This is a genomic window from Lysobacter antibioticus, from assembly GCF_000731095.1.
GTDB lineage: Bacteria > Pseudomonadota > Gammaproteobacteria > Xanthomonadales > Xanthomonadaceae > Lysobacter > Lysobacter antibioticus_B.
In genome coordinates, this window is record NZ_JMTZ01000044.1 from 1 (window position 1) to 57,012 (window position 57,012).

Consider the following 57,012-nt stretch of genomic DNA (forward strand, 5'->3'; position numbering starts at 1 on the left):
TCACCGAGTTCAGCGACGACCTGACCAACTTCGATTACGACCACAAGGGCTGGTTCTTGAATCTGGTCGGCACGTACTGATCGCGTTAGGCCGTAACGCAAATGCGTTGCGGCCATCGCCGCGACCGCCGAGAGGATGATCGCGCATGAGCGGCGGATGGTTCTGCGGCCGCTCGGCGCCTGCGTGGGGGGGCTTTTGAGCCATTCGCGCCGCCGCCGGTTTTTCGTTGTGGATGAACGATATTAGGTAGACATATTTGCGCTTTCGTTCTGGTCATAGGCGCGTCGGCGATCGGCATGAGCGAAACCGGCGCGCAGATCCGGATACAGATCCAGCAAGAAGACTCAGCTCGGCTCCGGCCGGAGTGACCACTAGCGGCAACGATCCAGCGTCGCAGTCCCATCGATCGAATTGCAGCCGCGGCCGAACCTTCGCAGGCGGTCCATGGAGAAGGAAATGAAATCCATCGTCGCCAAGCTCCTCGCGCTGATGACGGCCGTGCTGGGCATGTTGGCTGCCGGTCCGGCGGCGGCGCAGTACGCGACCGGCGGAAGTGGCCAGTATCGAAGCCAGATCCTGTGGTTCGACTGGGGCGTCAGCGGCACCGCCATTCCCCAGGTGGGCACTTCGGTCGTCAATACGATCACCATTTCCGGTACGCCGCTGGTGATTACCTGCACCTTGAGCGGCATCAACGGCAACGGAGCCGATCCCGACCTGCAGATCTATCGGCCTGGCGGCTATTTCGAAGACGGTCTGGACGATCTGTACAACGTCGGCGGCACCGGTGGCTCCAACACGATGGACATCGGTCTGATCAATCGTGTCGACGGCACCCTGACCACGTTCACCTACAGCTGCTCGGCTTTGCTGGGCGGCAGTCCCTATGTACTGGACGGCCTGGTGTTCGCCGATGCGGAGACCACCAGTGTCACCGAAGCGATACGTACGACGTTGCCTGCGGGCGCCACGATGCGCGTGATCGAGCGCAATCGCGCCGCGGGTTGCACGACCGGTTACAACGTCAACGTGACAGGCACGACCTATGCGTTTTCTTCGTTGCCGCCGAATAGTTGTTCGCCGGCCAACCCCGCCCCGATGGGGGTGTACTTCATCGACAACGCCACCACGGCGACCCTTACGCTGCAGGCCGGCGGCCTCCAGGCGGTGGCCTTGGGCGTGATGCTCAACGTGGCCGACTACGGCGATGCGCCGAGCAGTTACGGTACGGCAGGGCACTTGCCGCAATACAACTGGAGCGGCGGCACGCTTCCGGCCGGCAACACCGACATATTCTCCGCGGGCTTCTCGCTCGCAACCCTCGTGCAGCCGACGACTGCCTTGCTCGGAAGCCGCGTCGATGTCGAGAATCCGGCCTGGGCCGGGGCCGGGGCGTCGCTCGACGACAGCAACGGCGCCGCCAACGACGAGGATGGCGTCAACGTATCGGCATTGGCTCCGCTGTCGGTCAGCCTGCGGACGCTTTCGTATTCGGTGCCGGTGGCCTGCGTCGGCACGGGCTTCATCGCAGGGTGGATCGACTTCGACCGCAATGGCGTATTCGATGCCGACGAACGATCGGCGACGGTGAACTGCAGCGGCGGCAGTGCGACGCTGGCTTGGACGGTGAACCCGGATACCAGCGCCGGTCAGTCCTATCTGCGCGTGCGCACCGCGGCCAGTGCCGCGCTTATTGCCAGCGCCACCGGCATCGCCGGTTCGGGCGAAGCGGAGGACTACGCACTGACGATTCTCGATCAGACGAGCTTCGGCACCTGCGATGCGCGCATGTGGCTCGAACAGTCGCCGGGCGCGCCGACGCCGACCACGCTGTACCAGATCAATACCACCGTCAATCCGCTGGTGTTCAACGCCGTGGGAACCGCCACCTCGGTGTATAACGCGGTGGGCTACAACCCCAGCGACAACTATCAGTACGGTTTGATCACCAATCCTGCCGGCAATACCCTGGTGCGCGTTGGCGCCGACGGCAGCACGGCGATACTGGGAGCGGTGACCGGATTGCCTTCGGCGGTCTATATCAGCGGCGCCTTCGGCACCTCCGGAAACATCCTGTACGTTAAGAACAACGTCGCTGCCGGCACCGTGATGTACGCGGTCAACATCACGACCTTGGTCGCGACGCCGATCACCCTGAGTTCGGCGATCAATATCGCCGACTGGGCCTGGGTGGGCGGCCTGCTGTACAGCGTGACGAACAGCGGTCAGCTGGTGTCGGTCAATCCGACCACCGGTGCCGTCACCAATATCGGCGTGCCGAACGGTTTGCCGGCGGGCTTCTTCGGCGCGATCTATGGCGCGCCCAACGGCTTGTACGGTTCGGGCAATAACCCGCCCAGTGGTTTTTATCAGTTCGACTTGAATACCGGCGCGGCGACCCTGATCAGCGGCGCGCCGGGCTCGAGCTCCAACGACGGTTCCAACTGTCCGACTGCGAACATCACCTTCGGCGCCGACTTGGCGATTACCAAGACCAATACGCCTGGCGTCAACGGCGAGGTCGACCAGGCCAACGACACCTATGCGCCGGGCACGAACGTCGTCTACACGATCGTGGTCAGCAACAGTGGGCCCTTCGGCGCCCAGAATGCGACGGTCGCCGATCCGTTGCCGGCCGGCATCACCACTGCGAGTTGGACCTGCACGGGCACGGCCGGCGGCGTCTGCACGGCCAGTGGCAGCGGCGCGATCAACGACGCGACCGTCGATCTGCCGGTCGGCGGTTCGGTGACTTACCTGCTGACCCTGACGGTGCCGGCGAACTTCACCGGTGCGCTGACGAATACCGCCACGGTCACCGCCGGCGCCGGTACCAGCGAAGCCAACACCGCCAACAATCAGGCCACCGATTCGGACGTGTCGGTGGCGCGGTTGACGATCGCGAAGACCAGCCTTGGCGGGGTCGGCAGTTTCGGCTTCACCGGCAGCAATGGCGTAGTGCCGCAAACCTTGACCACGACTGTGGCCGGCACGCCGGTAAGCGGCGCGGTGCAGACGTTGACCGCGCTCGGAACCGTGACGACGGTGACCGAGGCGGCGGTCGCCGGCTTCACCCTGACCGACATCACCTGCACCGGGCTGGCCGCGGGAGGAAACGCGGCGCCGGACCTGGGCAATCGAACGGTGACGCTCGATGCCGCGGCCACCGCGGCCGGAGCGAACATCGTCTGCACCTTCACCAACAGCAGGCAGCCGGTGCTGCGACTGCAAAAAGCCTTGCCGCTCGGGCGCTTCGTCGGCAGCGACCAGTTCGCGTTGACGATCAGCGGTGCAGGCGGGCCGGTCAGCGTGACCACGACCGGCACGACCAATACGCCAGCCGAGATCGCGGTCCTGGACCCGGCCACGCTGGCGAGCGTCTACACCCTGTCCGAAGCGGGCGCAGCCGGCGCCAACCTGGCCAACTACGTCACGACCTATGCCTGCACCAATGCATCGGCCGGCGGACAAACCCCGAGCGGCAGCGGCAGCAGCTTCAGCGTGACGCCGGTGGCCGGCGACGACCTGACCTGCACGCTGAGCAACACGCGTAACCCGCTCGCCGACTTGATCATCACCAAGACCAATACCCCTGGCGTGGGTCCCAGCGACCAAGCCGGCGACACGGTGACGCGAGGCGCGACCACGATCTACACCATCGCGGTGACCAACAACGGGCCGGATACGGTTACGGGCGCCGTGCTGAGCGATCCCGCTGCAGGCCGCAACGGTCTGACCTGCACCGCGCCGCCGACCTGCAGTGGAGCAGCCTGCCCGGCGGGTCTGACCTTGGCTCAGCTGGAAAGCGGTGTCGCCTTGGGGGCACTCGCCAATGGAGCATCCGTGGTCGTGACGTTGACCTGCACGGTCAACTGAGTCGGCGACTTGCCCGCGCCGCCGGATCGCCGGCGGCGTATCGATAGCGAGCGAACGCATTTCCCTGACTCGCATGCCGGCTCTGCCCGGTTATGGCCGTCGGCGCGTATTGCCGCGCCGGTCGGTATCTGCCGATACGGGTTCGTTGATCCCGCTAATAATCCGCGGCAGCCGATATGGCACCGCCGGTAACACCCCTCTCATTCCCTGAGTGTCGCGGCCTCGGGAATGGGCTGCGGTGTGCATTAAATCCAGCGATCCTGCGAAGAAAACGGATCTGGATCAGGCTCGATTGGCCAGGCTCAAAAGGTAAGTTTTGTCAGAGGCTTCTTTCGAACCCCGGTTCAGTGTCACGCGGCTGACATTTACCGTCAATTACCGCCCCAAAGCGTGGGTCCAGGGGGGCGGGAAGGGGGGCGAGCTTGCACGTAGCTGGCACGAAGAGCGCTTTCTTGGGCGATGTAAACAGTTTCATCGCGAAATTGATGAAACTTTGCCAAATTCGGCCAAAAACGTGACGGTCGGCACAGAATTTGCATCGGTATGCCTAAGAGGCCATCGGCGCGACAGGACGTCCGGCGAGGGCGGACTCATACGGCGAGGCGAAAGTCGGGTGCGTAGTGGATTCCTCTCATGGAGATTCCGGCTCGGCGCTTTTATCTTGATGCGCCAGCGCGTGTCGTATGCGGAGCAGACGATCGAGATATTCGCGAGCGCTGGCTCTATTCGCCGTCCATGCCTTGGCTGGCCTGGTTCGAGATAAAAAGCGAAGTGGGGCGTGCGCGGTCTTATGTTTCAGGTGCAATTAATTTGTGCGGGTTATTGGCGGCGTGGCGGGGTCGAAATGCATGCAGACGATCGGCGCCGAAGATAATTGCGGGTAATAACGGCTAAGGAGTCGTTGCACATATCAAATTTTCATTTCGGTTCGGGTGATATTGAACGCACGCTTCGAGCGTTCGTGTCGTGCACATGGTGTGCACCGGACAGGATTTAGTTTGCGTCGCGATCCGGCGGCGCAATCCCAACAAAGAGGCCAAGGATGGCGATCATGGACGAAAACAAGCGTTGGGCCCGGAAGGATGAAAGTCCGGTTTCAGCAATCTGTCGTAGCCCGCGACAGGAATCGAAGCAGTCCGATTCCAAGGAGGTAATGCACTGCGTCCAGTCTTCCGATCCTGGTTTGTGTCGATGGAATCGCCCTTGTCGGCAATGACCCTTCGGAACCCCCCTAGACATACCCATAAGCAGATCACGCCGTGTGCAATATCCATCCGTTTAGCAACGAACAAATCGACGACCCCGTGGACGAGCTGGAAGCCGAATCCATGCCCCAGAACGACAGCGAGGAATTGAAATTCACCCGGCTCGATGAGAAGCAGTGGGCGGCCATCGAAGCCGTGTTGCCGCGGACGGTCTATACGCGCAACGCCAGCGCCGACGACGCACGACGATTCGTCGAGGCGGCGTTGTGGGTCATGGCGACCGGGCGTTTCTGGACCGAATTGCCCGAGGCGGTCTATGGGCCCTGGCGCAAGAATTACGTCCGCAGCAACCGCTGGATTTACCGCGGCATGTGGCTGACGGTCATCAACGCGCTCGGCCCGGACAGCGAACTGGCGGCGTTGATCTCCGGTTACATGAATTCGCAGCTCGAGCGCCACCGGAAATTCGGTCGTCGCAATAACTTCCTGGACGAGGGCGGCGAGCACGAAACCTGAGGCTTTGCGTTGGGGATGGTCATCGGTCCAGCCGAATCGCGGGCCCTGGCCATGGAAGAAGGCGCCGCTAGCCGCCGGGCTAGGGCTCGGGGCGGCGCCTTCTTCTACCTGCCGCGTGGTGCTCGTTCCTGCCGGAGCTCCCGTTCTCCTCCGGTCGACCCGGGCGCCGCCCGGGCGATAAACCGTTCGATGCCGGCGTTCCTTGCGGCCCGTACGGCACTTCTCTCCGTGCCGCCGGGCCGCCTCCTTGAGGTCTCTCATTAAGGCCGCCAGCCGAGGCCGCCAGCCATACCGGCCGTTGCCGCATAGGCGCTGCAATCGGGCTGCGGGATAATGCCCGTCGCCGCGGCGGTCCCTGCTGCGGATGCGCCGACCGAGGCCGCATCGGCCTCCGGTCCTTCCCCCGGCAAGCGCGGCGTGCATCGCCAGCGCCCGATCTTCAAGGCAGACCCATGCTGGAACTAGTAGGTTTCGACGGCGACGACACGCTTTGGCACAGCGAGGGCTACTACCAGGAGGCTGCGGTCGAATTCGACAGGATCCTCAGCGCCTGGGTCGACGTCGACAACGCCTCGGTACGCCAGCGCCTGCTGGCCGTCGAGCGCAGCAACCTCGCCCTGTTCGGCTACGGCGTCAAAGGCATGGTCCTGTCGATGATCGAGGCGGCGATCGACATCACCGAATCGCGCATCTCGGCCGCCGGCATCCACAAGATTGTCCTGCTCGCCAAGGCCATGCTCGACCACCCGGTGGAGCTGCTGCCCGGCATCCGCGAGGCCGTCGAAGCCGTCGCGGCCCGCCACCGCATCGTCCTGATCACCAAGGGCGACCTGTTCCACCAGGAAAAGAAGGTCGCCCGCAGCGGCCTGGCCGATCTGTTCCACAGGATCGAGATCGTCTCGGAGAAGGACGACGCCAGCTATTCGCGAGTGCTGGCGGAGTTCGGCATCGCGCCGAGCGCTTTCGCCATGGTCGGGAATTCGCTGAGGTCGGACATCGAGCCGGTGATCACCCTCGGCGGCTGGGGCATCCACATGCCCTACCACGTGACCTGGGCGCACGAGATGGAGCACGGCATGAGCGGCGAACATCCGCGCCTGCAGACGGTGAGCGGAGCCGGCGCGATCGCCGAAGCGATCGCACGCTTCGATCGTGGAGTCTGAGGTCGCGCAGGTGCCGGCAGAGGTCGCGACTGCGGCGGAGCGGCCGGCGGCGCAAGCCGTCTATGGCTCGTAACGCAAAGATCGTACCCGCCGCCTCGCGGCGGCGCCCTCCGGCAAGCCAACGACCTTTGGCCCCGGCCGCCAGCCCCGGTGTTTCGGGCGGCGAGGGTCGTAGGCGCGAAGCGGCCTGATCGGGCGGATTGGTCCGAGCGAGTGGAATCGATGGAATGCAGTTGCCGATTCGGCGTACGACGCCATCGTCCTGTATTCGCGTGTCGCCTACGGTTCCTGGCGGAAGCCTGCAACGTCTAGGCCTGTATTCTTCCGTCGCTGCATAAGCGGGCTTGGAACCGGCCAGCCGCACGCCCGATGCTCCGCGGCGAACTCTCGACGGCTGGGCGAAGTTCGCATGTCAGTCGAGTCGTGCCGGATCTGTTTGGACTCGAAGGGCGACACGCCGCGCATGCCCTCTGCGAGAGTCGCTGTGCATGCGGGGCGCGCAAGCACATGGATCGGCGATGCAGGGGGCGAGCGAGCTAAGAATTTTCCCTATGCCATATCCGATGGAACTGACCTCTAATGCATACGGGCGGAAAGACGCGGTGTTCCAGCTCTATCCAAGCAAGAGCGCAGCCGCTGCGCGATCGTGCGATGGAGGCCCGGTTGCATTGGCGGATGAGCAGTCGATCGCGTCTTTGAAGAGCATTCGCGCGATGGCATTGTGATCAACAGCATGTTGGCTGCGGCCGCGCCAGAGTCGCAGGACAGTGGCCTGCGGAAATATCGAATTTGAACAGGAGATCGTCGTGGGCAAGAATGCCGATGGAAAGAAATACGAGGATGTCATCAACCAGGTCGAAAGGGAGTTCTTGACGCCGCAACATCGGGTTGCGATCGAAGAGGCGTCGCGCAAAGGGAATTTTGCCGTCAGCTTCAGGGCGGCGGGCGCTGCCACGCTGGCCGCGCTCGAAGAGGGGGCCGCGGCCAAAGGGCACGATATTCTTGAGAAAACCATCAAGCAATCGTCGATAGCCAAGGCATATCCGGCGAACGCCGAGGGCATGTTGCAGAAGGTGCGCGACGCCGGTATCGAGGGCTATGTCGGCCATTGGGAAAAGGCCAGCGGAGAACTGACGGGCATCTATCTCAGCAGCGGTCACGGCCTGGGCGACCGGGTCAAGGGGAACATCTACCCCATCGAGATGAACCGGTTGGAGGAGTCGCTGGCCCCGCTCAAAGCAAAGGAAAGCTGGAGGGCGCTGCCGTTCACCGGCGACTACGACATGCACGACATGTTGACGTTTCGCGGAGCCGGCTTGCCGCATACGCCGCTGGTCGGCTCAAAGGAAGAACTGGCGATCAGGCACGCGATCAACAGCGCGGTGGCCGCGGTCGATGCGAATCGCCCGGTCGCCGACATCGAACACAATGTGATCCGCCACGGTCCGCAGGTCAGTTTCTCGAGCTACATGGTCAGCCATGAGGCCGGGGTGGTGAAAAAGGACGGAGGGTTTTTGGGGGCGGTCGCCAAGCCGGGCGAATTCCCGGTGGCGATCGTCGATCGCGGCAAATGGTCGATGATTCAAGATGCGAAGCAGCTTGCCGACTACTATCGAAGCGTCGGGGCGCACATAAAGGAAACCTGGAACCCCGATGGCGTCAGGACTTTCGCCGATTCGGAGAAGCCGGGCATGGTGAAGTACGGCTGGCGCGGCGATACGCCTGCGAAGCCGCCTGTTCCCACCGCATCGCAATCGGTCGATAGTCATCCTTCCGCCATCGTCGATCGCATGCTGGCGGCATCGCAAAGCGGCGATCGCGATGCGTTTCGGCAAATGACCCAGCAAGCCGCAGCGGCAGCGCCGGGACGCGAACTGCGCAGCGAGGCGGTGGTTACGGTCGACAGCCAACAGCAGGCCGTGGAACAGCCCCTGCCGGGCTCGAGCGGACTGCGCATGAAGTGATCGGTGATCCGCGATCCGGCGCCGAGGGGGCGTCGGGTCCGTGGCGGGCCCGAGTCCAAGTCCGAAGAAATGCAGGCGCAGCTCGAGAATGCGTCGGGAAAGCGCTTGAATGCAGTAAGACGAACTGACGGCGCTGATCGGCAGGACGGCGGTCTTGATGGAGCAATTCGAACGCCGTTGCGAGGAAGTCGGAGAAGATCAACGCGCGACCTGCCTGCAGTTGAAGGAGCTATCGCAGCAGGTAGTGGGGACGGTCTTCCAGTCGGCCGACGAGCGTCTGCGCGGCCTGTCCGGAGCGGTGATCGGCAAGCTAGAGGGCAGGCTATCGCAGCCGGTGGATACGCACGAGCATTGTCTGCAGCAGGCCGGCGCGCTGCTGCAGCAGGGTTCGCAGGGATTGGCGCGGCAGATTAAGCGTCTTGAGTGGCTGCATAGGCGACTGGTCTGCATCGGCATGGCCGGTCCGCGCCGGTCCGTGCGGCGCCTCGGGCCGGTCTGGCAACGAGGTCGGGTCATTCGCGAGAGCTGCGCTTGCGCGTTGTGCGGGTCCTCCAAACGCCGCTTTCCGCTCCCGCCAGACGGAGGCCGCTGCGAAGGCGCGGACTTGCCGCCGAGCGGTCCGATCGGGTTCGATTTGGCGCCTGAACGCCGGCTGCGCAGCGGACGACTCCGCGGCCTTTGCGGGCCGGCCGGGGAGGGCCGGGCGTCCCCCCCGTGGCTGCCGTTGCAACCGCGACTGAGCGGCTGGCGGCGACCTCGGAATCATTCCAAGCCGGTTCACGGTGGCGAAGGCACATTCGCATCGTGCCTGCCGAGGAGCAGGCTTTACAGGAGACCGACATGACCGCCTTGTCCCGCTGGCTTGCACCGATCGTCATCGCCGCCGGCATCGGCGCGGTCGCGATTCCTGCCCCGGCCCGAGCCGACGATCTGGCCCGTGTGATCGTCGACATCGCCGACGTGATCGTGCGCAACAACACCCCGTACTACCGCTACGGCAACTACGGTTACAACGACCGGCTGATCGTCGTGCACGACCGCTACGGCCGTCCGACCTACTACCGCAACGCGCCGCGTTACGTCGAGCACCGTTATCGCCCGGCGCCGCCGCGCTACAGCTACGGCCCCCGCTACTACGACCGCGACTGCAACCATCGCGGTAAGTGCAAGACCACGTACTACGATCCGCGTTACGACCATCGTTACGACAACCGCTACTACGACCGTCACGACCGCGGCCGCTACGGCCGCCACGACAACGGCCGCTGGCGCGACCGCTACGACGACTGACCCGGCGTCGGTTCGCAGCCACACGACGGCGCCTCGGGCGCCGTCGTCGTTTGACCGGCACGGCGGCAGGTCCGGGAGGGTCGCCGCCCGGCAGTGTTAGCCTCCCTCACCGGCACGACACGCCGTCGTCCATGACCCGGTTCCGCCATCGTCCGAGGCCCGCCCATGCGCACCGCTACTGAAAACACCGCGAAGACCCCCGTCGCCCCCGTCCACAGCCCGTCGTTCCGCCTGCGCCCGCGACGCCTCCTGCTTGGTGCGCTCCTGCTGGCGGCGATTGCCGTGCCGGGGGCGGCCTCCGCCCGCGGCTCGGTCGACTGCAAGCTCAAGTTCAACATGTCCGGCTGGTCGGTGTTCTACAAGACCTCCTCGGGCAACGGCACCATCAGCTGCAGCAACGGCCAGAGTATGTCGGTGCGGATCAGCGCCAAGGGCGGCGGCCTGAGCTTCGGCAAGTCGCGCATCGTCAACGGCACCGGCGAGTTCTCCGGCGTGCACAACATCGGCGAAACGCTCGGCAGCTACGCCACCGCCGAAGCCCATGCCGGCGCGGCGAAGTCGAGCAAGGCGCAGGTCATGACCAAGGGCGAGGTGTCGCTGGCCCTGGCCGGTACCGGCGAAGGCTGGGACATCGGCGTGGCCTTCGGCAAGTTCACCATTTCGCGCTGACCGCGCGGCGTTTCGCTGCACCGCTGGGCGATCGCCGCAATAGATTCCGGGCAAGCAGCCACCGCATCCGGCCGCCAGGAGGTTCCCCATGTCCAACAAGCTCAAGACCCATTTCTTCGCCCTGACCGCGTCCGTCGCGGCCTTGCTGGGCGCTGGAACGGTCCAGGCGCAGGATGTCGTGGCCGGCTGGAATCCACGCAGCGGCGACGTCTGGGTGGACACCTGGCTCGGCGACATCAACCGCTACGGCGCGCGTTACCGCGAGCCTTTCATCGATGAAATGGTCCGCTACTACGGCGCGCCGCGCGAACTGGTCGGCGATCTGTTGAACCAACGCGGCTGGACGCCGGGCGATGTTTATTACGCCTGCGCGATCGCGCAGGTGCTCGGCCGGCCGTGCCGCTATGTGGTCGACGAGTGGGATCGCGACCACGCCGACGGCTGGGGCGCGATCGCGCTGCGCCTGGGCATCAAGCCCGGGTCGGCCGAGTTCCACCGCCTCAAGCGCGGCTTCGTGCCGACCTACGACCGCTGGGGCCGGCCGATCACCATCGACACCGAGCTGCGTCGCGACTATCCGAACCGCCCTTATCGCGATTACGAGCGCGATCGCGGCGAAGCCAAGTCGGCCAAGGCCAAGCCCGGCAAGGACAAGAGCGGCAAAGACCACGCCGGCAAGAGCAAGAGCGCGGCGCAGGGGCGCGGGCCGGGCAAGGGCGACAAGGGCAACGGCAAGCCCTGAGCGCGGGCCGGTTGTTTCCATGACGGCGGCCGTGGCCGCCGTCGTCGTCTTCATGGCTGCGAACGCCGCGCCGGCCGGTCTATGATCGAGGCATGAGCGATGAGGCATCCAAGGATTCCGCAACGCCCCCCTTGCGGGTGATCGGCGCCGTTCGTGTGGTCGATTTCGAGCCGCGCTGGCGCGGCGAGTTCGCCCGCCTCAACATCGAGTGGCTGGAGCGCTGGTTCACGGTCGAACCGGTCGACCGCGAGGTACTCGGCGATCCGCAGACGCATCTGCTCGCCGGCGGCGGCCGGGTCCTGTTCGCGGTCGACGAGGCCGACCAGGTGCTCGGCACGGTCGCCCTGATGCGCCACGAAGACGGCCTGGTCGAACTGACCAAGATGGCGGTGGAGCCCTCGCTGCGCGGCGGCGGCATCGGCCGCAAGCTGATGGCCGGGGCGATCGAGGCATTTCAGCAGATGGGCGGCCGCGAGTTGTTCCTGGAATCCAGCACCCGCCTCGGGCCCGCGCTCAAACTCTACGAAAGCGTGGGCTTCCGCCATCATCCGGCGCCGCGGCCGGGCTCACACTATCAGCGCGCCGACGTCTACATGGTCTGGGAATCCGACGCTTCGGCCTGAGGCCTTCGCTTTCGCTTTCGCCTTCGCCATTGGCGAGGCGAGGCGCCGGGCGGCTCAGGCCAGCGCCGCGTCCTCCTGACGCTGCTGCAGCTCCCACATCTGCGCATACACGCCATCGAGCGCCCGCAGTTGCGAGTGCGTGCCGCGCTCGATGATGCGGCCGGCGTCCATCACCAGGATCTGGTCGGCGTCCATGACCGTCGACAGCCGATGCGCGATCACCAGGGTGGTGCGCCCGATCGCGAGCCGGTCGAGCTCGGCCTGGATCGCGCGTTCGGATTTCGAGTCGAGCGCCGAGGTGGCTTCGTCGAAGATCAGGATCGAAGGGTTCTTGAGCAGCGCGCGGGCGATCGCGACGCGCTGTTTTTCGCCGCCGGACAGTTTCAGGCCGCGCTCGCCGACCGGGGTGTCGTAGCCGTCGGGCAGGCCGACGATGAAGTCGTGGATATGCGCGGCGCGTGCGGCCGCCACGACTTCGTCCTCGCCGGCTTCGGGCCGGCCGTAGCGGATGTTGTAGCCGATGCTGTCGTTGAACAGCACCGTGTCCTGCGGGACGATCGCGATCGAGCCGCGCAGCGAGGCCTGGGTCAGGGCGCGCAGGTCGTGGCCGTCGATGGCGATGGAGCCGGCGTCGACGTCGTAGAAGCGATACAGCAATCGCGCCAGGGTCGATTTGCCCGAGCCGGAGTGGCCGACCACCGCCACGGTCGCGCCGGAGGCGATCTCGAAATCGATGCCCTGCAGGATCTCGCGGCGCGGGTCGTAGCCGAAGCGGACGTCGCGGAAGGCGACCGTCGGATGCGAGGACGCCAGTACCTCGGCGTCGGGCGAATCGCGCACGTCCTGGCGTTCGTCGAGCAAATCGAACAAGCGCTCCATGTTGGTCAGGGCCTGCTTCACCTCGCGGTACATCATGCCGAGCATGAACAGCGGTGCCGACAGCTGCAGCAGGTAGGCGTTCACCAGGACCAGGTCGCCCACCGTCATCTCGCCGGCGACCACGCCGCTGGCGGCCAGCCACATCATCGCGGTGACGCCGATCGCGACCACCAGGCTCTGGCCGAGGTTGAGCACTGCCAATGTCTTGATCGACATGACCTGGGCATTCTCCAGGTGGCGCAGGTTGTCGTCGTAACGGCGCGCCTCGTGTTCTTCGTTGTTGAAGTATTTGACGGTCTCGTAGTTCAGCAGCGAGTCCACCGCGCGTTCGTTGGCGCGCGTGTCGGCCTCGACCGAGGCGCGGTAGTAGCGCGTGCGCCACTCGGTGACCGAGAACGTCCACAGGCCGTAGGCGAACAAGGTGCCGAGGGTGATCGCGGCGTAACGCCAGTCGTAGATCCACACCAGCACGGTGGTGACCATCGCCACTTCGAGGATCACCGGGATGATGGTGTAGATAGTCCAGTCGAGCAGGTCGGCGATCGAGCTGCCGCCGCGTTCGACGTTGCGGGCGACGCCGCCGGTGCGGCGCGCGAGATGGAACTTCAGGCTCAGGCCGTGCAGGTGGCGGAACACCTGCAGCGTGACCTGGCGCGAGGTGCGCGCCATGACCCGGGCGAACACCACCTGGCGCAATTCGGTGAACAAGGTCACGCCGATCCGCGCCGCGCCGTAGGACAGCAACAAGGCGACCGGCAGCATCAGCGGGGTGACTTCGATGTTGAGCCGGTCGATGAGTTGCTTGAGCGCCAACGGCACGTACAGATTCAACAATTTGGCCGCGACCACCATCGCCAGCGCGATCGCGATCCGGCCCAGGTAGGGCCGCAGATACGGCAGCAGCGAGCCGATCACCGACCATTCGCCGCGGCGTCCGGCGGTGCGGGCGACCGGGGCGGCGCCGTCGGTGTCGGCGGCTGATTCGCTGGTGGGAGGAATGGCGGCCATGCCGTCCTGTGCCTGGGAGGGGGAAGCCGAGCATAGGACCTCGAGCGCGCTTCAGGTCAAGCGGTCGCCGATCCGTGCCGGCCGCCGCCGCGCGCCACGGTCGAAATACGCGTATAAGGCATGGCATCCTGGGGCGAGCAGGGTGGATGCGACGGCGAAACCCTCGGGGTTCGCGTCCCGGCCGGCCTGCCCCCGTCATTACGCCTTCGCAAGGAGCACTGCAGGCATGAAAGCTGTCCTCACCGCGGCATTGTTCGCCGTCTCGCTCTGCGGCCCGGCAACCCAGGCCTACGCCCAGTCGATGGGTCCCCCCGGCAGCGAGCCGAAGATCCAGTCCTGCTTCGTGCTGTACGACCTCAGCGGCGGCGAGATCAGCCGCACGCCCTCGGCTGCGTGCAGCCGCCGGGTCAGCCCGGGCGCGACCTTCGACATCCCGCATGCGCTCGCCGGGCTCGATGGCGGCATCGTCCAGGCGCAGGAGCGCATCGGCGCCGACAGCGGCGGCAACGCCGGCGGCAGCGACCAGACCCTGGATTCGGCGCTGCAATTCACCGCGCCCTGGTACTTCCAGCGCATCGCCCAGCGCCTCGGCGCCCAGCGCGAGCGCGAGTACATGGTCCGCTTCAATTACGGCAACGCCGACACCAGCAGCGGCGCCACCAATTTCTGGGATGGCGGTTCGCTGAAAGTGTCGCCGGACGAGCAACTGCTGTTCCTGCGTCGCTTCTTCCGCGACGAGTTGAGCGTCAACCGGCAGATGATCGCCGACGTGCGTTCGGGCCTGCGCCAGCCGCCGGGCGTGGTGGTCGGCAGCTTCGGGGTGGCGCCGTTCGGCGCTACGCCGCCGCGCGACGACACCTCGGTGGCGGCCAAGAGCGCCTCGACGGTGATGGACGGCCGGGAAGGCGTGCGCTGGCTGGTCGGCCAGGTCAGGCGCGGCACGCGCCAGTACGTGTTCGTCAGCTGTGTGACCGGCCCGAAGAGCCTGCCGCAGAACGCGGCGGTGTCCCTGGCCGAACGCGAGCTGCGTCGCGCCAACGTGTTCTGACTCGAACGCGAGGCGTCGGCCGATCTACCGGTTCGCCAAGATCGGCAAGCAAGATCGGTCCGCCAAGAATCCAATGCCCGACCTGTCGGAACCGACAGCCGCGGAAGCATTCGCAGAGTCGTCGGTCTCAGTTTGGATCCGACGGCCTCCGTTTCGGTGACGGGAGTCAAGGACTCGAAGCCGCCCCACCCGGTAACCCTCGCATGCGGTTTCGACCGTATCGCGGGGACGTAGCCGTGCCGGTCCGCCGGGCCGGAGGCGACGCTTCGCTTCGCAGTTTCCTTTCGACCAAACAGGAGGTTTCGTCATGGGTACCACGCGCATCGATTTCGATAAGACTTCGCTCATCAAGCCCAAGTACATTCCGGTCACCGAATCCATCCGCGCCAACGGCACGGCATCGGGCGAAGAGCTGAAAAGCGCGATGTCCGAGCTCAACTCGCCGACGGTGCAGGAACAGGCCTTCCTCGACGAGTTCGCCAAGTAAGCGTCTCGACGCAGCGATCCCGCATGGCGCGTCGCGAGCGGCGCGCCATGCGGTCTTTACGACGAGGCAAGGCAGGAGCAGGGAATGATTCCGTACGAACGAGAGCGCAGTCTGGACGACGCCGACCGCATCATCCGCGACTGCATCGCCCGGCGCGGCTGGACCGTGGAAACCGAGGATTTCGGCGGCCAGCTGATGACGGTCAAATGCAGCTTGCGCGACGCCGGCGGCGAGTTGATCAGCCGCGGCTTCGGCAAGGGCGATGCCGCGACTTCGATGGCCGGCGCCTTGCACGAGGCGGTCGAGCACTATTACTGCAAGGCGAGCCGGGTCTCGACGCCGGTCGAATACGTCGCGGCCGAGCATTTCATCGACGATCCGCGCTACGCCGCATTGCCGTTCCTGTCGGCGTTCGCCGACAACCGCGGCCGCTACCTGGCCTGTCGCCGTTACCGCTCCTTCTTTGCCGGCCGCCAGGACATCCAGGTGCCGTTGTTCCTGAGCTTTCCGGACTATCCGGTCGGCGCGCAACTGGACGCGCAGTCGGGCCGGCGCGACGACTTCGACTACCGCAGCGTGATCCGCTACAGCTCCAACAGCGGTACCGCGATCGGCGCCAGCCTCGAGGAAGCCGCCTTGCACGGCATCGGCGAGATCGTCGAGCGCGACGCCTGGTCGTTATTCCTCCTCGCGCATTACCTCGGCGGCCCGGGCCGCTACGGCGCGCTGATCGACCCTGCCTCCTTGCCCGATGAGGTCGAGAAAGTGCTGCGCCTCACCGAGCGCCGCATCGGCCGCGGCGTGTTGCTGATCGATGTGACCTCCGACCTCGGCTATCCGACCTTCATCGCCACCGTCGCCGAGCGCCGGCCCGACGAGATCGTCTACCCGCACGGCTGCGGCGCGTCCTCGTATGGGCAGTACGCGGCGATGCGCGCCTTGACCGAACTGGTGCAATGCGTGGACATCAAGCAGCGCTCCGACCATCTGGCCGAGCTGGACCGACTCGCGCTGGACATGCTTGCCGTTTATCCGCGGCTGCAGGCCTGCGCTTATTTCGAGGTCGATCGCGACCGGCTCGAGCGCGTCGACTGGCCGCATCCGGACCGGCCAAGGTTGGCGCCGGACCTGCTGTTGCCCGAGGTCGTGGCCGATCTGGAGGCGCGCGGCATCGAGCTGTACTACGCGGTCAATCACAGCGAAGGCGAGGACTTCTGCGTGGCCAGCTGTGTGTCGTTCGAACTGGAGCGCTTCTTCCTGGCGACCTCCGGCATCCTGATGGCGCCAGGCCGGCGCGGCCGCGAGTTTCTGTCCAGGCTCTCGCCCGCGAATGCGTCCAGGGCGGTCGAGGCGGAAGAGCAGGCGGGCTGAAGCGGGCCTGCCGGTGCGCTGGCGCTCGGCCTAGCCGCGTCCGCGCACCTGCTCCCAATCCAGTCCGAACCGGGCCAGGTATTTGCGCAGGCGATCGGCGTCGTTGGTGCTGGTGCGCGCCGCGCGCGAGACCGCGAACAGCTCGCGTCCGGCTTGCGACAGCGACTTCGCCTGACGGCAGGCGCGCAGCACGTCTTCCAGTTGCACGCGGTCGAAGCGGTCGAGTTCGGCCGCACGCTCGCCGAGGACTTCGTCGAGCAGGCTGGGGCGCAGGCCGGCGCCGTGCCATTGCCGGCGCAGGCGGCCGATTTCCTCTTCGACCAGATCGCTGCGGATGCGCCCGCCCTCGGCGAGGGTCGCCAGACGCATCACCGACGCGCCGAGGTCGCGGAAGTTGCCGCCCCAGGTGGCCTCGGCGCTGCGCGAGAAGGTCAGATAGCGTTCGCGCGCTTCGCGGTTGAAGGTCACCCGTTGCCGGTTCTCGCGGGAGTGGCGTTCGAGCTCGAAGTCCAGGTTCGGTTCGATGTCCTCGGCGCGCTCGGCCAGACCGGGCAAACGGTATGTCCACAGATTGAGCCGTGCCAGCAGGTCGTCGCGGAAGCGACCTTCGAGCACGGCCTGCTGCAGGTCGCGATTGGTACCGGCGATCAACTGGAAGTCGCTCTCGACTTCCTTGTCGCCGCCGACCGGCAGGAAACGCTTTTCTTCCAGCGCCCGCAGCAGCATCGCCTGTTCGTCGAGACCGAGCTCGCCGATTTCGTCGAGGAACAGCAGGCCTTGATGCGCCGAGCGCAACAGGCCGGCGCGATCGGTCGAGGCGCCGGTGTAGGCGCCCTTGATGTGGCCGAACAAGGTGCTCATGGCGCCGTCGCCGCGCAGGGTCGCGCAGTTGACCTCGACGAAACGGCCCGGCAATTGATGCTTCTGCTTCTTGAGTTCGAACACGCGGCGTGCAAGTTGGCTCTTGCCGGCGCCGGTCGGGCCCATCAGCAACATCGGCGATTTCGAACGAGTCGCCACCGTCTCGATCTGTTCGATCATGCGGTTGAAGGCCGGGTTGCGCGTGGCGATGCCGCTCTTGAGCAGGTCGCGGTCGTGCAGGCGCTCCGCGGCGAAGCGCTGCGCGATGCGGTCGTAGCGCGACAGGTCCAGGTCGATCACCGCATAGCTGCCGGGTGCCTCGCCGTTCTGTTTGCGCGGCGGCGCGGTTTGCAGCAGGCGCCCCGGAAACAACCGGCTTTCGGTCAGCAGGAACCAGCAGATCTGGCTGACGTGGGTGCCGGTGGTGATGTGGACGTAGTAGTCCTCTTCCTCGGGCTGGAAGTCGTAATTGCGCACGAAGTCGTGCAGCGCGCCGTACACGGCCTCGAAATCCCAGGGGTCGGCGAGGTAGGTGTCGTGGCAACGGACCTGGGTTTCGGGCGAGACCTGGCCGAGGTCCTGGGCGACGACGGCGGCGAGCTTGCCGTAACGGCGTTCGTCGACCAGCAGCTCGATGCGGTCGAGCAGCAAGTCCTCGTGCATGCCCAGCGAAACCGTCGGCCGCCATTTCTCCCAGCGGCCCGGGCCCAGGCCGGCGTCGAGTTGGGTGCCGAGCATGCCGACCACGACCTGGCGTTTCATGTTTATACATCCATATATAAAGCGATCAGAAAGTATAGATAACGAATGGCTGATCGGGCGAGCAAGACCGGTCACCCTGAAGTAAATGTCAATTTATTCAATTAGATAGGTCGGGCTCGGGGTGGTTGGCATGGGGCTTGCGCTACTACCTGCGAGTTCGAACCGCAATGTCCCGATGGCCAACCCCGATGTACGCCGCGACCGGTGGCTTGAACCGCGCCTTCCACGCGAGCGGCTAGGAGCAGTTGCAACACCTGCCGCAGCGCACCGCGGCCGCCAAACGATTGAGCTAGCGCATCGACGAATCCGGCATCGACTTGCCGATTGGGGATGCGCGATATGGGCGGAGATTAAAGAGAAGGAAGGAGCGGATCGCCGATCCGTTCCAAGGCGGGCCAGGGATCGGTACCGCCGCGGCGCAAGGATGCGCCGCAACGCGAACGCAAGGAGTGTGTTCGCGTGGACGGATTGGAAACCCGTCGACCGCACGCGCAAGGGAAGTGCGATGCGGTTACAGGATGGCCGGCGGACATTGGGGTCCGCCGGCCGATAGGCGATCAGGAGTCGGCTGCGTTTGCCTTCGTCGTCGTGCAGCCGCTTTTCCCTCGTGCCGCACCCGCGGCCGTCGTAGAGGCCCAGCGCAACCGCGCTCGCCCTTCGAGCTTTTCCCCTTCATTGTGTGCGCAACCAAGAGAGCAAGACCATGAACACCAGCCAGTACGATGTCATCAACGAGCCGGGCGCGGTGCCGATCAAGCACTGGACCCGTGGCGTTCCGCTCGAGGACGAGGCGCGCCGCCAGTTGCAGAACATCGCCAAGTTGCCCTTCATCCATCGTTGGATCGCGGTGATGCCCGACGTACACCTCGGCAAGGGCGCCACCGTGGGTTCGGTGGTGCCGACCGTCGGTGCGATCGTGCCGGCGGCGGTGGGCGTCGACATCGGCTGCGGCATGATCGCGGTGCGCACCAGCCTGACCGCGCAGGACTTGCCCGATCATCTGGGCGAGGTGCGTGCGGCCATCGAGAAGGCGGTGCCGCATGGCCGCACGGTCGGCCGCGGCCTGCGCGACAAGGGTGCATGGGCGAATCCGCCGGAAGCGTCCTTGCAGAGCTGGTCGAGCCTGCACGAGGGCTTCGAGCGCATCGTCGCCAAGCACCCGAAGCTCGAGCGCAGCAATCACCTCAGCCACCTCGGTACGCTCGGCACCGGCAACCACTTCGTCGAAGTCTGCCTCGACGAGGAGCAGCGCGTGTGGTTCATGCTGCACTCGGGTTCGCGCGGCGTGGGCAATGCGATCGGCAGCCATTTCATCGAGCTGGCGAAGCAGGACATGCGCCGTTGGATGATCAACCTGCCGGACCAGGACTTGGCCTACCTGCCGGAAGGCAGCGATCATTACGCCGACTATGTGTTCGCGGTCGACTGGGCGCAGCGTTTCGCGCGCAGCAACCGCGAGATCATGATGAAGCACGTGGTCGATTCGGTGCGCAAGGTCATCGCCAAGCCGTTCGAGGCGCAGGCCGAGGCGGTCAACTGCCATCACAACTACGTCAACCGCGAGCATCACTTCGGCAAGGACGTGTTGGTGACCCGCAAGGGCGCGGTGAGTGCGCGCAAGGGCGAGCTCGGCATCATTCCCGGCAGCATGGGCGCGAAGAGCTTCATCGTGCGCGGGCTGGGCAATGCCGACAGCTTCCATAGCTGCAGCCACGGCGCAGGCCGCGTGATGAGCCGCACCGAGGCGAAGAAGCGCATCAGCCTGGAAGAGCATGCACGGGCGACCGCGCACGTGGAATGCCGCAAGGACGCCGACGTGGTCGACGAGTCGCCGGCCGCGTACAAGTCGATCGATGCGGTCATGGCCGCGCAGAGCGACCTGGTCGAGATCGTGCATACGCTGCGCCAGGTGGTTTGCGTCAAGGGCTGAACGCCCGGGCCGCAATGCCGCGCGGTATCGCGCCAACAAGCTATAGCGGCGACCGGAAACGGCGCCGCGAAACGGAAAGGAGAGCGGGCGGCCGCAAGGCCGCCCCGATGGATGGATCGCAAGATGGAACTGATCGAAATCAGCGGGCAGGACGGCGGCGGACAGCTGCTGCGTACCGCATTGACCCTGAGCCTGTGCACCGGCACCGCGTTCGAGATGCAGCACATCCGTGCCAAGCGCTCGCGCCCGGGGCTGATGCGCCAACATTTGACCGCAGTCGGCGCCGCGGCGCAGATCGGCTGCGCCCACGTCCACGGCGCGCAGTTGGGTGCGACCACGCTGCGCTTCATGCCCGGCGCGATCAACGCCGGCCGCTATCGTTTCTCGATCGGCAGCGCCGGTTCGGCGACCCTGGTGTTGCAGACCGTGCTGCCGGCGTTGTGGCAGTGCGCCGAGCCGTCGGAGGTGTTCATCGAGGGCGGCACCCACAATCCGCTGGCGCCGTGTGCGGACTTCATCGCCGAGGCCTATCTGCCGGCTTTGCAGCGCATGGGCGTGGAGGCGAGCTTCGCCTTGCAGCGCCATGGGTTCTTCCCGGCCGGCGGCGGTGCGCTGCAGTTGCGCGTAGCGCCGTGCGCGCAACTGCGCCGCTGCGTATTCGACCAGCGCGATGCAGCCCCGCGCCTGGACACGACCGTGTTGCTGTCGGCCTTGCAGGATCAGATCGGCCACCGCGAACTGGCGGTCGTCGCCGAGCGTCTGGGCTTGGCCGAGGATCAGCAGCATCTGCGCCGCGTCGTCAACGCGCAAAGCCCAGCCAACGTGTTGCTGCTGCGCGTGCACGGCGAGCAGCACACCGAGCTGTTCAGTGCGCTCGGCGAGCGTGGGCTCAGCGCTGAGCAGGTCGCGATCGGCCTGGTCAAGCAGGCCTCGGCCTACCTGTCCTCGCCGGCGGCGGTCGGCGAGCACTTGTCGGATCAGCTGTTGTTGCCGATGGCCTTGGCCGGCGGCGGTGAGTTCACCACCGCCGCGCTCAGCGAGCACCTGCTCAGCAACGCGCGCTTGATCGAGAAGTTCCTGCCGGTCGAGATCGACTGGGTCCAGGAGGCCGAGAGGTGCTGGCGGGTGACGGTGCGTTCGTAAGGGTCGCGGCGGCGCTGGCCGTCGCGGCTTGCGCAATGCGAAGAGGTGGATGCGTTATGTCGCGCCGATCGTTTGCGCCCAGCGACGACCGCGCAACGGCCTGCTGCCTCGAAGGCGGGGCCGGCCCGGCGCTGCCGCCTTGCGCCGTGTCTACCGTGCCTGCTTGGGTTCGGGCGCCATGCCGCCGGCCGGCGCGGCCGGGTTGCTGACGCCGCTGCGCAACTGCAGCGTCACCGCGCGCCCCGCGACCGAGACTGCAGCCGAGGTTGGTTTCATCACCCGGCCCTGCAGGTAATCGGCGCGCACGTTGTTGGCGTCCTGCCAGTGCAGATCGACGCCGTAGGCCTGGGCGTTGCGGGTCGCGCCGTACAGCTCGGCGGCGGAGGGCGCCGAGCGCCAGTCGGCGCCGTGCGGCACGATCCGGATCCGATAGATGAAGGAAGCCGTGGCGCCGGGATTGGCTTCGGTCAGCACCGCGTCGGCCTGCAGGTCGGGCGAGGCGACCCGGGCGACTTCCACGTCGGGCATGATCGCATCGTGGCTGCAGCCGATGGCGAGCAGCGCCGTCAACACCATCGTCAGTACCGTAGCTATGCGGGCTTTCATCGTCGGCGATTCGTCTCGGTCGGGGTTCTGCTCGATCCTACGGGTGCGCGACACCGCGGAGTAGTGCACGCATGCCCAATACGACGAAGGCGCCGGCATGGCCGGCGCCTTCGCGATCGAATCCGGCCGAGCGGTCAATCCGCCCAGACCCGCCACATGCCGGAGTTGTAGTAGTCGTAACCGGCCTTGATCTGGGCCTGGTCGCGCGGGTCGTCGCCGTAGCTGCTGTCGCCCAGGTCGTAGGGCTTGCCCCAACCGTCCTGCGAGGTGTCGGACTGGATCTGTACGTAGCCGGCGCCGCGCAGGCCGATCTGCTCGGGGATGTCCATCGCCGCGGCGACCACGCCGAAATGGAAGTTGCCGTAGTTCTCGTACTGCGCGCCCTGGGTCTTGTAGTCCCACGGCCCACCGCCCTGGACTTGGTCCTTGAACCAGACCATGTCGCCCGGATTCGGGAACTCGTGCTTGTGGGTGTCGGCGATGTTGGCGTCCATCGACACGCCGGCCGGCGCTTCCGGAATCTTGAGCAGGCCGGCTTCCACGGCCTCGTCGCGGCTGAGCACCTTGCCCATGGCTTGGGCGACGCCGTCGACGTAGGGTTCGGCGCCGAGCAGGCCGACGTTGTCGCCCTGCATGGTCTGCAACTGCGGCATCGCCGCCTCGAACACCGCGGTGCGGGTCGGCAGGTCGGCGCCCTGGGCGGCGTTGAGGATGCCGGTCAGCACGCTCGGGTCGTACTGGGTGGTGCCGGCGGTGCGGCCGCTGAAGTCGACGATGTACTTGCGGCCCATGGCCACGTTCATCACGTCCTGCAACTGCTCCTTGCTGAGCGAGCCGACGGCTTGCTGGAACGCCTGCGGGTCGTTGGCGAGGCTGGCCAGGACCTTGCCGGCCGCTTCGGTTTCGCTGTTGCCCCAGGTGCCCTGGGTGGCCTTGTACTCGCCGTCGATGTCGCCTTTGACCGCGCCGATGAAGGCGGTCTTGGCGTCGCTGCTGCCGTGGCTGGCGATCGCGTCGGCGAAGGCTTCGAGCCCGCCCGAGCTGCCGTCGAAGGCTTCGACGAAGCGGGTGGTCTGCGGCCCGTCCAGACCCTCGGCCAAGCGGTTGAACAACTCACCGCGCTCGCCGGCGCTGAGCGAGCCCATCGCGCCGTCGATCTCCTGGGTCCAGTTCTTGATGTCGTCGTTGCTGAGCTTGCCGATGAACTCGTTGCGCTCGGCCGGAGTGAGGTTGGCGACCTCGCGGTTGATCGCATCCAGGTCGCCCTTGCTGACGTCCCAATCGAGCCAGCCCTGGCTGAGTTTGTCCTGGGTGACGGAAACGGCGGAATCGACGCTCATGGAACGGCTCCTTGCCCGGTCGGGGCAGATCGGCGGTCGCGCCGGTGCAAGCCGGAAGCCGGCCGCGGCGCAGGGGAGGACTGCAATGCCGAGCAGCCTAGACAGCCGCCGCACGCCGGTAAATCGGGGGAAACCCTAGTCAGCCTGGCCGAATGCACGATCCGCGCACATCCTCAGCGCCAGCGTTGGTCGTTGCCGGGTGGGTTGGTCGGTTTGGCCGTGATGCCCTTACAGGTCGCGGCGGCCCGGCCTCTCATCGCGAGGGGCCGAGGCGCCGGATGCGGCTACGGCTGGCCGCGGTTTCAGGCGACGGCCGCCGCTGCCGCCTGCTGGTCGCGCTTGCTCATCAGGAAGGCGTGCAGCATTTCCGTCGACAGGCCGTGCAGGGTCAGGCGGAAGCCGGCGCGCAAGGTCGACAACGGCACCAGAGGGTGGCGGTTGTTGAGCAGGACCAGGTGCGAGCGCGCATCGAGGATGGTCGCCACGTACAGGCCGATGGTCTCGTCGAGCTGCAGCGAGTTGGTCGCGCGCCAGAAGTCGCTGTCGGTGAGCAGCAGTTGGTAGATCGGCGTGAACAGTTCGATCGAACTCTGCAGGTCGAGGAAATTGCGCCAGCGCCGCGGCATGTCCTCGAGCCGCAGCTCGGGTTGCTTGACCATCGACAGGTCGGGGTCGGCGACGAACTGCAGTTCGCGCCCGGCCGCCTGCAGGTTCTGGTTGAGGCGGATGACGAAATTGAACAGGTTGAGGTCGTGCACCAGGAACATGTCCTCGCGCACGTCGGCCACCGCGGCCGGGCGCAGCGGGTTGCCCTGCACCTCGACCCCGGAGTTCTTGCCGATGAACTCCAGCACCTGCGAGCCGAGATGGAAGTGGCGCAGGATCAGCCAGTTCGCCTCCGGGCGCAGGAAGTTTTCCATGCCCCAGGCCAGCAGGCGGTGCAGGGTGCGCGAGAACGCGAGCCGGCGCGGGGCGAACACCTTGGCGACCTGGATCAGCACGATCAAGGTGCGCGCCAGCGGACGCATGAACGGCAGCACGAACTGGCGCGAGCGCGAGCTGGAATCGGCCAGCCAGGCGCGCTTGACCTCGTCGTCGAGCGGCGTGCTGCGATCCAGGTACAGGGCCAGCCACGGACTGGGGTCGCGCGGGTCGTAGGCCTGCTCGAGGAACTCGGGTTGGTACTTCATGCCGGCATCACGTGATCGAACTGCATGAGATAGAGCTCCGCGGTGCGTCGAGCCGTGGCGATGATGGCACGGGCGCCTTCGCCGTCGGCGTCGTGTTCGAGCACGATCTCGATCGCCCGCAGCCAGCGGGCCAGATGGTGCTCGTCGTTGCTGCCATGGTATTCGAGGAAACGGAAGGCGTCGGCCGGCAGGGACAGGCTGGCCTTCATCAGCGGCAACAGGGCCGGGATGATGCGCTGGCCGGTGCCTTCGATGATGTAGATCGCGCCGAGCAGGCCGAGCGGATTCGGCGTCGCCGCCAAGGCGTGCAGGTAGCTGTTGAGCGCTTCGCCGCCCGGGTTGCGGCGCAGGGCGTCGATGTCGGCGACGGCGCCGCCGGCCTTGCGGTAGTCCTCGTACAGGATCATGTAGTCGTCCTGTTCGTCGCCGGCATGGGTTTCGATCAGGGCGCTGAGCTCGGTGTACGGCGCCTGCACCGCGGCCGCGCCTTCGCGCATCCATTTGCTGCCTTCGCGGACCTGCGGGATCCAGTGCTGCATCCACTGCACGTAATCGGCGGTGGCGAAGCGGCGCTCGCGCAGCTTGCGGATCACCGGTGTGCGCCAGGCGCGCGATCGGTAGTCGTGCCAGATCGTCGCCAACTCGCCAAGCAGATGACGCAGGGCCGCGGGCGCGTCGGCCGGGTCGTGCGGCGGCGCGATCAGCTCGGGATCGTGCGCTGCGGCGACGGCCGGAGTCGTCGTGGGCACGGACGCGGAAGCGATCAGCGGCGCATCGGCGGCTTCGACTTCGATCAGCACGAAGGCGACGGTGAAGCGGCCGGACTCCGGAATGAAGCACAGGATGCGTTCGCCCGGCTGCAAGGTGCGGGTGCGCAGGAACTCGTCGAGCATGATGAAGATCGACGCCGCGCCGGTGTTGCCGCGCGAGGTCAGGTTGCTATACCAACGTTCGCGCGGAATCTCCAAGCCGGCCTTGCACATCAGCTCGTCGACCACCGGGGCGAAGCGCTCGGACGAGTAATGGCAGAGGAAGTGATCGATCTTGGCCGGGTCGAACCAACCGGCGTGGGCCAGCTTGGCGTACTCGTGCACGCCGACGTCGAACAGATGCGGCAGCAGGCGGATGTCCTGGCGCAAGAACAGCGCGCCGTCGGCTTCGGCGGCCTGCCAGGAGTCGTAATCGAGATGGCTGCGGGTGCGATCAGGCGTCAGGCCCAGTTGCATGCAGACCGGGTAATCGCCGGAGAACGAACGCTGATGGATGAAGCGCAACCGCAGGCGCAGGCCGTCGCGCGGCTTCGGTGCCGAACTCAGCTGCAGGGCGCCGGCGCCGTCGGACAGCATCCAGCGCAGGAAGTGCGCGTCGAAATCGGCGTTGTAGTCGCGCGCGGCATAGCGCGAACGCTTGAACAAGCGCGACGGCATTTCTGCCGCCGCGACCAGGGCGCGCTGGTGCGAACCCAGTTCGACCGCCGATGCCGCGCTTTCCCAGGCGCCGACGCCGGAGGCGCAGATGCCGTGCGCGGACAGGGTCTGCATCGGCGGCGCGGCCAGTTCGCCCTGCACCATGCAGGCGAAGCCCGGCATCAGCGCATCGCCGCCGGAGGTGCCGCAGGCGAGCAGGCCGATGCCGTCGAGCGGGGTGTCCGTGCTGGCCAGACACTGCCGGATCGCCGATGCGGCCATGTCGGCGCAGGAGTGCACGGTGCGGCCCTCGGCATCGACCGCGTAATGACGCGTCAGGATGCCGTTCTCGGCCAGGATCCGGCGTTTGATCCGGTCGGACAGCTTGCTCAGCGGCGCGATGTAGGCATCCATCGCTGCGTTGTCGACGGGCGCGCCGGGCAGGAAGCGGCCGCTGCCCTCGATGAAAGTGCGTTCGAAACGGGTGGGCATCAACAATCCTTGGCAGTGGTTACAGGCCCGTCGACGGCCGCGCAGGTATCGGCCGGGCGCAAGGAGCGCGAGCGATACTGCGGCAGGAACGGGCCCAGGACGAATACGCGCCAGGCGTAGCCGGCGAAGCTGGCTTCGAGCAGGCGTGGGTCGATCAAAGGGCGGTAACGGTGGTGCAGCCGCGGCAGTTCGGACCAGTGCGCGCGGCCGTGTTCGTGGTGGGCGGTGTGCAAGCCGATATTGAACAGCAGCGGGTTGAGCCAGCCCTCGAAATTGCGCGCGTAGCCGAACCGCGCCGCATCGTCGGCGTGGGCATGTTGCAGGTAGTTGGCCGAGAGCAGCCAGTGCAGGCCCAGCAATTGCGGCAGGATCACCAGCGCCAGCGCCTTGCCGGGGTCGATGGCCAACAGCGCGGCCCACGAACCCAGCCAGGCCGCGTACTGCAGCAGATACCAGCGATAGGCCCCGGGCGCGCGCCGGCGCACGCCGCGCAGCCAATCGAACAGGAAGGGATAGATCACCGCGATCGCCTGCAGCGGATGCAGCAGCCAGCCGAGCGCGTGATTGTGGTCGCCGAAGCGCCAGGTGCGGGCGACGTCGCCCGGGCCGTGGCGGTGGCGATGGTGGTTGCGGTTGTGCGCGGGATGGAAGACGAAGGTCGGGTGACCTTGCAGCACGGTGATCAGCAGATCGGTGCAGCGATTGCGCCAGCGCCCGCGCCACATCGGCAGGTGCGCATGGTTGTGGTGGATCACGCTGACCGCGATCGCCAGGTACAGCATCAGCGCATACAGGGGCAGGCTGAAACCGTGCCGCCACTGCCACAGCGCCAACAGCGGCTGCGCGATCAGATAGGCCAGGCTTTGCAGGTCGCGGCGATGGCGCAGTGCGCCGATGCCGGGACCTGTCGCGCTGGAGCGCGCCTCCTCAGGGCCGGCCTCGTCGGGACGGGCCTGGTGGAGGCCTGCTTCATCGCGGGCCGCGCCGTCGCTCATGCCGCGCCGTCCGTGCGGGTTCGCGCCGCAGGGCGGGCGTCTTCGGCGGCGGGGTCGATCACCGTGCCGGCCCAGCGGTCGAACACTTCCAGCAGGAAGCCGTAGTTGCCGTTGTAGCGCGCGTGGTGCAAATGATGGCGGCGGCTGGCGCCGCGCCATCCGCGCGCCGGCGCGGTGCGGCTGGCTTCGTAGTTGCTGTGGCCGAGGTTGTTGAGGGCGATGCTGAGCACCGGCAGGCTGGCCAGCGCGATGAAGCTGAAATCGTGCAGCAGCATCGGGATCAGCGGCACGCTGCCGAGCATCACCGCCTCGACCGGGTGGAAGGCGTAAGTCGAGAACGGCGTGGCGACGTGCGAGCGGTGGTGCATGCCGTGGAAACGGCGCAGCCAACTCGTGTGCAGGGCGCGGTGGTTGAGATAGAAGTGCAGCTCGTTCCACAGGAACAACACGGCGATTTCGAGCAGCACGCGCCAGGCCGGCGGGTCGACCGCGAACCGCGCCCAGCCCAGGCGCAGCATGCCCCAGGGCACGACCAGGCCGAGGCCGAAGATCAGGATCGAGACGGCCGAGGCGCCGAACTCGCGGCGCAACTGGCCGGGCGGCAACGGGCGGGTGTCCAGGCGGCGGCCGTAGCCGAGCGCCGGCAGCAGGGTGTGGGTCAGCCACCAGTTCAGGCCGCCGCTCAGCAGATACAGCGCGGCGAAATACAACACGCCCACGACCATCACTTCGATGGCGCTCAGCGAGACGAACCAATGACCCACGTGCGGCTCCTGCCGATTACTCCTGCCGATAGCTTGCACTATCCGGCGGCGCCAACCCAGTGCGAGGCGACTGGGCAGGCCGTGTTTGGATGACTCGATCGGGTGGCTCGCGAAGCGGGGCGAGGCTCCCGGCGCGACCGCCCGGGCATCGCCGGAACGCGCTATCGCGCCGCGACGGCCGCCGATCGCAGCCGCCGCCTGTCGCTGCGTGCCTCGTCACTGCATGCGCGCGGCCCGCCCGGGTTCGTCCTGGGCCTTCTGCGTCGACTCCTGCGCCAAGCGCTCGTCGCGCTGTTGGTTGAACGACTGCGTCTCGCGCAGGGTGTCCTGCATCGCCGGCGCCTGTTCGGCCACCGATACGCCGGCATGGAAACCGGGGATGGTGCCCGCGACCCACAGCTTGCCGTCGACCACGGCCGCCTTGTCGATGCGGTCCGCATCCGGAATGCCGTTGCGCTTGGCTTCCAGCATCGCCTTCGCCACGGTTTCGTCCGGCACGTCCGCCGGCACGCCGACGCGGATTTTGGCGAACATCGCCTGGTCGTTGGGCGTCAGCCGCGACAGGCTGAAGAGCGGCTCGGGCTGGGCCGTCATCGGCGCCGGCTCTCGTGCGGATTCTCGCAGGGGCTCTCGCGTAGGCGCGGTGGCTGCGGTTTCGGCGGTGCGTGGCGATGCGGTCCGCTCCGCAGCCGGGGCGAACGCATCGGCCTGCTGCGCAGGCTCGTGCGAACGAGCCGGTGCTTGCGCTTGCGGCTGTTCGTCGCGAGCGAGGTTGGCGGTCTCGCGCGCCGGAGGCTGTTGCGCTTCATCGGCCTGCGGCCGCGGCGCGGCCCGCTCGTCCTGTGCAATGAACTCGGTCGGCTGTGGGCGTTCGGCAGGCTGCGCGGTTCGAGCACCTTCTTCATTCGCCGGCGCACGAGAACCGAATTCGCGCGTTGCCTGCGAAGGCGCCTCGTCGTCCCGCCGGGCGACGGCGGTCGGGCGTTCCGGCGCGGCGTCCGATTCCGGCAGGGCCGGCGTGCGGGCCTGCGCCTGCGATGGGTTCTGCCCGGCGGTCTTGCTCGATTCGATCCGCGCATGTTGCGCCGCCGACATCGCCTGCTGCGTAGTCGGGTCGGCCATGCCGGTGTCGGCGAGGCCCTGGTCGCGCTGGAACTGACGCAGGGCCTGTTCGGTGGCCGCATCGTATTCGCCGTTCTGAGCCAGCGGCTCGCCATCGGCGCCGCGATAACCGACGCGATGCAGGCGGTATTGCAACAGCTCCACCTCTTGCCCGCGGTCGCCGGGGCGAAGCACGTCGTCCTGTTTGTTCGCTGCGGAGCTGGTTACCGCCGCAGGAGCGACGGTGGCCGGCTGCGCGGAATCGGGTTGGACGACCGCAGGTTGGATGGCGGCGGGCTGGTTGGCGGCGGGCTGGGCAGGAGCGGCTTCGGCAGGAGTGGCTTCGATCGAAGCGCCCGGCACGAAAGCGGTCGGCGCTGCCGCCGGCTCGGATGCGCGCAGCGGTACCTCGGCCTGGGGCGATTCGGGTTGGCGCGACTCGGCGGCAACCGTTTTGGCCTGGGCTGCGGCTTCCGCTTGGGGGCGCTCGGGTTCCGGGACGGCTTCGGCGATCGGTGCGGGCGCCGCGACCGTGGGCGCGGGTGATGGTGTGGGCGCCGCTGTGGGCTCGGCTTCTCGGCGCAAATCCGACGGCGGAGCCGGCGCGCCGGTCGTACGCACGGGTTGCGCATCATCGAGCGCCGGAACCGACGGCGCGAGTTCGGGCGAGGCAGTCGCCACCGCGGCCTGTTGCGCCGCCTGCTGCACCTCGTCGCGCGACAGCCCCTGCCGGTTGGCTTCGCGCTCGGCCTGTTGATGGGCCTCGCGTTGCTGCGGCGACAGCGCGGCGACGCGCAGTTCCGGGGTGTCGGGAATCGGGGCGGCGCGTTCGCGTCGTGCCGCCACTGCTTGTTGGATGTCCTCAGTGCTCGTGACCGCGACGATCTGGACCACGCCATTGTCGCGACGCAGATGGGCGAGCGGGCTGTCGATGTCGTAGCCGCCGTTCGGGCTGCGCTCCACGTGCAGGGAGCTGGCATGCGGGTCGATGCCGTGGGCCTCCCGTGTGCGCTGCAAGGCCTCCATCACCGCGTCCAAGCGCTCCGGATTCGGCTTGATGCCGAGCGCGGCATAGGTGGACATCACGTTGGCGCGATCCTTTTCGTCCAACGACGGCGCCTGCCACTGCGGAATCGTCAAAAGATGCCGATCGTGCTGCACGAGTTGCGTCTGCAATTCGGCGCGCGTGATGTCGAGTTCCCGTTGCAGATTACCCGAGGCCGGGCGGCCGGCGGTCAGGCCGTCTTGGCGCTGCCACTGGCCCTCGTTATCGCGGCGGTACTGGTGGCCATCCGAGGCCTGCAGGCTGTTCGGCTCGGCGAGCGCTGCCAGCACCGGCTCCGGCATCGGTCCGAACGCATCCCAACCGTTGCGGCGATAGGCCTGTTCGTATCGGGCGGCGATCGGTGCCGGGCCGCTGGCGATGTTTTCGCGGACCACTTGCTCCGACATGCGGTCCAGTTCCGCGGCGCGTTCGGGCGAGGCCTTTTCCGGGTTGACCAGCGGGTGGCCGCGGTCGGTGCGCGCGATCACCACCTGGCGGACCCAGTCGCCGGTCTCCGCATTACGCTGCCAGTCGGCCTGGGCGAAGCTGTGTTTGTCGGTCTCGTTGGCCGGCAGGACGTAAGGATTGCGCGGCGACTCCAGTTTGCCCATCGCCAAGGCGCTGGACGAATTGCTGGCCAGATAGGTGAGTTCCCGCGCCTTGTCCGGCAAGGCGGCGAACGACTGCTTCTCGGCAATGGTGACGCCGTCGTCGCGCAGGTCGCCGGGCTCCTGCCTCAGCCATTGCTTGCCGTTGTACTTCCAATCGACGCCGTCGCGGTCGGTCTGGTTGTAGACCTGACGCTCGTCCCACCACTGGGCGACCTTCTCGCCGACCTCGCTGCCGGCGATCGCGCCGACCGCCACGAACGCGATCGCGCCCGGCCCGGTTTCCCAGCCCACCGCGAGACCGGCCGCCGCGCCGCCGAGCCAACCGCCGGTGCCGCGCGCCGCGTAATGGGCGAACTGCGATTGCGCGGCGAGCGGATTGTCCTGCGCGAGCAAGGTGCCTATGCGGTCGCCGGTCTGCTTTGCGTCGTAAACGCTGGCGGCCACGCCGAGCGCGGAAGCGCCGGCGAGCACCGTCGCCTTGCGTATGCCGGGCCCCGATACGTCCGCGTTCGGCGCATGCGCCAGCGGTGCGCCGGGACGGACCAATTCGTCGATGGTGGCGGCGGCCTCGGCGCGTTGCGCACTGTGGGCCACCTTGCCGCGATCCGCCTGTTCGCGCAGCAGCGCTTCGGCGGTCGAGGCAGGAACCTTGTCGTTCTGGGCGATCGTGTTCGGCAGGTCGCGATGCCATTCGGCTTGCGCCTGCCAGGCGTTTCTCAAGCGTTCCGTCACCACAGGGTCTTGCAGGCGCGCATCGCGCGCTTCGCGCAATGCAACGCTGGGCGGTATCGCCGCAGTCCGGCTGTCGTAGAGTTCGGTACCGCTGCGGTCGAAAATGCGGACCGGGACATTCGTGGCGCCGCGCACTTTATCCAGATTGTCGGGCAGGTCCCGATACACGTCGTCGTGGAAAGCCAAAGGCACGTCACGGCCGACGCCTTCCGCATCAATCTTGTCTGTAAACCGCTGGTCGATACCCCATTCGCTTTCCAGTCGATGCGTCGCCATCGCGCGAACTTCGACTTCGTAGCCCGCGGCCTGCAACTCCTTAATCATCTCGGTCGCAGGCTTCGCATTTCCGAGTGTCGTATCAACGATGATGTTCTTGCGGCCCTCGATCGCTGCCTCGCGGAGTTCCCGTGCCCATTGGCCCGCGTCTGCATTGGTCTGCTGCGACCAGCCATAAGGGGAGGATTTCTGCCATTCCTCGGCCTTCAGATGATATTTGCGGAGTTCATCCGGATCAATTTGGACGACGTCGCCCTTGAACTCAAATGCTGCCGCTCGGCCCAATCCGCCTTTGCCAGCGCCCGGCTGCCCCGCCAAGACAATCGCCTTAGGTCTTTCTTGTGCAGTCGTTGAATTGAGGTTGCTTTCCGGGACGATTTTCTCGAGAAAGATGTGCTTGTGGATCTCTTTATCCAGCTTGTCTGGGTTGCCGCTCATCAGAATGCATCCTTAACTCTGCTGGAAATAGTTCCAAAGCGCTTCGTCGGTGAGCCAGACATGCTTCCAGCTTGCCTGTGACATCAGTCGTCTCTTCTGCTCGGCTCGGGCAATCGCCTCTGCGTCTCCGCTAGCTTGTAATGCTTCATACTCTGCGTTGGCTTCACGAATGAAGGTTTCCAAGCGGCCTTCGAGTGCCCAAATTGCCTGGTCGAACGGCATGAGAAGTACCCGGCCATCGTAAACGACGTTGTTCAGCACTTCCTGTAGCCGCTCGATATGCCCCGGATACTCGCTGAGCATTTCTCGTAATTTCTCGGGAACTGGTGGGGGTGAAATATTGGTCATGGCGGAACCCTTTCTAACGTTTAAACCAAGCTGGAATAGATTCGTGGGTTAAGTGCGGCACTGGTCGCGAAATGACAGGCTCTGAACTGGATGGGGTCTTCGGGGTGCTCTACGTCGGCTGAAAGTAGCTCCATAGCGCTTCGTCACCGATCCAGACGTGCTTCCAGCCCGCCTGCGACATCAATCGCTCCTTATCCTTAGCTCTGGCCACTGCACTCTCGTCCTTGCTTGCCTTTGCTGCTTCCCACTCGGCTCGAGCCTCCCGGAAAAACTCCTCTAGCTGGCCTTGTAGCATCCAAGTCACAATTTCGAACTTGGTGCTCACCGAAGGTGGTTCTTCCGCTACCTGATTAAGCGTCTTTTGCAGTCGCTCCAGGTGCTCTGGGTAGTCCTTGAGCATTTCCGTCAGCCGCTTGGGTATAGGCGGCAGAAGTGAGTTATGGCGAGGGGAGAGAGGAGCAACGTCGTTCGTCATGGCCATACTTTCCATTCTGCAGGGCATTGTATCCGGGGGCTGGCCACGTACTCGGGGATTCTTCGGTCGTGAGAACTGCGCTTTCGGTTCATTAGGAAGCGTCCTTGTTCTCTTCGAAGTAATCCCATAGATCATGCAGGCCCTTCATGCCTCCATTGCTCGATCTGGCCCTGAACATCAGGCTCTCCTGCTCCTTCGCCATGGCGATCATGCTGTCATTCTCGCCTTCGCGTGCGGCGCTAAGCTCGGCCTGTGCCTCGTGGATGAACTCTTCGAGTTGCCCTTCCAGCATCCAAATCGCAACTTCGAATTTCGGGCTGACCGATTTAGATTCTTCGGCTACTCGATTCAGTTGCTCCTGAAGTCGTTCGATATGCCCCGGGTAATCCTTGAGCATCTCGCGCAGCTTCTTAGGAACGGGCGGTGGCGAGAGTTCAGCCATGACAGCATGTCCACGATGCAATACCGCATGGAGTATCGCTCAGGACGTGCCGCGTTGACATCAGACTTTTCCTACACCGGCCTCGGGTAATTACCCGGCGTTTCGATATTCCTGTAGGGCGCACGGCGCGTCGGCTGTGGCCGGGTGCAAGTTAACGCAACCGTGAGTATCGCTTTCAGGTGCCCACGCCCCGCCATTGCTACACTTACGCCTTATCTCGGTCCGAGTTCGGCAGGTCCGGGTATTTATCAGGGCAAGGCGGGTTTCAGCAGTGATCGAAGCAACCGGGAAAATATTGGAATCTCAGGCCATCCGTCTGTCCGTCGCCCCAATGATGGACTGGACCGATTCGCATTGCCGGGTGTTTCACCGCACCCTGGCGCCGCATGCGCGGTTGTATACCGAGATGGTGCATGCGAATGCGGTCATCCACGGCGACCGCGCGCGGCTGCTGGCGATGGACCCGGTGGAGCATCCGGTGGCCTTGCAGCTCGGGGGCAGCGAGCCGGCCTTGTTGGCGCAGGCGGCGCGGATCGGCGCCGAGCGCGGGTTCGACGAGATCAATCTCAATTGCGGTTGCCCGTCGGACCGGGTGCAGGCCGGGCGTTTCGGCGCCTGCCTGATGCGCGAGCCGGCGCTGGTCGCCGAGTCGGTCGCGGCGATGATCGCAGCTTGCGATGTGCCGGTGACGGTGAAGTGCCGTCTCGGTGTCGACGACGATCATCGTTTCGAGGTGTTCCTGGCCTTCGTCGACGAGGTCGCGGCGGCCGGTTGCACGATGTTCGTGGTGCATGCGCGCAATGCCTGGCTCAAGGGGCTGTCGCCGAAAGAGAATCGCGAAGTGCCGCCGCTGCGTTACGACTGGGCGTATCAGCTCAAGCGCGAACGGCCGCAGCTCAAGATCCTAGTTAATGGCGGCATCGCCACGGCCGAAGAGGCGACCTCGCACCTGGAACACGCCGACGGCTCAATGCTCGGCCGCGCGGCCTATCACGAGCCTTACGTGCTGCATCGGATCGACACCGCCTGGTTCGGCGGCGAGTTGCGCAGCCGCGCCGAGCTGCTGCGTTCGTTGCGGCCCTATGTCGAGGCGGAGCTCGCGCGTGGGGTGTTCCTGAAGCACATCACCCGGCACATGCTCGGCCTGTTCCATGGCGAGCGCGGCGGTCGCGCCTTCCGCCAGGTGCTCAGCGAGGGCGCGCATAAGCCCGGCGCCGACTGGTCCCTGATCGAGCAAGCCCTGGCGGTGACCGAATCCTTCGCCGCGCGCGACGCCGCCTGAGGTCCTGGTACCAGCGTTTCCCGGTTCTGCCGCGTCCATAGCCCTCCGCCAACCCCACCGGCGCCTGCCTGCGAGTCCGCATGATCACCCGCGATCCCGATGCCTTCTTCGCCCAGGCCCGCACCCTCGCCGCCGATTTCGGCCCGGCCACGGCGCGCGCGGCGTTCCTGGTCGCGCCGGACGGGTTCGCCCGCGCCGAGCAGTCGGCCGGCGACAACCGCTACATGGCGCAGGCCGCCGATTTCGACCCCAGCCGCGCCAGCGCCCAGCATTGCGAGCTCCAGCGCAGTCTGTCGGCGGTACTGCCCACGATCTGCTTCGCCGGCGATCCGGACACCCCGGACGCCTTGTTCCCCAACAACGTGTTCGCGACCGGGCGACCCGACGCGGCGCGGGAGCCGGGCGGGGCGCCGCGCTACCTGGTGGGGCGGATGCGCCACCCGGTTCGCCAGCGCGAGGCCGGGCGCGCCGACATCCGCGCCTTCTTCGGCCAGGTGCTGGGTTATCGGGCGGTCGATCTGTCGCTGCAGGGCCACCCCTGCGAGCTGACCGGCGCCCTGGTGGTCGACCGTGCCCGCGGTCTGGGCTATGCCGGCCTGTCCGAGCGCTGCGACGAGGCCGGCGCACGGCTGATGCACGAGGCCCTGGGCCTGCGCGCGACCCTGCTGTTCGAGCTGGCGCCGGGCGAATACCACACCAATGTCGTGCTGACGGTCCTGGCCGGCCGCGCCGCGCTGGTCAGCCCGGCCGGTTTCGCCGAGCCGGCGCTGGCGTCGGCCATCGCCGGCTTCTATGCCCCGCACGGGATGATTCTGTCGGCGGCCGAGCACGCCGCCTTCGTGGCCAATTCGATCGCGCTGTCGGCCGACCGGGTCTGGATGAGCGCCGCCGCCGGGCGGGCGCTGGCCGGGCCCACCCGGGCCGGACTGGCCGCGGCCGGTTTCGCGCTGGAGACGGTCGAACTGGACGCGATCGAGGCCGGCGGCGGCTCACTGCGCTGCTGCGTCGGCGAGATTTATTAGGAATGACTCTCAGCTGCGCACGGACTTTGCTGGCGCTACGTGTGATGGCGGTCGAACCGGCCTGAATGGCAGCCGGATGCAAGCGAAAAGTTCAGATCGGATTCACTGCCCCGTTCCGAAAATGCCCCCACGTCGCAAGTTCGCACATTATTGTTCCGCTGGGGCATCCTAAGATCGTCATGAGCATCCGGTCCACCCGCGTCCTGTCGTTGCTGCTGCTCGTCGCCTCGGGCGCCGCGGCCGGCAATGCCTTGGCTCAGCACGACGACGGCCGTGGCGGCCGCGGGCACGACCGCCGCGACGACCATCGCTCCCTGTCCGACGCCATCCGTCGGGTCGAGCGGGAGAGCGGCGGCGGCCAGGTCCTGAGCGCCGAGCGCATTCCTTTCGACGGCCGTGACGTAAACCGGGTCAAGGTCGTCGATTCCAGCGGCCGGGTCCGGATATACATGGACGACCCGCAGCAGCGCGGGCGCCGCGACGACGACCGCCCTACACGCCGCGACGACAATAACAACGACTAACCTTCGCTTCGACGGCCCGGACGATCCTGTCGGGCCGATATTTATACAAGGGAGTGCCCATGCGAATTCTGCTGGTCGAAGACGAAGCGCCGCTGCGCGAGACCCTGGCCGCCCGCCTCAAGCGTGAGGGCTTCGCGGTCGATGCCGCGCAAGACGGCGAGGAAGGCCTGTACATGGGCCGCGAGGTGCCGTTCGACCTGGGCATCATCGACCTGGGCTTGCCGAAGATGTCGGGCATGGAGCTGATCAAGGCCCTGCGCGACGAAGGCAAGAAGTTCCCGGTGCTGATCCTGACCGCGCGGTCGAGCTGGCAGGACAAGGTCGAGGGCCTGAAACAGGGCGCCGACGACTACCTGGTCAAGCCCTTCCACGTCGAGGAGCTGCTGGCGCGTCTCAACGCGCTGGTGCGCCGCGCCGCGGGCTGGAGCAAGCCGACCCTGGAATGCGGCCCGGTCATGCTCGACCTGGCGGCGCAGACGGTCAGCGTCAACGGCGGCAACGTCGACCTGACGAGCTACGAGTACAAGGTCCTGGAATACCTGATGATGCACGCCGGCGAGTTGGTCTCGAAGGCCGACCTGACCGAGCACATCTACCAGCAGGATTTCGACCGCGACTCGAACGTGCTGGAGGTCTTCATCGGCCGCCTGCGCAAGAAGCTCGACCCGGACGGCGCCCTGAAGCCGATCGAGACCGTACGCGGTCGCGGCTACCGGTTCGCCATTCCGCGCAGCGGCGACTGATCCAGGAACCTTTCCGGACCCCTATGCGGCCCGCGTCTCCTCCTGATGCGGGCCGTCCGGCCCGTCCGACGCCATGAGCTGGGGTCAGCCCCGCTCGCTGCGTGCGCGCCAGTTGCTGGCCGCCAGCCTCGGCCTGCTCGCTTTCCTGGCCCTGGCCGGCTACGCGCTCGACCGCGCGTTCCTGGAAACGGCCGAGAGCAACATGCGCCAGCGCCTGACCAGTTATGCGCTGGCCTATGCCGCCGACACCGATTTCGGCCGCGGCGGCGAAATCATCCCGCCCTATGACCCGCCGGACCCGCGTTTCGACCGGCCCGGCAGTGGCCTGTACGCGGAAGTGATCCTGCCTAACGGGCACTGGGACTCGATGTCCGCGCAAGGGCCGGTGCTGCCCGACGGCGGCATGCTCAAGGCCGCCGAGGAGACCTTCGAAGGCCCGTTGCCGATCACCGAGATCAACGGCCATGCCGGCGAGGCCTATCGCTATGGGCGCGGCCTGATCTGGAGCGTCGACGGCGACTCCAAGTCCGAGTTCCAGTACACGATCTACATCCTCGAAGACACCAGCGCGTTGCGCCAGCAGGTCGCGGTGTTCCGCCTGTCGTTGTGGCGCAACCTCGGCGGCGCCGGCGTGATCCTGCTGCTGCTGCAGGCGCTGATCATGCAATGGAGCCTGCGCCCGCTGAAGCGCGTGATCGAGGAGCTCAAGCGCGTGCAGCGCGGCCTGGCCTCGCGCATGAGCGAGCGCCACCCGCGCGAGCTGGAACCGCTGACCGAAAGCATCAACGCCTTCATCGAGAGCGAGCGCGAAAACCTCGACCGCCAGCGCAACACCCTGGCCGACCTGGCGCACAGCTTGAAGACGCCGTTGGCGGTGCTGCGCGCGCGCCTGGACGACGACCAGAACGGTGGCGCGGCGATCGATGCCGGCCTCCGCGAAGACGTCGACGTGCAGTTGCGGCGCATGAACGACCTGGTTTCGTATCAGCTGTCGCGCGCTGCATCCGGCGGCCATGCGTTGTTCGCCGCGCCGATCGCGATCGAACCGCATGCCGAAGAGATCGTGCGCGGCCTGGAGAAGGTGTATTCGTCCAAGGGCATCCTGTGCGAGTTCGACGTCGCCGAGGGCGTGCAGTTCCACGGCGAGCCGGGCGACCTGCAGGAACTGCTCGGCAACCTGCTCGAGAACGCGTTCAAGTGGGCGAACTCGCGCGTGCTGCTGACGGTGCAGTCGGGCGAGACCGCGGCCAACCGCCGGCCGGGCTTGTTGCTTGCCGTCGACGACGACGGCCCCGGCATTCCGCCGGAAAAGATCGCCTCCGTCCTGCAGCGCGGTGTGCGCGGCGACGAGCGCGTGCATGGCCATGGTATCGGCCTGGCGATCGTGCAGGACCTGGTGCGCGGGTATCGCGGCACGCTCGACGTGATTCCGTCGGAGGAACTGGGCGGGGCGCGGTTTGAGGTTAAGTTGCCGCCGGGATTGTGAGGCGCTGGGCGCGCCGCGATTGCGCCTGCGCTGGTTGTGCTTCGATCTCCGTGTCGTTTCGGATGGCCCCTGTAGGAGCGGCGTAAGCCGCGACCGCGGGACGTGCCGAGGCAACGAAGGCCATAGTTATTCGTCGAAGCGGCGTGCGCTTGCCAGGGTAGGAGCGGCGTCCTACTGGATTTCCTTCGGTCACAAGCCGCGACCGCGGGACGTGCCGAGTCCGCAACGCCTTCGTCATTGATCGAAGATGTGATTCGTCGCAGGGGTAGGAGCGGCGCGAGCCGCGACCGCGATGCCTCGACCTCGCGTCGTCTCGAGGAGGCCTTTGTAGGAGCGGCGTCCTACAGGGCTTTCCTCTGGTCATAAGCCGCGACCGCGCTGTAATGGTCTCGCGGCGTATCGCTCCCGCAAGATCAAGATCAAGATCAAACGCTAAAAGCTTCCGCCACTAAAGCGGCGGGTTACTTTCTTTTGTCTAAAGCAACAAAAGAAAGGATACGGGACATCCCTGTCCCGATGAAAAACGGCGCGCATCCCTGCGCGCCGCCCTCTGGGTCTTCAATTGCATCGTGTGCGCGGTGCGGCGCACAGCAAGAGCAACAGCAAGAGCAACAGCAAGAGCAACGATAGCGGTAATCGTGTGGCTGCGATGGCTTAGGGTAGGAGCGGCGTAAGCCGCGACCAACCAACGCGACGTACGCAAGCGTCATCCCCGAAGCCCGGACAATCGGCGTGGTTACCCCCGCATACGGGCTCACCTGGCCTCGGCTGGGTGACCTGGTACTTCCCCGCTTCGGTCAGTCGCGGCTTACGCCGCTCCTACAGGGGCCCGCCGCCCCGCTCAAGCGAACGGCGAAACCCCATAGAACCGCTCCAAATGCGCGGCCACCGCGGGCATCTGCTCGCGCAGCAGGGCGGGGTCGCTGAAGTGGTATTCGGTGGCGACGGCGAAGAATTCTTCGGGCGCTTCGGCGGCGTAAGGGTCGATGGCGGTGTCGCGGCCAGCGTCGACGTCGGCGACGAAGGCGTCGTAGGCTTGTTGGAAATCGCGCGCCCATTCGCGTTGCCACGGGCGCGGCAAGGGCGGGGTGCCGTCGAGCAGGTCGTCGAGCAGATCGAGCTTGTGCGCCATCTCGTGCGCGGCCACGCAGAAGCCGGCGCGCGGTTCCTCGCAGTCGGCCAGCACGTCGGCCCAGGACAGGATCAAGGGGCCGGCCTCCCAGGACTCGCCGATCAATTCGTCCTGCCATTCGTGCAGCACGCCGGCCGCATCGGTGTGGCTGCGGTTCACCCGGAACGCATCGGGGTAGACGATCAACTGCGACCAGCCGCGCAGGCCCTCTCGGCCGAACTCGAGCAAGGGCAGGCAGCACAAGGCGGCGAGCAGGCAACGCTGGTGCGCGTCGAGTTCGAGCTCGCCGATCGGGCTGATGGTTTTTTCGTGCAGGAAACGCGCCGCCAGCTCGCGCAGGCGTTGCTGGCGCTGCGGGTCGAGCGCGCGCGCCCACGGCAAGGCGACGACGGCGTCGCGCCACAAGGCGTCATCGATCAGGGGCGGGCGCCGCAGACGGCGCAACAGGTCGAACAAAGGCGGTGCCGTCAGCGGATCAGCGGAACATGCCCGGCAGGAAGTTGTGCCAACGCGGCGACTGCAGGCGGTTGTTGCCTTCGGCGTCGCTGTGCACGCTCGGCTTGGCCTTGGTGTCGCGCGCGGTCGGCGGCGCGGCGCTGCGGCTGCTCGGTCGGGCCGCCGTGTCCTTGCGCGATGCGCTGCTTTCGGGGCAGGCATCGTTCGGGCTGAGCTTGTTGACTTCGCGTGCACCGACGTCCGCGACGGCCAAGGTCGCACTGGCGAGGGCGAACAGCAGGCACAGACAGATCCGTAACATGGCGGAATCCTTGATCGGCCCGGCCGGAATCCGGCGTCGAGCGATTTCCCGACTATAGCGCGAAACTGCGACCTGGGGCCGCCTCCGGTCGCGCAAGATCGATGCTGCGCCGCAACAGGCGCCCGCGCCGGTTTGCCGCAGACTGCCGCCATGGCGATCGCCCATCCTCCGCTGACCGCGCCGGCCCTGCGCCGGGCCTTGATCGCGGGGGCGCGCCGGGTCATCGCCGGGCGCGACTTGCTCAACCGGATCAACGTGTTCCCGGTCGCCGACGGCGACACCGGCAACAACCTCGCGCATACCCTGGGCAGTCTGCTGAATGGGGCGCTGAGCCGGCGCAGCCGCCATATCGGCGAGCTGCTGTTGCGGATCGGCGACGACGCCATCGACGGCGCGCGCGGCAACTCCGGGGCGATCCTGGCCCAGTTCCTGCACGGGGTGGCGGAGTACGCCCGCAGCCGGCCCGAGCTCGACGCCGCGACCCTCGCCGCCGCGGTGCGCCACGGCGCGGTCAATGCCCGGGCCGCACTGGCGCATCCGGTCGAGGGCACCATTCTCAGCGTCATCAATGCCTTCGCCGACGCCCTCGACGAAGCCGCCCTGGCCAGTCGCGACGGCGACCCGCGCCCGGGTTTCGCCGCCGCGCTGATCCAAGCCCGCAACGCGCTGGCGCGCACGCCGCAGCAGATGGCGCTGCTGCAGAAGGCTGGCGTGGTCGATGCGGGCGCCAAGGGTTTCGTCGATCTGCTCGAAGGCATCGCCGAATTCGTCGACGGCGGCCCGCGCGCGCTGCGCGTGCATGCCGGCGTCAGCGCGGCCAACGAAGCCTGCGCCGGACACGGGGAAGCGCTGGCACCGGTGCACGATGCGGTCGACCCACAGCGGCGCTGGTGCAGCGAATGCCTGGTGATCGGCAGCGGCATCGAACGCGGCCGGCTGCTGGCCGCGCTCGAAGCGGTCGGCGCCGATTCGCTGGTCCTGGCCGGCGGCGAGGCGCGCATGCGCGTGCATGCCCACGTCGGCGCGCCGCAGCGTTTGTTCGATGCCTGCGCGGCGTTCGGCGCGGTCGAGGCCATGAAGGCCGACGACATGCTGCAACAGCAACGCAGCGTCGAACGGGTGCAGCGGGTGGCGGTGGTGACCGACAGCGCCGCCGATCTGCCCGAGGCCCTGGCCGAACGCTACGGCCTGCACGTGGTGCCGGTGCGGGTGTCGATCGACGGCCGCGACTATCTCGACAAGATCGGCCTGGCCACCGCCGAGTTCTACCGGCGCATGGCCGGCAGCGCCGACTTGCCGCGCACCAGCCAGCCGCCGCCGGGCGATTTCCGCCGCGCCTTCGAGTTCCTGCTGGGGCACCGCGCCGAGGTTCTGTACGTCGGCCTGTCGCGCGCGGTCTCCGGCACCCTGCAGTCGGGCGAACAGGCCGCGGCGCGTGCCGATGCGCGCCGGGTGCAGGTGTTCGACAGTTTCAATGCCGCCGGCGGCCAGGCCTTGCTGGCCTGGCGTGCGGCCGAGTTGGCCGCCGACGGCGCCGAGCTGGCGGTGATCGTGGCCGAACTCGAACGCCTGCGTCCGCTGACTCGGACCTGGGCGATGGCGCGGGATATCTCGCACGCGGTGCGCGGCGGGCGGATTCCGCCCTGGGCCGGGCCGCTGGTGCGTTACACCGGCCTAACCCCAGTCGCGAAGATGAAGCCGGAGGGGCGGCTGAGCGTCAGCGGCGGCTTGTTCGCCAGGAAGGACGCGCCCGAGGCCTTTGCCTGCCATCTGACGCGGCGCCTGCCGGACGGGCAGCGCTGGCGCGCGATCGTCGGCCATTGCGATGCCCTGGGCGACGGCGAGCGTCTGCTCGAAGCCCTGCGCCGCCGCCTCGACCTGGAACAGGCCTGGTTGGTCGAGACCGGGCCGGCGTTGGGCGCCCATGCCGGGCGCGGGGCGTTGCTGGTGTCGGTGCAGCCGGCGCCGGGCTGAGGCCGCGGCCCAACGGTTACGCGGCAAGCGCGAAAGGGCGCGGTCGCGGCTCGCGCCGCTCCTACCCCTAGCCGACGCCGTTCAGAGGCAGGAACGGCGCAAGCAGCAGCTCGATCCCAAAGGGCGCGGTCGCTGCTCGCGCCGCTCCTACCCCTAGCCGACGCCGTTCAGAGGCAGGAACGGCGCAAGCCGCAGCTCGATCCCCGGCAGCCCCGCGAAGGCTCATGTCCGCGACCGTCGCCGCGCAACGGTGTATCCGCCGGCACGGCGCTCGAATCCGTATCGGCTCTCGTAGCGGCTCGCGCATAATTCGCCCATGTCGCTCGCCGCCCTCCCGCCGCCCCTGTCCGCCGCCATCGCGGTGGCGCCGTTGTCGGTGGTGTTGTTGCTGGCGGCGTACGCGATCGGTTCCCTGTCGGGCAGCCTGCTGCTGGGCCGCTTGCGCGGCGTCGATATCCGCCAGCAGGGCAGCGGCAACGCCGGCGGCACCAATGCCTTCCGTACCCAGGGCCTGCGCTTCGCCGCGGTCGTGGTCTTCATCGATATCGGCAAGGGCGCGCTGGCGACCTGGCTGGCGCTGCGCTTCGCGCCGGTCGGCGACGACTTGTCGGTGACCGCGCACGGTTACCTCGCCGCGTTCGCCGCCGTGCTGGGCCATGTCTGGCCGATCTGGCACGGCTTCCGCGGCGGCAAGGGCGCGGCCACCCTGGTCGGCGCGCTGATGGTGCTGTGGCCGTTCGCGGTGCCGCTGCTGTTGCTGGTCTGGGCGGTGGTGCTGATCGCCAGCGGTTATGTCGGCCTGGCCACGGTGATCGCGGCGCTGTGCCTGCCGCTGCTCGCCTGGTTCGGCGATGCCGGCCTGCCGCGGCAATGCTTCGCGATCGCCGCCGCACTGTTGGTCGTGTTCACCCACCGCGGCAATCTGGCGCGTCTGCGCGCCGGTACCGAATCGCGCTTCGCCGGCGCGCGTCTGCTGCACCGTTGGCGCCGGAGCTGATGGACGACCGCGCGCTGTTGCAGCACTTGATCGCAGGCCCCGCCACCGGCGACGCGCTCGCCAGCGCCGCCGGGCAGACCCGCGCGGCGGTGTGGAAGCGCATCGAAGCCTTGCGCGAAGCGGGGGTAGCGATCGAAGCCAAGCCCGGGCGCGGTTATGCGTTGTCGCAGCCGCTGGATCTGCTCGATGCCGAGGCGATAGTCGCGGCCCTGTCGGCGCCGACGCGGCTGCGGCTGGCCGCGCTCGAAGTGGCCTGGAGCATCGATTCGACCAACAGCGAACTGTTGCGCCGGCCGACCCCGGCGCAAGGCGTCGCGGTGTTGCTGGCCGAACGCCAGACCGGCGGCCGCGGGCGCCGCGGCCGGGTCTGGGCCTCGCCATTGGCCGCGCATCTGTATCTCTCGTTGTCGCGCTCGTTCGGAGGGGGCCTGGCGCGCCTCGGCGGGCTGAGCCTGGTCGCCGGCATCGCCGCGGTCGAGGCCCTGCAAGGCCTCGGCTATGCCGCGGTGCGGCTGAAATGGCCGAACGACCTGGTCGTGCTCGACGGCTATGGCCTGCGCAAGCTCGGCGGCCTGCTGATCGAAGGCGGCGGCGAATACGCCGGTCCGGCGCGCGCGGTGATCGGGCTCGGGCTCAACGTGCGCATGCCGGCCGCGGCTGCGGCCTCGATCGACCAGCCCTGGAGCGACCTGTCCGGCCTTGCCGGCGGGCATGCAGTAGCGCGCGACACGGTCGCTGCGGCCCTGCTGGAGCGCTTGCTGCCGGCGCTGGACGAATTCGACGCCGCCGGGTTGGCGCCGTTCCTCGACCGTTACGCCGCGTTCGATGCATTGGCCGGGCAGGCGATCAGCGTGCACGGTGCCGACGCGACGCATCAGGGTATCGCCCTCGGCCTGGCCGACGACGGCGCCCTGCGCGTGCGCCTGGACGATGGCGAGGAACGTCGTTTCCATGCCGGCGAAGTCAGCGTGCGGCGCGCGCAAGGAGCATCGCGTTGAGCGCCTGGTTATTCGATCTCGGCAACACCCGGCTCAAGTGCGCGCCGCTCGGCGCCGACGGCCGCCCCGGCGACGCCGTGGCGCTGCCGCATCGCGAGGAAGACGTCGCCGCCGCACTCGCCGAGGCCTTGCCGGCGGAGCGGATCGAGGTCGCCTATCTGGCCAGCGTGGCGCATCCGGCCTTGCGCCTGGCGGTGCTCGAAGCACTGACCGTGCATTGCCGGCGGATCTCGATCGCGCGCACCCAAGCGAGTTTCCGCTCGCCGCAGGGTTTCGCCGCGGCGCGCTCCGATACGGTGCGTATCGCCTATGCCGAACCGCGCAAGCTCGGCGCCGACCGTTTCCTGGCCTTGCTCGGCGCGCACGCGCAAGGCGAGGGCGCGGCCTTGATCTGCGGCGTCGGCACTGCGCTCACCATCGATCTGCTCGACGCCGACGGCCTGCACCACGGCGGCCTGATCGCGCCGTCGCCGACCCTGATGCGCGAGGCCTTGCATGCGCGCGCGCCGCAATTGCCCGAACACGGCGGCGAGACGCTCGATTTCGCCGCCGACACCGAAGATGCCCTGGCCTCGGGTTGCGACGGCGCGGCATTGGCCCTGATCGAACGCAGCCTGGCCTCGGCGACCGCGAAACTCGGCCAGCGGCCGCGTCTGCTGTTGCACGGCGGCGGCGCCGATGCGCTGGCCGCCGCTCTGCCGTCGCCGACCCTGGCCCCGACGCTGGTCCTGCAAGGACTCGCGATCTGGGCCGGCATCGAAACTTCCCCCTGACCCCAGGCGATAGAATCCGCGCATGCTCGTCCGTGCCCTCATCGTTCTGCTGATCGCGCTCAACATCGGCGTTGCCGCCTGGTGGGTCGCGCGTCCCGTCCCGGCCGCCGCGGCCGAGGAGACACTGCCGCTCGGCGTGGCCCGCCTGCAACTGGCCGGCGAATCCAAGCTGGCCGAGTCCAAGGCCGTAGCGCAAGCCGGGGCGACTGCGCCGTCGGCGCCGGCCGCCGCCTTGGTGGACAGCGCCGGCAAGCTGCCGGCGACGAGCGCGCGCCAGCCCGATGCCGATCAGACCGAAGCGGCCAAGGCGGAGGCAGCGGCGGCGAAGCTCGATGCTGCGAGCGGCGCGCCGCCGGCCGCACTGCCGCCGCCTACCGCCGCCGCGACGCCAGTGCCGCCGCCGGCCGAAGTGGCGAAAGCGCAGTGCTTCAGCATCGGCCCCTTCGCCGATGCCGCGGCCGCCGACGCGGCACGGGCGAAGTTGCAACCGCTCGCGCAGAAGCTGGCGACGCGCGCTCAGGCCGGCACCTCGAATCCTTCGCGCGGTTGGCGGGTATATCTGCCGCCGGCCGCGAGCGCGGAGGCCGCGCAAGCGACCGCGCAGCGCATTCGCGCCGCCGGTTTCAGCGATCTGTTCGTGATGGGCGGCGGTGGCGCCGACGCCAACGGCATCGCCCTCGGCCGCTTCCGCAGTGAGGAGTCGGCGCGCAAGCGTGCCTCTTCGCTCAGCGAAGCCGGTTTCCCGGCGCGGGTCGAAGCGCTCGGCGAGACCGCCTCGGCGACCTGGATCGATGCCGCCACCACCACCTCGAACGGCGATGCCTTGCGCCGCGCCGCCGGTGCGCAGCGTTGGCGCACTGTGTCCTGCGGCACCCTCGGCTGAGCGCGCTGTCCGTGGGAGGCGGGGGCGCGTAGAATGCGCCTGCCGTCGCCGTATCGAACCCTGGGTCCCGATCCGCACGACGCGCCGTCACGTACCTTGCCGCTTTAGCTCAGTTGGTAGAGCACTCGCCTTGTAAGCGAGCGGTCGTCCGTTCGATTCGGACAAGCGGCACCACGTAAATCCGAATAAAGACAACCGCCCGGCCAAGTGAGCTCAAGAAAAGATAGCCGCCCGGCCAATCCATCCAACGGCGCGAATCGTTCCGGCTTCCGTCAGAACACTGCCCTGGCTGTCCTGTCTCCGCCACAGCGCAGGCGAGCAGACGCCAACGCACTGCGTCCCACGGCTACCTTCCGAACGGCGTGATTGCGGTGTCGGCCCCAGAGCATCGTGAACTGCGGCAGGGGCCGAGCGCGCTCGCCCCAACCCGCACCACCCGTGCTGCAGCGCAACGCCCTAGCGCCGCTCAACAGCCCGCCCCCAGCCCCGCATCCGCCCTGCGCTAGAATGCCGGCATCGTCGGCGGCCGCAGCGCAACGCGCGGCCCTGTTGCGGCGATCGCGCGATGCCGCGGGCATCGTCTGCGTTCACTATCGATATCCCTCGTGCGTCGCAACGCCGGCGCAGGGAAGAGGAATTCACATGAGTCGTACTTATCCTCCGGTGTCCTTGCTCGGTGCGCCGACCGACGTCGGTGCAGGCCATCGCGGCGCGCGCCTGGGGCCGGAAGCGCTGCGCATCGCCGGTCTCGGCGAAGCTCTCGCCGCGCGCGGCGTCGACGTGGTCGATCGCGGCAACCTCGACGGCCCGCGCAATCCCTGGCAAAAGCCGGTCGAAGGCTATCGCCATCTGCCCGAGGTGGTGGCCTGGAATCGTCTGGTGATGGATGCGGTCGGCGCGGAACTGCGCGAGGGGCGCATGCCGATCCTGCTCGGCGGCGATCACTGCCTCGGCCTGGGTTCGATCACCGCGGTCGCGCAGCACTGCCGCGAGACCGGCAAGCAATTGCGCGTGCTCTGGCTCGATGCGCACGCCGACTTCAATACCAGCCAGGTCACGCCGTCGGGCAACATCCACGGCATGCCGGTGTCGTGCCTGTGCGGTCTCGGCCCGGAAGCCCTGACCCATCTCGGCGGTTCGGCGCCGGCGATGCGCCCCGACGAGATCCGCCAGATCGGCATCCGCTCGGTCGATCGCGGCGAGAAGCAGTTGATCCAGCAGCACGGGCTCGATGTCTACGACATGCGCTACATCGACGAGATCGGCATGAAGCGGGTGATGGAGGAGGCGCTCGAAGGCGTCGACGAAAACACCCATCTGCACGTCAGCTTCGACGTCGACTTCCTCGATCCGAGCATCGCCCCGGGCGTCGGCACCACGGTGCCGGGCGGTCCGAACTATCGTGAGGCGCAGTTGGTGATGGAGATGATCGCCGACAGCGGCCGCCTGGCTTCGCTGGACATCGTCGAACTCAATCCGATCCTCGACAAGCGCAACCGCACCGCCAAGCTCGCGGTCGACCTGGTCGAGAGCCTGTTCGGCAAATCGACCTTGATGCGCGAATGACGCGACCGTCGCCGCGGCGATGAATCGCGGCTGACGGTTTCACCGCGGGACAGGCGCAGGACGCCTTGTTTCATGGAATTCCGGGCCGGCGCTGCACGCCGGCTTCACATTCGCTCGCGTCTCATGCCAATCAGGACGCGACTGCGTGCGCGGCCCGATCTGGTATCCGTAACCGACCAAGGAGTTCTTATGAAGCGTTTGACTGCCCTGTTGCTGCTGGCCCTGTTCTCGATGGGCACCCTGACTGCTTGCAACACCGTGGCCGGTGCCGGCAAGGACGTGAAGAAGGCCGGTGAGAAGGTCGAGCAGAAGGCCGAAGAGGTCCGCGACGGCAAATAAGCCGTAGGGCCCGACGAGATGCAAAGAAAAGGCCGGAGCGATCCGGCCTTTTCTGCGTCTGGGGTTTGGCATCCGCTGCGGCGCCGACGCATTCATCGTTGCCACGTCTTCTCGATGTCGGCAAAAGCGTGCAGCGCAACCGTGCAAGCGCAACCGCGCGCACAGAAATGGAATGAAGGGTTCATGCCGTTCACCGACATCAAGCCTCGGCTAACGCAATCGTGACCTCATCGGAACGTCTGCGCTGCGAATCTGTTTCGGCGATATCGGCAAGCTAACGACGTGTTGCGAAGTGCGTGCGTCGTGCCGAATCCGAATCCCCCAACGAAGGAGTGTTATCGATGAACAAAGACATCATTGCCGGCAAGTGGACCCAGATCAAAGGCAAGGCCCAGGCCAAGTGGGGCGATCTGACCGACGACGTGTTCGATATCGCCGAAGGCAACTCCGAATACCTCGCAGGCAAGTTGCAGGAACGCTACGGTTGGGAACGCGACCGCGCCGAAAAGGAAGTGAAGGAATTCGGCAAGACGCTGAACTGAGCGATGCGCCACGGCGTCTGATCATCGGCGCGCATCGATAGCGCAGCGCAGCGTCATCGACGAGGAACAACGGGCCGGAGCTTTCCGGCCCGTTTTTTTGTGCGCGCTACGGTGACGGGCCGGTTGCCGCGATCACCAGCCGCGCGGCGGCGGATCGGCGACGAAACCGTTAGGGAAAGCGCGCGGTTCGTTATCGCGATACGGCGCGCGATAACGCGGGACGATGCCGCGCGCGACCAGATTGCGGTAATCGTCGTAGCGGAACTGGATGACCTGGGCCGGCGAACGCGACGCGCGCACGAAGTCGGTCTGCGAGACCGGCGACCATTCGCGCGCGCCGTGGCCGGTGCCGATGGACTGCGCGGCGGCGCTGTCGGCGGCGGCTTCGCGCGCCTTGCCCGCTGCCGAGGCGGTGGCGGCCGGCGCGGCGGCGCCGTTGGAGGCGCGGCGTTCGGCCTCGGCCATGCCCTGGTCGCGGCCGTAGGGCGGCTGCGGGTAGGGATAAGGATAAGGATACGGACGCGGCGGTTCGCGATAGATCTGACGTTCCTCGAACACCGCCACGCCGATCACGCCGACGTTGTCGGGGCGTCCGGTGCGCGCGGCGTAACTGTCGGGCAGGTCGGTGAAGACGAACTGGGCGACATCGTCGAGCGATTTGCGCCAGCCGTTGATCTCGGTCGATTGCCAGGCATCGAGCACGTAGCCGGCCTGCGAGGGGTTGGCGGTCTGGCCGCTGACCGCATTGACGCCGTCGACCGAGAGTACGACCAGCACGCGTTGGCCGCTGGTGTTGGTCAGGCGCACCGAGTAGCGGTGGCCGGGCGTGCCGGCGATCCACTGCTGGCCGCGGTGCGGATAGGCCGGCAGCCAGTCGCCGCTGTCGCGGTCGATCACCGCGAGGTCGACCAGCGGACGGCCGTAGGCCGGAGTGCAGGCGGTGGCGGTCAACACGGCACCGGCGAGCAGGGCGAGGGTGCGGAACATGGCGGTGTCTCCTGGGTGGTCGTGCATGCAAACGCACCGGGCCCGGCAATGGGGTTGCGCCGCCCCAGCGGGGGCGCCGCGCCGCGCTCAGCTGCCGCTCATGCGCGGCTCATGCGCGGCTCAGGCTGGGACCTCCGGACGAGGCGGGCCCCGCCGGGCAGCGGGTACACTGACCGGCCACGTTCCACCCACGATCGGCAATGACCCAGACCCGCATCCTGACCGGCATCACCACCTCCGGCACCCCGCACCTCGGCAACTACGTCGGCGCTATCCGCCCGGCGATCGCCGCCAGCCTCGCCCCGGACGTGGAGAGCTTCTATTTCCTCGCCGACCTGCACGCGCTGATCAAGGTGCAGGAGCCCGAGCGCGTGCAGCGCTCGACCCTGGAGATCGCGGCGGCGTGGCTGGCCTGCGGGCTCGATCCGGCCAAGGTCTGGTTTTATCGCCAGAGCGAGATCGTCGAGATTCCGGAACTGTCCTGGTTGCTGACCTGCGTCGCCGGCAAGGGCATGCTCAATCGCGCCCACGCCTACAAGGCCGCGGTCGACAAGAACCGCGCCGAAGGCGAGGACGACGATGCCGCGATCACCGCCGGCCTCTTTATGTACCCGGTGCTGATGTCGGCCGACATCCTGGCGTTCAACGCCAACCAGGTGCCGGTCGGCCGCGACCAGATCCAGCACATCGAGATGGCGCGCGACGTCGGCCAGCGCTTCAATCATCTCTACGGCGAGCACTTCGTCCTGCCCGAGGCCTTGATCGAGGACAACGTGGCGACTTTGCCGGGCCTGGACGGCCGCAAGATGAGCAAAAGCTACGACAACACCATCCCCTTGTTCGCGCCGCGCGAGACTTTGAAGAAGCTGATCTATTCGATCGTCACCGATTCGCGCGCGCCGGGCGAGGCCAAGGACACCGAAGGTTCGGCCCTGTTCCAGATCTACCAGGCCTTCGCCAGCGTCGAGGAAACGCAAGCGATGCGCCGCGCCTTCGCCGAGGGCATCGGCTGGGGCGAGGCCAAGCAGGCGCTGTTCGAACGCATCGACGGCGAAATCGCGCCGCTGCGCGCGAAGTACGAAACCTTGATGGCGCGTCCGCAAGACATCGAAGCGATTTTGGTCGACGGCGCCCGCCGCGTGCGCGCGCAGCACGTCAGCCCGCGCATGAAGGCGCTGCGCGAGGCGGTGGGTTTGCGCGATTTGTCGCAGACCACGACGAAGGCCTCGGTCAAGGCCGAGAGCAAGGCGAGCCTGCCGGTGTTCAAGCAGTACCGCGAAGCCGACGGGCAGTTCTATTTCAAGCTCGCCGACGGCGATGAGGTGCTGCTGCAGAGCCGCGGTTTCGCCTCGCCGAAGGATGCCGGGCAGTTGATCGCCGCGCTCAAGGCCGGCAAGAGCGATGTCGCGGCTTTGTTGGCCGCCGCCGATGCCGTCGACGACGCGCGCCGCGATGCCGTGGCCGCAGCCCTGGCCGCGATCGTCCAGGCCGAAGCCGAGGCGCAGGCGGCGAAGGACAGCGCGACGTCGTGAGCCGGTTCGTCGAACTCAACCTGGCGCTGATCCTGTTCTTGCCCTGGTTCGCGATTCTCGGCGCGCTGTTCTGGTTGTACCCGCGGCAGCCGCGCAATGCCGCGCGGCGCTTGTTCGATGCGGTGTCGTTGGCCGCATCGGTATGCGCCTTCGTGTTGGCGATCCGCTGGGCGCATCGTTACGCCGGCGATGCCTATGGCGCGATGTGGCCGCAGATCTTCGCGACCTCGCTGGGCTACGGGGTCTTCCTGGCGACGCTGACCATCGCCGGTGTGGTGCGTTGGCGCTGGCTGAGGCGTTTGACCGACTTCCTCGATTGAAGGGGCGCGGTTGAAGGTCTTGGTGCACGGCCTGCGTCGAGCGGGCGGCAGGCGCCGACTCCTGCGACCAAAGCCGCATGTTGCCGCGGCCCACAGCGCATAGACTGGGCGCCGACTCCGCAGCGCAGTGCAGTGCCTTCATGAGCGAATCCCTGGGCATCGTCACCATCGACACCGGCTTCCAGCGGCCGATCTTCGACGCCGCGTATCTCGTCGTCGACAACGGCCGCGGCGCTTTCATCGACTGCGGCACCCAGCATTCGATTCCGGCCCTGCTCGCCGCTTTGCCGGCGCAAGGCCTGACGCCGGCCGATATCGACTGGTTGATCCTGACCCACGTCCATCTCGATCACGCCGGCGGCGCCGGTGCGCTGATGCAGCAACTGCCGAACGCGCGCCTGGTCGTGCATCCGCGCGGCGCGCCGCACATGATCGATCCGGCGCGCTTGGTCGCTGGTGCGACCGCGGTGTACGGCGCCGAGGAAATGGCTCGCAGCTACGGCGAGATCGTGCCGATCGCGGCCGAGCGCGTGGTCATCGCCCGCGACGGCCACATCGTGCCTCTCGGCGGACGGCCGTTGTTGTGCGTCGACACGCCGGGGCATGCGCGCCATCACCTGTGCGTGTGGGACGAGCGCAGCCGCAGTTGGTTCACCGGCGACACCTTCGGCCTGTCCTATCGCGAATTCGATTCGGTGCGCGGGCCCTTCATCCTGCCGACTTCCTCGCCGGTGCAGTTCGAGCCGGAACCGCTCAAGGCTTCGATCCGCACCTTGCTCGCGAGCGATCCCGAAGCGGTGTACCTGACCCATTACGGCCGCGTCGGCGACGTGCAGCGGCTCGGCGCGGAGTTGATCGAACAGATCGACGCGATGGTACGGATCGGGCAAGCGCAGGCCGCCGACGGCGAACGTCATGCGCGCCTCAGCGAGGCGCTGAGGGCGCTGTACACCGAGCGCGCCTTGGCCCACGGCAGCCCGCTCAGCGAGGCGCAGATCCATGCCGGGCTCGCGGTCGACATCGAACTCAATGCCCAGGGCCTGGCTGTGTGGCTCGATCGCCAGGCCGAGCGCTCGGTCACGACGGTCGACGCGACGGGCTGAACCGCATCCGGCCGGCCCGAACGCGACCGCCCCGAGCCAGTGTTCGATCGCGCCGATCAGGCTTTATGCCGGGCGAAATCCAGCGGCCGCGACCATCTTGTAGTCGATGCCGTTGAGCTCGCCGCGGCGCGGCGCGATGCCGGCGTCAGTCCCAGACGTTCGGCGGCGCGCCCTGTTCGGGATGCTTCATGCGCACGATGCAGAAACGGTGGCCGGTCGGCGCTTCCATCACCCACCAGCGTTTGACGAAGGCGATGCGCTTGGCGCCGAGCGTTTCCAGGCGCGCGGCTTCGGCGTCGAGATCGTCGCTTTCGATGTCCAGGTGCACGCGCGAGGGGTGTGCGACTTTCTGCACTTCGATGTGCAGCTCGGCGGGGCCGTTGGCGAGTTGGGCGTATTGCGCGCCGTCGTCGTCGTAGGTTTCGACCCGGGCCAAACCTAGCGCGCCGCTCCAGAAATTCGCGGCGACATCGAGGTCGCCGGTTTCGCAATCGATGATGAATCCGGCCAGGCGGCTGCGATGGGCCATGGCAGTGCTCCGTGGATGGTAGACCGGCCTGCAGATTGCCGCGCCGAACGCGGACGGGGAAGTGCCGGCTACGATGCGATACCGCGTCGCATCGCACCACCGCGATTCAATGCAGCGGCAATCCCGGGCCCGCACCGTCGGCGCGTGCGAGCGCGGCGAGCGCATCGCGGTACAGCGCGTACTCGTCGCGATCGAGGGCGAAGTTCTGCAAGGCGAACGCGGCCGAGCGGCGCAGGTCCGATTCGGCCCGGGCGTCGCCGGCGATATCGAGCAAGGCGATCTTGAGCCCATCCGAACGCGCGCCGGAAGCTTCGATGCCGGCGATGGCGGCGCGGCGCACGGCGATGTCCGGATCGAGCAGGGCGGGTTCGAGGATGGCTGCGTCGTCGCCGCGTTTGTTCCAGCGCACCGATTGCAACACGGCGCTGGCACGCACCTCGGCATCGGCATGGCCGCGCAGGGCGGCGAGGCGTTCGAGCAAGGGCGCGGCGTCTTCGCTGGCCACGACGGCGGGCGCCAGCATGTCGATGCTTTCCTTCAGCAGGGCCGGGTCGCGTTCGTCGCGCAACTGCCGCGCCAGCGTGTCGCGCACTGCGGCCACATCGAGCGGAAATGCTTTGAGCAGGGCCAGTCCGCTGCGACGCGTGTCCGGGTCGGGGTTGCCGGCGAGTTGCCGTCCGAGTTGCAGCACCTCGTCGCTGGCCACGCCCTGCAGGATCGCGAGCAAGGCGCCGCGCCGATCGAGATCGGTCTCGAAGCTGTAGCGGCGCAGCAGTTCGCGCAGATAGCCCGGGTCCTGCCCGGCGCGGCGGATATTGCGGTCGAGGTCGTCGGCGCCGCGGCTGCGCGAGCCGTCGCTGGCCAGGGCGTCGGCCAGGGCCGAGTGCAGCGGCTGCTTACCGCTGCGGCCCGGGGCGGGCGATGTCGTGGCGCCGTCGCGGCCCTGCGGCGTCGCAGGCGTCATCGAGCAGCGGGTGATCGCCGCGCCGACCAAGCCTCCGATCAGCGCGGACGTCAGCAGCGCCATGCCCAGCCGTGCGGTCCATGTCGGCGGAGAGTGGGCGTGCGTCATCGGCGTCCTCGATGCGAAGCGGAAAGGGGGGCAGCGGGACGGAGGCCTCGCCGCCGCCCCGTTGCGTTTATCGCCCGATCAACAATCCGGTGCGACGCGGCCGTCGGAACCGGTGTAGGTGTAGGCATCCGGAATATAGCGGTTGCTGCCGCTGGCGCCGATGTTGTTCCACAGATTGCTGGTGCCGTACGTGCCGCTTACCGATTCGCCGGTCTTCTGGCAGCGGATGGTGACGCTGGCGCCGTTGGCGAGCGAGCCGACGATGCTGTAGCCGGTGCCCGGGCCGGAGCGTACGTTGAGCGGCGAGCCGCTGGTCTTGACCGTGCCGGTGGCGCCGCCGGCGCTGCAGCTGTTGCGGCTCTTGTAGGCCACTTCGTACTGGTCGTAGACGATGGTCGCGCCGTTCCAGACGATCTTCTGGTCGTCGCCGTTGAGGCGCTGTTCGTAGTGCAGGTGCGCGGAGATGCTGTTGCCGGGGCGCGTGGTCTTGCCGAGCGTGCCGATCTTCTGCCCTTGCGACACGCTGGCGCCGTTACCGACCGAGATGCTGTTGAGGTGGGCGTAGTAGGTCTGCCAGCCGCCGCCGTGGTCGATCACCACTAGGCGGCCGTAGCCGGTGCCGGGATGCGGGTTGTAGGTGTGCGCGGTGCCGCCGGCGGAGGCGACCACGGTCGAGCCGAGGTCTGCGTCGCTGAGCGGGCGCGGCTTGTGGTTGAGGTCGACCGCATAGCGCAGGCCGTGGCCGGGGTAGGTATCGCCGTACCAGGTCTGGCCGCAGGGGAAGGGCATCTGGAAGGCCGGCCGGGCGGCGTTGGCGGTCGGCGCGATCAGGCCGAACGCCACGACTGAAATGCACGACAGCATCGTGCGCAGGGAACGCTTCATTCTGGAACCTCTCGACTGTCGATGAGGACGGGAAGGGTGGGCCGGGGGTCCGAAACGGGCGCCCGGCGCCGGGATTGCGGGCCGACGCTAGCGCGATTCCTGATTAATTGATTTAGGGAATTATTTATTCCTAAACGCAATCGAAGCCGCGAGCGTGATGGCTATCGCGGTTGCGGAATGAGGGTTTCGGCCAGGGCCCGGAAGGAACGCGGGCGGGCGGCAACGACGGCGGCCCCGAGGCGCGGTAGGGGGCAAGATGGGGCGCATACGACCCGAAGCGGGTCAGGATCGCCGTGGGCGGCACTCGCGGCGAAGGCGAGGCCCGATCCGCGAGTACGGCGCATGGTCGGCGCCGTGGCGGTCGATCGCAGGGCTTGCGGTGGCCCGAACCGCTCCCGCGCGATGCGGGAGCGGTGTCTTTCGCTCGGACTCAGTTCGGACGCGCGAGGTCGTCGATCATCGCCTTGAGGAAGCGCGCTGCTTCGCCGCCGGTGCAGGCGCGGTGATCGAAGGTCAGCGACAGCGGAATCACCTTGTGCGATTCGAAGCCGCCCATCACCGGGGTCATCTGGTGACGGCCCTTGCCGGCGGCGACGATCGCCACCGTCGGCGGCACCACCACCGGCGTCGCGTAACGGCCGGCGAACATGCCGAAGTTCGACAGCGAGATGGTGTAACCGCTGAGTTCCGAAGCCGGAATGCTGCGGTCCTCGACCTGCGCACGCAGGCGGTTGATCGCCTCGCGCACGCCGCGCGAATCGAGCACGTCGGCATTGCGCAGCGCCGGCACGAACAGGCCGTCGTCGGTGTCGACGGCGATGCCGATGTCGACCTGCGGATGCAGGGTGCGGGTGAGCTTGTCGCCGTCGAACCAGGCGTTGAGCGCGGGCACGGTCTTGCAGGCGACGACGATCGCGCGCACCAGGCGGCCGGTGATGTCGTTGCCGGGCTGCCAGGCGTTGATGTCGGCGTCGTCGGCGAGCGTGGTCGGCACGACCTTGCTGTGCGCATCGGCCATCACCCGCGCCATGTTGCGGCGCACGCCCTTGAGCTGCTCGGGCTGACCGGTGACGGCAACGCCCGGCGGCTGGGTGCGCATCGGCCGGCCCGAGGCCGACAGCGCACTGCGTACCGGTGCGGCGACCGCAGCCGGTGCCGCGGCGGGCGCGGGTGCGCGATCGGCCGCGCGCTGCACCGGCGCGGCGCCGGCTTGCGCGCTGCCGTCGGCGGAGGCGCGCTTGACGTCGTCCATGGTCACTACGCCGTCGGCGCCGGTGGCGCGTACGCGGCTCAGATCGACGCCGAGCTTGCGCGCCAGCGCGCGCACCGCCGGCATCGCTTTAACGCCGCCGACCGCGACCGCCTGCTCGCTGCGCACCGCATCGGAGGACTGCATCGCACCGACCACGGTACCGCTGTCGGCGCGCTCGGCGGCTTCGGCGGGCTTGGCCGCCGCCGGAGCGGGTTCTGCCTGCGGCGCCGGCGCATGGCCGCCGCCGTGGTGATGGCCGGTGTCCTGACCGTCGGCGCGCTGCGGCAGGTTCGGGTCGATCTCGAACTCGGCCAGCATGGTGCCGGTGACGATCACATCGCCGGCGGCGCCGGCGAGCTTGAGCACCTTGCCCGACACGGGCGAGGGCACTTCGACCACGGCCTTGGCGGTTTCCATCGACACCAGGGTGTCGTCGAGACGGACGGTGTCGCCGACCTTGACCGACCATTCGACGATGGTCGCGTCGGGCAGGCCTTCGCCGAGGTCGGGGAGCAG

The 57,012-nt window shown here is 67.4% G+C and carries 48 protein-coding genes and 1 tRNA gene (1 of these 49 only partly in view); 30 read left to right on the forward strand and 19 right to left on the reverse strand.

The genetic code is table 11. The features are described 5' to 3' along the window. Nucleotides 1-456 precede the first annotated feature (456 nt). From EX88_RS0114240 to EX88_RS0114275, 8 genes are all read left to right on the forward strand, one after another. On the forward strand, nt 457-3,876 hold the full coding sequence (locus EX88_RS0114240; RefSeq protein WP_152566273.1) for a CshA/CshB family fibrillar adhesin-related protein: 3,420 nt from the start codon (nt 457-459) through the stop codon (nt 3,874-3,876). Nucleotides 3,877-5,204: 1,328 nt separating this feature from the next. Beyond that, on the forward strand, nt 5,205-5,597 hold the full coding sequence (locus EX88_RS24605) for a transposase (protein WP_152566274.1): 393 nt from the start codon (nt 5,205-5,207) through the stop codon (nt 5,595-5,597). Nucleotides 5,598-6,049: 452 nt separating this feature from the next. Then, nucleotides 6,050-6,760, forward strand: coding sequence for an HAD family hydrolase (locus EX88_RS0114250; protein WP_031372660.1), 711 nt, complete (start codon nt 6,050-6,052; stop codon nt 6,758-6,760). 806 nt (nt 6,761-7,566) lie between these two features. Continuing rightward, nucleotides 7,567-8,724, forward strand: coding sequence for a hypothetical protein (locus EX88_RS0114255; protein WP_200875849.1), 1,158 nt, complete (start codon nt 7,567-7,569; stop codon nt 8,722-8,724). Nucleotides 8,725-9,564: 840 nt separating this feature from the next. Continuing rightward, nucleotides 9,565-10,014 (forward strand): hypothetical protein, encoded by a 450-nt coding sequence (locus EX88_RS24610; RefSeq protein WP_051885122.1) that lies wholly within the window; start codon nt 9,565-9,567, stop codon nt 10,012-10,014. A gap of 165 nt (nt 10,015-10,179) precedes the next feature. Further along, nucleotides 10,180-10,683 (forward strand): hypothetical protein, encoded by a 504-nt coding sequence (locus EX88_RS0114265; RefSeq protein ID WP_235186277.1) that lies wholly within the window; start codon nt 10,180-10,182, stop codon nt 10,681-10,683. A gap of 88 nt (nt 10,684-10,771) precedes the next feature. Continuing rightward, nucleotides 10,772-11,425 (forward strand): hypothetical protein, encoded by a 654-nt coding sequence (locus tag EX88_RS23800; RefSeq protein WP_051885123.1) that lies wholly within the window; start codon nt 10,772-10,774, stop codon nt 11,423-11,425. Between the two features lie 92 nt (nt 11,426-11,517). Beyond that, entirely contained in the window at nt 11,518-12,048 is a 531-nt protein-coding gene (locus tag EX88_RS0114275; protein ID WP_081930999.1) for a GNAT family N-acetyltransferase, read from the forward strand. Nucleotides 12,049-12,102: 54 nt separating this feature from the next. Here the strand turns inward: EX88_RS0114275 and EX88_RS0114280 are convergent, their stop codons facing one another. After that, complete coding sequence (locus tag EX88_RS0114280) at nt 12,103-13,935, reverse strand: ABCB family ABC transporter ATP-binding protein/permease (RefSeq protein ID WP_031372666.1); 1,833 nt, start codon at nt 13,933-13,935, stop codon at nt 12,103-12,105. Nucleotides 13,936-14,161: 226 nt separating this feature from the next. Between EX88_RS0114280 and EX88_RS24615 the strand changes: the two genes are divergently transcribed. The 3 genes from EX88_RS24615 (at nt 14,162) to EX88_RS0114295 (ending at nt 16,841) form a co-directional block, all read left to right on the forward strand. Next, nucleotides 14,162-14,983, forward strand: a complete 822-nt coding sequence (locus EX88_RS24615) for a penicillin-binding transpeptidase domain-containing protein (RefSeq protein ID WP_031372667.1) — start codon at nt 14,162-14,164, stop codon at nt 14,981-14,983. Nucleotides 14,984-15,290: 307 nt separating this feature from the next. Then, a complete protein-coding gene (locus EX88_RS0114290; RefSeq protein WP_031372668.1) occupies nt 15,291-15,470 on the forward strand; it encodes a hypothetical protein in 180 nt (59 codons plus the stop codon). Between the two features lie 84 nt (nt 15,471-15,554). Continuing rightward, nucleotides 15,555-16,841 (forward strand): YcaO-like family protein, encoded by a 1,287-nt coding sequence (locus EX88_RS0114295; RefSeq protein ID WP_031372669.1) that lies wholly within the window; start codon nt 15,555-15,557, stop codon nt 16,839-16,841. 30 nt (nt 16,842-16,871) lie between these two features. On the opposite strand, the gene rtcR is transcribed toward EX88_RS0114295, so the two are convergent. After that, complete coding sequence (rtcR, locus tag EX88_RS0114300; protein WP_031372670.1) at nt 16,872-18,464, reverse strand: RNA repair transcriptional activator RtcR; 1,593 nt, start codon at nt 18,462-18,464, stop codon at nt 16,872-16,874. Nucleotides 18,465-19,167: 703 nt separating this feature from the next. Between rtcR and EX88_RS0114305 the strand changes: the two genes are divergently transcribed. Beyond that, entirely contained in the window at nt 19,168-20,394 is a 1,227-nt protein-coding gene (locus tag EX88_RS0114305) for an RtcB family protein (protein ID WP_031372671.1), read from the forward strand. 123 nt (nt 20,395-20,517) lie between these two features. Next, nucleotides 20,518-21,537: an RNA 3'-terminal phosphate cyclase gene (rtcA, locus tag EX88_RS0114310; protein ID WP_036148966.1), complete on the forward strand. Its 1,020-nt coding sequence runs from the start codon at nt 20,518-20,520 to the stop codon at nt 21,535-21,537. A gap of 150 nt (nt 21,538-21,687) precedes the next feature. Here the strand turns inward: rtcA and EX88_RS0114315 are convergent, their stop codons facing one another. The 10 genes from EX88_RS0114315 to EX88_RS0114360 all read right to left on the reverse strand — a co-directional run bounded on the left by EX88_RS0114315 (nt 21,688) and on the right by EX88_RS0114360 (nt 33,798). After that, on the reverse strand, nt 21,688-22,143 hold the full coding sequence (locus EX88_RS0114315) for a hypothetical protein (RefSeq protein ID WP_152566275.1): 456 nt from the start codon (nt 22,141-22,143) through the stop codon (nt 21,688-21,690). A 134-nt stretch (nt 22,144-22,277) separates the two neighbouring features. Next, complete coding sequence (locus EX88_RS26895; protein WP_051885124.1) at nt 22,278-23,483, reverse strand: polymorphic toxin type 44 domain-containing protein; 1,206 nt, start codon at nt 23,481-23,483, stop codon at nt 22,278-22,280. Nucleotides 23,484-23,785: 302 nt separating this feature from the next. Then, nucleotides 23,786-24,673, reverse strand: a complete 888-nt coding sequence (locus EX88_RS0114325; RefSeq protein WP_031372675.1) for a DUF6999 family protein — start codon at nt 24,671-24,673, stop codon at nt 23,786-23,788. After that, a complete protein-coding gene (locus EX88_RS0114330) occupies nt 24,670-26,571 on the reverse strand; it encodes a StlD/DarB family beta-ketosynthase (protein ID WP_031372676.1) in 1,902 nt (633 codons plus the stop codon). The genes EX88_RS0114325 and EX88_RS0114330 overlap by 4 nt, the downstream gene beginning before the upstream one ends. Further along, a complete protein-coding gene (locus EX88_RS0114335) occupies nt 26,571-27,566 on the reverse strand; it encodes a fatty acid desaturase (RefSeq protein ID WP_081931003.1) in 996 nt (331 codons plus the stop codon). The genes EX88_RS0114330 and EX88_RS0114335 overlap by 1 nt, the downstream gene beginning before the upstream one ends. Further along, entirely contained in the window at nt 27,563-28,330 is a 768-nt protein-coding gene (locus tag EX88_RS0114340) for a sterol desaturase family protein (RefSeq protein WP_031372678.1), read from the reverse strand. Before EX88_RS0114340 ends, EX88_RS0114335 begins: the two co-directional genes overlap by 4 nt. 216 nt (nt 28,331-28,546) lie before the next feature. Beyond that, a complete protein-coding gene (locus EX88_RS0114345; RefSeq protein ID WP_081931005.1) occupies nt 28,547-32,533 on the reverse strand; it encodes a zeta toxin family protein in 3,987 nt (1,328 codons plus the stop codon). A gap of 12 nt (nt 32,534-32,545) precedes the next feature. Next, a complete protein-coding gene (locus EX88_RS0114350; protein ID WP_152566276.1) occupies nt 32,546-32,881 on the reverse strand; it encodes a hypothetical protein in 336 nt (111 codons plus the stop codon). Between the two features lie 109 nt (nt 32,882-32,990). Next, a complete protein-coding gene (locus EX88_RS23810) occupies nt 32,991-33,356 on the reverse strand; it encodes a hypothetical protein (protein ID WP_152566277.1) in 366 nt (121 codons plus the stop codon). Between the two features lie 91 nt (nt 33,357-33,447). After that, on the reverse strand, nt 33,448-33,798 hold the full coding sequence (locus tag EX88_RS0114360) for a hypothetical protein (protein WP_235186278.1): 351 nt from the start codon (nt 33,796-33,798) through the stop codon (nt 33,448-33,450). Nucleotides 33,799-34,069: 271 nt separating this feature from the next. On the opposite strand from EX88_RS0114360, the gene dusA reads away from it, so the two are divergent. The 5 genes from dusA (at nt 34,070) to EX88_RS0114385 (ending at nt 38,855) form a co-directional block, all read left to right on the forward strand. Next, the gene (gene dusA / locus EX88_RS0114365; RefSeq protein WP_031372683.1) at nt 34,070-35,080 is read left to right on the forward strand and encodes a tRNA dihydrouridine(20/20a) synthase DusA; all 1,011 of its coding nucleotides are present in this window, start codon (nt 34,070-34,072) and stop codon (nt 35,078-35,080) included. Nucleotides 35,081-35,160: 80 nt separating this feature from the next. Next, nucleotides 35,161-36,102, forward strand: coding sequence for an arginine deiminase-related protein (locus EX88_RS0114370; RefSeq protein ID WP_031372684.1), 942 nt, complete (start codon nt 35,161-35,163; stop codon nt 36,100-36,102). A 179-nt stretch (nt 36,103-36,281) separates the two neighbouring features. After that, on the forward strand, nt 36,282-36,626 hold the full coding sequence (locus EX88_RS0114375; protein ID WP_235186287.1) for a hypothetical protein: 345 nt from the start codon (nt 36,282-36,284) through the stop codon (nt 36,624-36,626). A 59-nt stretch (nt 36,627-36,685) separates the two neighbouring features. Continuing rightward, the gene (locus EX88_RS0114380) at nt 36,686-37,369 is read left to right on the forward strand and encodes a response regulator transcription factor (protein ID WP_031372686.1); all 684 of its coding nucleotides are present in this window, start codon (nt 36,686-36,688) and stop codon (nt 37,367-37,369) included. A 73-nt stretch (nt 37,370-37,442) separates the two neighbouring features. Further along, complete coding sequence (locus EX88_RS0114385; RefSeq protein ID WP_031372687.1) at nt 37,443-38,855, forward strand: ATP-binding protein; 1,413 nt, start codon at nt 37,443-37,445, stop codon at nt 38,853-38,855. A gap of 841 nt (nt 38,856-39,696) precedes the next feature. Here EX88_RS0114385 and EX88_RS0114390 read toward each other — a convergent pair. Both EX88_RS0114390 and EX88_RS0114395 read right to left on the reverse strand, forming a co-directional pair. Then, nucleotides 39,697-40,443 carry a zinc-dependent peptidase gene (locus EX88_RS0114390; protein WP_235186288.1) on the reverse strand — a complete coding sequence of 249 codons (747 nt, stop codon included), beginning with the start codon at nt 40,441-40,443 and terminating at the stop codon, nt 39,697-39,699. 19 nt (nt 40,444-40,462) lie between these two features. After that, nucleotides 40,463-40,744, reverse strand: coding sequence for a hypothetical protein (locus EX88_RS0114395; RefSeq protein ID WP_031372689.1), 282 nt, complete (start codon nt 40,742-40,744; stop codon nt 40,463-40,465). Between the two features lie 150 nt (nt 40,745-40,894). Here EX88_RS0114395 and EX88_RS0114400 point away from each other — a divergent pair, with 150 nt between their 5' ends. The 9 genes from EX88_RS0114400 to EX88_RS0114440 all read left to right on the forward strand — a co-directional run bounded on the left by EX88_RS0114400 (nt 40,895) and on the right by EX88_RS0114440 (nt 48,816). Then, nucleotides 40,895-42,718, forward strand: a complete 1,824-nt coding sequence (locus EX88_RS0114400) for a DegV family protein (protein ID WP_031372690.1) — start codon at nt 40,895-40,897, stop codon at nt 42,716-42,718. Nucleotides 42,719-43,034: 316 nt separating this feature from the next. Continuing rightward, nucleotides 43,035-43,715 (forward strand): glycerol-3-phosphate 1-O-acyltransferase PlsY, encoded by a 681-nt coding sequence (gene plsY / locus EX88_RS0114405; RefSeq protein ID WP_051885127.1) that lies wholly within the window; start codon nt 43,035-43,037, stop codon nt 43,713-43,715. After that, a complete protein-coding gene (birA, locus tag EX88_RS0114410) occupies nt 43,715-44,713 on the forward strand; it encodes a bifunctional biotin--[acetyl-CoA-carboxylase] ligase/biotin operon repressor BirA (RefSeq protein ID WP_031372692.1) in 999 nt (332 codons plus the stop codon). The genes plsY and birA overlap by 1 nt, the downstream gene beginning before the upstream one ends. Then, nucleotides 44,710-45,486, forward strand: a complete 777-nt coding sequence (locus EX88_RS0114415) for a type III pantothenate kinase (RefSeq protein ID WP_031372693.1) — start codon at nt 44,710-44,712, stop codon at nt 45,484-45,486. Before birA ends, EX88_RS0114415 begins: the two co-directional genes overlap by 4 nt. A 22-nt stretch (nt 45,487-45,508) precedes the next feature. Further along, nucleotides 45,509-46,369 (forward strand): SPOR domain-containing protein, encoded by an 861-nt coding sequence (locus EX88_RS0114420; protein WP_031372694.1) that lies wholly within the window; start codon nt 45,509-45,511, stop codon nt 46,367-46,369. Between the two features lie 98 nt (nt 46,370-46,467). After that, a tRNA-Thr gene (locus tag EX88_RS0114425) sits at nt 46,468-46,543 on the forward strand. 468 nt (nt 46,544-47,011) lie between these two features. After that, complete coding sequence (gene rocF / locus EX88_RS0114430; protein WP_031372695.1) at nt 47,012-47,935, forward strand: arginase; 924 nt, start codon at nt 47,012-47,014, stop codon at nt 47,933-47,935. A gap of 189 nt (nt 47,936-48,124) precedes the next feature. After that, the gene (locus tag EX88_RS0114435) at nt 48,125-48,274 is read left to right on the forward strand and encodes an entericidin A/B family lipoprotein (protein WP_031372696.1); all 150 of its coding nucleotides are present in this window, start codon (nt 48,125-48,127) and stop codon (nt 48,272-48,274) included. 341 nt (nt 48,275-48,615) lie between these two features. Continuing rightward, nucleotides 48,616-48,816, forward strand: a complete 201-nt coding sequence (locus tag EX88_RS0114440; protein ID WP_031372697.1) for a CsbD family protein — start codon at nt 48,616-48,618, stop codon at nt 48,814-48,816. A gap of 132 nt (nt 48,817-48,948) precedes the next feature. Here the strand turns inward: EX88_RS0114440 and EX88_RS0114445 are convergent, their stop codons facing one another. Further along, nucleotides 48,949-49,803: a hypothetical protein gene (locus EX88_RS0114445; RefSeq protein WP_036148973.1), complete on the reverse strand. Its 855-nt coding sequence runs from the start codon at nt 49,801-49,803 to the stop codon at nt 48,949-48,951. 200 nt (nt 49,804-50,003) lie between these two features. Here EX88_RS0114445 and EX88_RS0114450 point away from each other — a divergent pair, with 200 nt between their 5' ends. The 3 genes from EX88_RS0114450 to EX88_RS0114460 all read left to right on the forward strand — a co-directional run bounded on the left by EX88_RS0114450 (nt 50,004) and on the right by EX88_RS0114460 (nt 52,758). Continuing rightward, nucleotides 50,004-51,335: a tryptophan--tRNA ligase gene (locus EX88_RS0114450; protein WP_051885128.1), complete on the forward strand. Its 1,332-nt coding sequence runs from the start codon at nt 50,004-50,006 to the stop codon at nt 51,333-51,335. After that, on the forward strand, nt 51,332-51,655 hold the full coding sequence (locus EX88_RS0114455) for a hypothetical protein (protein ID WP_031372700.1): 324 nt from the start codon (nt 51,332-51,334) through the stop codon (nt 51,653-51,655). The genes EX88_RS0114450 and EX88_RS0114455 overlap by 4 nt, the downstream gene beginning before the upstream one ends. A 140-nt stretch (nt 51,656-51,795) precedes the next feature. Continuing rightward, nucleotides 51,796-52,758: an MBL fold metallo-hydrolase gene (locus tag EX88_RS0114460; protein ID WP_051885129.1), complete on the forward strand. Its 963-nt coding sequence runs from the start codon at nt 51,796-51,798 to the stop codon at nt 52,756-52,758. A gap of 145 nt (nt 52,759-52,903) precedes the next feature. Here the strand turns inward: EX88_RS0114460 and EX88_RS0114465 are convergent, their stop codons facing one another. The 4 genes from EX88_RS0114465 to EX88_RS0114480 form a co-directional block, all read right to left on the reverse strand. Further along, nucleotides 52,904-53,287, reverse strand: a complete 384-nt coding sequence (locus tag EX88_RS0114465) for a VOC family protein (protein ID WP_031372702.1) — start codon at nt 53,285-53,287, stop codon at nt 52,904-52,906. A gap of 106 nt (nt 53,288-53,393) precedes the next feature. After that, nucleotides 53,394-54,359 carry a hypothetical protein gene (locus tag EX88_RS0114470; protein ID WP_152566278.1) on the reverse strand — a complete coding sequence of 322 codons (966 nt, stop codon included), beginning with the start codon at nt 54,357-54,359 and terminating at the stop codon, nt 53,394-53,396. Between the two features lie 78 nt (nt 54,360-54,437). Further along, on the reverse strand, nt 54,438-55,244 hold the full coding sequence (locus EX88_RS0114475; RefSeq protein ID WP_031372704.1) for a M23 family metallopeptidase: 807 nt from the start codon (nt 55,242-55,244) through the stop codon (nt 54,438-54,440). 430 nt (nt 55,245-55,674) lie between these two features. Further along, a protein-coding gene (locus EX88_RS0114480; RefSeq protein ID WP_031372705.1) for a dihydrolipoamide acetyltransferase family protein crosses the window boundary here: on the reverse strand, nt 55,675-57,012 show its 3' portion. It continues 21 nt past the right edge of the window; only the last 1,338 of its 1,359 coding nucleotides appear in the window; the start codon falls outside the window, past its right edge — the gene reads right to left on this strand; its stop codon occupies nt 55,675-55,677.

Bases quoted from the DNA above. Each gene is read 5' to 3' on its own strand.
- EX88_RS0114240 (WP_152566273.1), top strand. From the start codon at position 457: ATGAAATCCATCGTCGCCAAGCTCCTCGCGCTGATGACGGCCGTGCTG.
- EX88_RS24605 (WP_152566274.1), top strand. From the start codon at position 5,205: ATGCCCCAGAACGACAGCGAGGAATTGAAATTCACCCGGCTCGATGAG.
- EX88_RS0114250 (WP_031372660.1), top strand. From the start codon at position 6,050: ATGCTGGAACTAGTAGGTTTCGACGGCGACGACACGCTTTGGCACAGC.
- EX88_RS24610 (WP_051885122.1), top strand. From the start codon at position 9,565: ATGACCGCCTTGTCCCGCTGGCTTGCACCGATCGTCATCGCCGCCGGC.
- EX88_RS0114265 (WP_235186277.1), top strand. From the start codon at position 10,180: ATGCGCACCGCTACTGAAAACACCGCGAAGACCCCCGTCGCCCCCGTC.
- EX88_RS23800 (WP_051885123.1), top strand. From the start codon at position 10,772: ATGTCCAACAAGCTCAAGACCCATTTCTTCGCCCTGACCGCGTCCGTC.
- EX88_RS0114275 (WP_081930999.1), top strand. From the start codon at position 11,518: ATGAGCGATGAGGCATCCAAGGATTCCGCAACGCCCCCCTTGCGGGTG.
- EX88_RS0114280 (WP_031372666.1), bottom strand. From the start codon at position 13,935: ATGGCCGCCATTCCTCCCACCAGCGAATCAGCCGCCGACACCGACGGC.
- EX88_RS24615 (WP_031372667.1), top strand. From the start codon at position 14,162: ATGAAAGCTGTCCTCACCGCGGCATTGTTCGCCGTCTCGCTCTGCGGC.
- EX88_RS0114290 (WP_031372668.1), top strand. From the start codon at position 15,291: ATGGGTACCACGCGCATCGATTTCGATAAGACTTCGCTCATCAAGCCC.
- EX88_RS0114295 (WP_031372669.1), top strand. From the start codon at position 15,555: ATGATTCCGTACGAACGAGAGCGCAGTCTGGACGACGCCGACCGCATC.
- rtcR (WP_031372670.1), bottom strand. From the start codon at position 18,464: ATGAAACGCCAGGTCGTGGTCGGCATGCTCGGCACCCAACTCGACGCC.
- EX88_RS0114305 (WP_031372671.1), top strand. From the start codon at position 19,168: ATGAACACCAGCCAGTACGATGTCATCAACGAGCCGGGCGCGGTGCCG.
- rtcA (WP_036148966.1), top strand. From the start codon at position 20,518: ATGGAACTGATCGAAATCAGCGGGCAGGACGGCGGCGGACAGCTGCTG.
- EX88_RS0114315 (WP_152566275.1), bottom strand. From the start codon at position 22,143: ATGAAAGCCCGCATAGCTACGGTACTGACGATGGTGTTGACGGCGCTG.
- EX88_RS26895 (WP_051885124.1), bottom strand. From the start codon at position 23,483: ATGAGCGTCGATTCCGCCGTTTCCGTCACCCAGGACAAACTCAGCCAG.
- EX88_RS0114325 (WP_031372675.1), bottom strand. From the start codon at position 24,673: ATGAAGTACCAACCCGAGTTCCTCGAGCAGGCCTACGACCCGCGCGAC.
- EX88_RS0114330 (WP_031372676.1), bottom strand. From the start codon at position 26,571: ATGCCCACCCGTTTCGAACGCACTTTCATCGAGGGCAGCGGCCGCTTC.
- EX88_RS0114335 (WP_081931003.1), bottom strand. From the start codon at position 27,566: ATGAGCGACGGCGCGGCCCGCGATGAAGCAGGCCTCCACCAGGCCCGT.
- EX88_RS0114345 (WP_081931005.1), bottom strand. From the start codon at position 32,533: ATGAGCGGCAACCCAGACAAGCTGGATAAAGAGATCCACAAGCACATC.
- EX88_RS0114350 (WP_152566276.1), bottom strand. From the start codon at position 32,881: ATGACCAATATTTCACCCCCACCAGTTCCCGAGAAATTACGAGAAATG.
- EX88_RS23810 (WP_152566277.1), bottom strand. From the start codon at position 33,356: ATGACGAACGACGTTGCTCCTCTCTCCCCTCGCCATAACTCACTTCTG.
- EX88_RS0114360 (WP_235186278.1), bottom strand. From the start codon at position 33,798: ATGGCTGAACTCTCGCCACCGCCCGTTCCTAAGAAGCTGCGCGAGATG.
- EX88_RS0114370 (WP_031372684.1), top strand. From the start codon at position 35,161: ATGATCACCCGCGATCCCGATGCCTTCTTCGCCCAGGCCCGCACCCTC.
- EX88_RS0114375 (WP_235186287.1), top strand. From the start codon at position 36,282: ATGAGCATCCGGTCCACCCGCGTCCTGTCGTTGCTGCTGCTCGTCGCC.
- EX88_RS0114380 (WP_031372686.1), top strand. From the start codon at position 36,686: ATGCGAATTCTGCTGGTCGAAGACGAAGCGCCGCTGCGCGAGACCCTG.
- EX88_RS0114385 (WP_031372687.1), top strand. From the start codon at position 37,443: ATGAGCTGGGGTCAGCCCCGCTCGCTGCGTGCGCGCCAGTTGCTGGCC.
- EX88_RS0114395 (WP_031372689.1), bottom strand. From the start codon at position 40,744: ATGTTACGGATCTGTCTGTGCCTGCTGTTCGCCCTCGCCAGTGCGACC.
- EX88_RS0114400 (WP_031372690.1), top strand. From the start codon at position 40,895: ATGGCGATCGCCCATCCTCCGCTGACCGCGCCGGCCCTGCGCCGGGCC.
- plsY (WP_051885127.1), top strand. From the start codon at position 43,035: ATGTCGCTCGCCGCCCTCCCGCCGCCCCTGTCCGCCGCCATCGCGGTG.
- birA (WP_031372692.1), top strand. From the start codon at position 43,715: ATGGACGACCGCGCGCTGTTGCAGCACTTGATCGCAGGCCCCGCCACC.
- EX88_RS0114420 (WP_031372694.1), top strand. From the start codon at position 45,509: ATGCTCGTCCGTGCCCTCATCGTTCTGCTGATCGCGCTCAACATCGGC.
- rocF (WP_031372695.1), top strand. From the start codon at position 47,012: ATGAGTCGTACTTATCCTCCGGTGTCCTTGCTCGGTGCGCCGACCGAC.
- EX88_RS0114435 (WP_031372696.1), top strand. From the start codon at position 48,125: ATGAAGCGTTTGACTGCCCTGTTGCTGCTGGCCCTGTTCTCGATGGGC.
- EX88_RS0114440 (WP_031372697.1), top strand. From the start codon at position 48,616: ATGAACAAAGACATCATTGCCGGCAAGTGGACCCAGATCAAAGGCAAG.
- EX88_RS0114445 (WP_036148973.1), bottom strand. From the start codon at position 49,803: ATGTTCCGCACCCTCGCCCTGCTCGCCGGTGCCGTGTTGACCGCCACC.
- EX88_RS0114450 (WP_051885128.1), top strand. From the start codon at position 50,004: ATGACCCAGACCCGCATCCTGACCGGCATCACCACCTCCGGCACCCCG.
- EX88_RS0114460 (WP_051885129.1), top strand. From the start codon at position 51,796: ATGAGCGAATCCCTGGGCATCGTCACCATCGACACCGGCTTCCAGCGG.
- EX88_RS0114465 (WP_031372702.1), bottom strand. From the start codon at position 53,287: ATGGCCCATCGCAGCCGCCTGGCCGGATTCATCATCGATTGCGAAACC.
- EX88_RS0114470 (WP_152566278.1), bottom strand. From the start codon at position 54,359: ATGACGCACGCCCACTCTCCGCCGACATGGACCGCACGGCTGGGCATG.
- EX88_RS0114475 (WP_031372704.1), bottom strand. From the start codon at position 55,244: ATGAAGCGTTCCCTGCGCACGATGCTGTCGTGCATTTCAGTCGTGGCG.